The organism is Flagellimonas sp. 2504JD1-5 (assembly GCF_053618295.1).
The window spans coordinates 862553-920223 of sequence record NZ_JBSIOU010000002.1 but is presented as its reverse complement, the minus strand read 5'-3'; the positions used below and the strand labels follow the sequence as shown (position 1 = coordinate 920223).

At 39.4% G+C, this 57671-nt stretch carries 57 protein-coding genes and 1 riboswitch (1 of these 58 cut by a window edge); of the genes, 24 read left to right on the top strand and 33 right to left on the bottom strand.

Features of this window, described 5'->3' with window-relative positions:
- Positions 1-343 carry the beginning of a beta-N-acetylhexosaminidase gene (locus ACULLG_RS13655; RefSeq protein ID WP_452127353.1) on the bottom strand. 1298 nt of this gene lie to the left of the window's left edge, so the window shows 343 of its 1641 coding nt (coding positions 1-343); it begins with the start codon at positions 341-343; its stop codon lies off the left edge, out of view.
- 35 nt (positions 344-378) lie between these two features.
- Positions 379-4047: a phosphoribosylformylglycinamidine synthase gene (gene purL, locus ACULLG_RS13650; RefSeq protein WP_452127352.1), complete on the bottom strand. Its 3669-nt coding sequence runs from the start codon at positions 4045-4047 to the stop codon at positions 379-381.
- Between the two features lie 261 nt (positions 4048-4308).
- On the opposite strand from purL, the gene ACULLG_RS13645 reads away from it, so the two are divergent.
- The gene (locus ACULLG_RS13645) at positions 4309-5913 is read left to right on the top strand and encodes an amidohydrolase (RefSeq protein ID WP_452127351.1); all 1605 of its coding nucleotides are present in this window, start codon (positions 4309-4311) and stop codon (positions 5911-5913) included.
- A 5-nt stretch (positions 5914-5918) separates the two neighbouring features.
- Here ACULLG_RS13645 and ACULLG_RS13640 read toward each other — a convergent pair whose 3' ends face one another.
- On the bottom strand, positions 5919-7133 hold the full coding sequence (locus ACULLG_RS13640) for an RsmB/NOP family class I SAM-dependent RNA methyltransferase (protein WP_452127350.1): 1215 nt from the start codon (positions 7131-7133) through the stop codon (positions 5919-5921).
- A gap of 73 nt (positions 7134-7206) precedes the next feature.
- On the opposite strand from ACULLG_RS13640, the gene ACULLG_RS13635 reads away from it, so the two are divergent.
- Together ACULLG_RS13635 and ACULLG_RS13630 are read left to right on the top strand one after the other, a co-directional pair.
- The gene (locus ACULLG_RS13635; protein WP_452127349.1) at positions 7207-8235 is read left to right on the top strand and encodes a WD40/YVTN/BNR-like repeat-containing protein; all 1029 of its coding nucleotides are present in this window, start codon (positions 7207-7209) and stop codon (positions 8233-8235) included.
- A 167-nt stretch (positions 8236-8402) separates the two neighbouring features.
- Positions 8403-10133, top strand: a complete 1731-nt coding sequence (locus tag ACULLG_RS13630) for a carboxypeptidase-like regulatory domain-containing protein (RefSeq protein WP_452127348.1) — start codon at positions 8403-8405, stop codon at positions 10131-10133.
- Between the two features lie 52 nt (positions 10134-10185).
- Here ACULLG_RS13630 and ACULLG_RS13625 read toward each other — a convergent pair whose 3' ends face one another.
- From ACULLG_RS13625 to ACULLG_RS13590, 8 genes are all read right to left on the bottom strand, one after another.
- Complete coding sequence (locus tag ACULLG_RS13625) at positions 10186-10536, bottom strand: DUF6515 family protein (RefSeq protein WP_452127347.1); 351 nt, start codon at positions 10534-10536, stop codon at positions 10186-10188.
- 108 nt (positions 10537-10644) lie between these two features.
- Positions 10645-11085, bottom strand: coding sequence for a hypothetical protein (locus ACULLG_RS13620; protein WP_452127346.1), 441 nt, complete (start codon positions 11083-11085; stop codon positions 10645-10647).
- Positions 11078-11608, bottom strand: coding sequence for a hypothetical protein (locus ACULLG_RS13615; RefSeq protein WP_452127345.1), 531 nt, complete (start codon positions 11606-11608; stop codon positions 11078-11080). The genes ACULLG_RS13620 and ACULLG_RS13615 overlap by 8 nt, the downstream gene beginning before the upstream one ends.
- A 34-nt stretch (positions 11609-11642) precedes the next feature.
- The gene (locus tag ACULLG_RS13610) at positions 11643-12185 is read right to left on the bottom strand and encodes an RNA polymerase sigma factor (RefSeq protein WP_452127344.1); all 543 of its coding nucleotides are present in this window, start codon (positions 12183-12185) and stop codon (positions 11643-11645) included.
- Positions 12186-12367: 182 nt separating this feature from the next.
- Positions 12368-14197, bottom strand: coding sequence for an ABC transporter ATP-binding protein (locus tag ACULLG_RS13605; protein ID WP_452127343.1), 1830 nt, complete (start codon positions 14195-14197; stop codon positions 12368-12370).
- A gap of 4 nt (positions 14198-14201) precedes the next feature.
- Positions 14202-15908: a phospho-sugar mutase gene (locus ACULLG_RS13600; protein WP_452127342.1), complete on the bottom strand. Its 1707-nt coding sequence runs from the start codon at positions 15906-15908 to the stop codon at positions 14202-14204.
- 57 nt (positions 15909-15965) lie between these two features.
- Positions 15966-16913, bottom strand: coding sequence for a glycosyltransferase family 2 protein (locus ACULLG_RS13595; protein ID WP_452127341.1), 948 nt, complete (start codon positions 16911-16913; stop codon positions 15966-15968).
- A 42-nt stretch (positions 16914-16955) separates the two neighbouring features.
- The gene (locus ACULLG_RS13590) at positions 16956-17477 is read right to left on the bottom strand and encodes a DUF4199 domain-containing protein (protein ID WP_452127340.1); all 522 of its coding nucleotides are present in this window, start codon (positions 17475-17477) and stop codon (positions 16956-16958) included.
- 163 nt (positions 17478-17640) lie between these two features.
- On the opposite strand from ACULLG_RS13590, the gene ACULLG_RS13585 reads away from it, so the two are divergent.
- The 4 genes from ACULLG_RS13585 (at position 17641) to ACULLG_RS13570 (ending at position 21007) form a co-directional block, all read left to right on the top strand.
- On the top strand, positions 17641-17910 hold the full coding sequence (locus tag ACULLG_RS13585) for a type B 50S ribosomal protein L31 (RefSeq protein WP_452127339.1): 270 nt from the start codon (positions 17641-17643) through the stop codon (positions 17908-17910).
- A 79-nt stretch (positions 17911-17989) separates the two neighbouring features.
- Positions 17990-19165, top strand: coding sequence for a GlmU family protein (locus tag ACULLG_RS13580; RefSeq protein WP_452127338.1), 1176 nt, complete (start codon positions 17990-17992; stop codon positions 19163-19165).
- A 189-nt stretch (positions 19166-19354) separates the two neighbouring features.
- Entirely contained in the window at positions 19355-20470 is a 1116-nt protein-coding gene (locus ACULLG_RS13575; protein WP_452127337.1) for an anion permease, read from the top strand.
- Between the two features lie 66 nt (positions 20471-20536).
- Positions 20537-21007, top strand: coding sequence for a YybH family protein (locus ACULLG_RS13570; RefSeq protein ID WP_452127336.1), 471 nt, complete (start codon positions 20537-20539; stop codon positions 21005-21007).
- Positions 21008-21044: 37 nt separating this feature from the next.
- Here ACULLG_RS13570 and ACULLG_RS13565 read toward each other — a convergent pair whose 3' ends face one another.
- Positions 21045-21851, bottom strand: a complete 807-nt coding sequence (locus ACULLG_RS13565) for an alpha/beta fold hydrolase (RefSeq protein ID WP_452127335.1) — start codon at positions 21849-21851, stop codon at positions 21045-21047.
- Between the two features lie 204 nt (positions 21852-22055).
- Here ACULLG_RS13565 and mtaB point away from each other — a divergent pair, with 204 nt between their 5' ends.
- The gene (gene mtaB / locus ACULLG_RS13560) at positions 22056-23384 is read left to right on the top strand and encodes a tRNA (N(6)-L-threonylcarbamoyladenosine(37)-C(2))-methylthiotransferase MtaB (protein WP_452127334.1); all 1329 of its coding nucleotides are present in this window, start codon (positions 22056-22058) and stop codon (positions 23382-23384) included.
- 48 nt (positions 23385-23432) lie between these two features.
- Here mtaB and ACULLG_RS13555 read toward each other — a convergent pair whose 3' ends face one another.
- On the bottom strand, positions 23433-23726 hold the full coding sequence (locus tag ACULLG_RS13555) for a GNAT family N-acetyltransferase (RefSeq protein ID WP_420322920.1): 294 nt from the start codon (positions 23724-23726) through the stop codon (positions 23433-23435).
- 148 nt (positions 23727-23874) lie between these two features.
- On the opposite strand from ACULLG_RS13555, the gene ACULLG_RS13550 reads away from it, so the two are divergent.
- Both ACULLG_RS13550 and ACULLG_RS13545 read left to right on the top strand, forming a co-directional pair.
- The gene (locus ACULLG_RS13550; RefSeq protein ID WP_452127333.1) at positions 23875-24552 is read left to right on the top strand and encodes an alpha/beta hydrolase; all 678 of its coding nucleotides are present in this window, start codon (positions 23875-23877) and stop codon (positions 24550-24552) included.
- A gap of 32 nt (positions 24553-24584) precedes the next feature.
- Entirely contained in the window at positions 24585-25544 is a 960-nt protein-coding gene (locus ACULLG_RS13545; RefSeq protein WP_452127332.1) for a lytic transglycosylase domain-containing protein, read from the top strand.
- A 226-nt stretch (positions 25545-25770) separates the two neighbouring features.
- Here ACULLG_RS13545 and ACULLG_RS13540 read toward each other — a convergent pair whose 3' ends face one another.
- The 3 genes from ACULLG_RS13540 to ACULLG_RS13530 form a co-directional block, all read right to left on the bottom strand.
- A complete protein-coding gene (locus ACULLG_RS13540) occupies positions 25771-26511 on the bottom strand; it encodes a methyltransferase family protein (protein WP_452127331.1) in 741 nt (246 codons plus the stop codon).
- Between the two features lie 110 nt (positions 26512-26621).
- Positions 26622-27491 carry a helix-turn-helix domain-containing protein gene (locus ACULLG_RS13535; RefSeq protein ID WP_452127330.1) on the bottom strand — a complete coding sequence of 290 codons (870 nt, stop codon included), beginning with the start codon at positions 27489-27491 and terminating at the stop codon, positions 26622-26624.
- Positions 27492-27826: 335 nt separating this feature from the next.
- The gene (locus tag ACULLG_RS13530; RefSeq protein ID WP_452127329.1) at positions 27827-28342 is read right to left on the bottom strand and encodes a DUF2892 domain-containing protein; all 516 of its coding nucleotides are present in this window, start codon (positions 28340-28342) and stop codon (positions 27827-27829) included.
- Positions 28343-28511: 169 nt separating this feature from the next.
- Between ACULLG_RS13530 and rpmH the strand changes: the two genes are divergently transcribed.
- Both rpmH and carB read left to right on the top strand, forming a co-directional pair.
- Entirely contained in the window at positions 28512-28670 is a 159-nt protein-coding gene (rpmH, locus tag ACULLG_RS13525) for a 50S ribosomal protein L34 (protein ID WP_084598129.1), read from the top strand.
- A 103-nt stretch (positions 28671-28773) separates the two neighbouring features.
- On the top strand, positions 28774-31626 hold the full coding sequence (gene carB / locus ACULLG_RS13520; protein WP_452127328.1) for a carbamoyl-phosphate synthase large subunit: 2853 nt from the start codon (positions 28774-28776) through the stop codon (positions 31624-31626).
- 10 nt (positions 31627-31636) lie between these two features.
- On the opposite strand, the gene ACULLG_RS13515 is transcribed toward carB, so the two are convergent.
- The 11 genes from ACULLG_RS13515 to gndA form a co-directional block, all read right to left on the bottom strand.
- Positions 31637-32470: a DUF2306 domain-containing protein gene (locus ACULLG_RS13515; protein WP_452127327.1), complete on the bottom strand. Its 834-nt coding sequence runs from the start codon at positions 32468-32470 to the stop codon at positions 31637-31639.
- A gap of 43 nt (positions 32471-32513) precedes the next feature.
- Entirely contained in the window at positions 32514-33194 is a 681-nt protein-coding gene (locus tag ACULLG_RS13510) for a DUF4386 domain-containing protein (RefSeq protein WP_452127326.1), read from the bottom strand.
- Positions 33195-33211: 17 nt separating this feature from the next.
- Positions 33212-33667: a hypothetical protein gene (locus ACULLG_RS13505; protein WP_452127325.1), complete on the bottom strand. Its 456-nt coding sequence runs from the start codon at positions 33665-33667 to the stop codon at positions 33212-33214.
- Between the two features lie 73 nt (positions 33668-33740).
- Positions 33741-34298, bottom strand: a complete 558-nt coding sequence (locus ACULLG_RS13500) for a GIN domain-containing protein (protein ID WP_452127324.1) — start codon at positions 34296-34298, stop codon at positions 33741-33743.
- The gene (locus ACULLG_RS13495; protein ID WP_452127323.1) at positions 34285-34653 is read right to left on the bottom strand and encodes a GntR family transcriptional regulator; all 369 of its coding nucleotides are present in this window, start codon (positions 34651-34653) and stop codon (positions 34285-34287) included. Before ACULLG_RS13495 ends, ACULLG_RS13500 begins: the two co-directional genes overlap by 14 nt.
- A gap of 1 nt (position 34654) precedes the next feature.
- Positions 34655-35407, bottom strand: a complete 753-nt coding sequence (locus tag ACULLG_RS13490; RefSeq protein WP_452127322.1) for a hypothetical protein — start codon at positions 35405-35407, stop codon at positions 34655-34657.
- Entirely contained in the window at positions 35404-36240 is an 837-nt protein-coding gene (locus ACULLG_RS13485) for an ABC transporter ATP-binding protein (RefSeq protein WP_452127321.1), read from the bottom strand. Before ACULLG_RS13485 ends, ACULLG_RS13490 begins: the two co-directional genes overlap by 4 nt.
- A gap of 225 nt (positions 36241-36465) precedes the next feature.
- Positions 36466-36939: a YHS domain-containing (seleno)protein gene (locus tag ACULLG_RS13480; protein ID WP_452127320.1), complete on the bottom strand. Its 474-nt coding sequence runs from the start codon at positions 36937-36939 to the stop codon at positions 36466-36468.
- Positions 36940-37154: 215 nt separating this feature from the next.
- The gene (locus ACULLG_RS13475) at positions 37155-37511 is read right to left on the bottom strand and encodes a YciI family protein (RefSeq protein WP_452127319.1); all 357 of its coding nucleotides are present in this window, start codon (positions 37509-37511) and stop codon (positions 37155-37157) included.
- Between the two features lie 84 nt (positions 37512-37595).
- The gene (locus tag ACULLG_RS13470) at positions 37596-38876 is read right to left on the bottom strand and encodes an RNA polymerase sigma factor (protein WP_452127318.1); all 1281 of its coding nucleotides are present in this window, start codon (positions 38874-38876) and stop codon (positions 37596-37598) included.
- A gap of 6 nt (positions 38877-38882) precedes the next feature.
- A complete protein-coding gene (gndA, locus tag ACULLG_RS13465) occupies positions 38883-40292 on the bottom strand; it encodes an NADP-dependent phosphogluconate dehydrogenase (protein WP_452127317.1) in 1410 nt (469 codons plus the stop codon).
- Positions 40293-40477: 185 nt separating this feature from the next.
- Between gndA and zwf the strand changes: the two genes are divergently transcribed.
- Together zwf and pgl are read left to right on the top strand one after the other, a co-directional pair.
- Complete coding sequence (gene zwf / locus ACULLG_RS13460; protein ID WP_452127316.1) at positions 40478-42010, top strand: glucose-6-phosphate dehydrogenase; 1533 nt, start codon at positions 40478-40480, stop codon at positions 42008-42010.
- A 127-nt stretch (positions 42011-42137) separates the two neighbouring features.
- Entirely contained in the window at positions 42138-42851 is a 714-nt protein-coding gene (pgl, locus tag ACULLG_RS13455; protein WP_452127315.1) for a 6-phosphogluconolactonase, read from the top strand.
- Here pgl and ACULLG_RS13450 read toward each other — a convergent pair.
- The 5 genes from ACULLG_RS13450 to ACULLG_RS13430 form a co-directional block, all read right to left on the bottom strand.
- Entirely contained in the window at positions 42848-43393 is a 546-nt protein-coding gene (locus ACULLG_RS13450; RefSeq protein ID WP_452127314.1) for an acyl-CoA thioesterase, read from the bottom strand. The genes pgl and ACULLG_RS13450 overlap by 4 nt on opposite strands.
- Complete coding sequence (gene rmuC / locus ACULLG_RS13445; RefSeq protein ID WP_452127313.1) at positions 43394-44737, bottom strand: DNA recombination protein RmuC; 1344 nt, start codon at positions 44735-44737, stop codon at positions 43394-43396. It lies immediately after the preceding gene.
- Positions 44738-44855: 118 nt separating this feature from the next.
- Positions 44856-45635, bottom strand: a complete 780-nt coding sequence (locus tag ACULLG_RS13440; RefSeq protein ID WP_452127312.1) for an ABC transporter ATP-binding protein — start codon at positions 45633-45635, stop codon at positions 44856-44858.
- Positions 45635-46666, bottom strand: coding sequence for a FecCD family ABC transporter permease (locus tag ACULLG_RS13435; protein WP_452127311.1), 1032 nt, complete (start codon positions 46664-46666; stop codon positions 45635-45637). The genes ACULLG_RS13440 and ACULLG_RS13435 overlap by 1 nt, the downstream gene beginning before the upstream one ends.
- On the bottom strand, positions 46667-47824 hold the full coding sequence (locus ACULLG_RS13430) for an ABC transporter substrate-binding protein (RefSeq protein WP_452127310.1): 1158 nt from the start codon (positions 47822-47824) through the stop codon (positions 46667-46669). It abuts the gene before it with no gap.
- Positions 47825-47878: 54 nt separating this feature from the next.
- A riboswitch (cobalamin riboswitch) is annotated at positions 47879-48126 on the top strand.
- A gap of 70 nt (positions 48127-48196) precedes the next feature.
- Here ACULLG_RS13430 and ACULLG_RS13425 point away from each other — a divergent pair.
- Positions 48197-50065, top strand: a complete 1869-nt coding sequence (locus ACULLG_RS13425) for a TonB-dependent receptor plug domain-containing protein (RefSeq protein ID WP_452127309.1) — start codon at positions 48197-48199, stop codon at positions 50063-50065.
- A 17-nt stretch (positions 50066-50082) separates the two neighbouring features.
- Positions 50083-51027, top strand: coding sequence for an ABC transporter substrate-binding protein (locus ACULLG_RS13420; RefSeq protein WP_452127308.1), 945 nt, complete (start codon positions 50083-50085; stop codon positions 51025-51027).
- A gap of 58 nt (positions 51028-51085) precedes the next feature.
- Here the strand turns inward: ACULLG_RS13420 and ACULLG_RS13415 are convergent, their stop codons facing one another.
- Positions 51086-52549 (bottom strand): S41 family peptidase, encoded by a 1464-nt coding sequence (locus ACULLG_RS13415; protein WP_452127307.1) that lies wholly within the window; start codon positions 52547-52549, stop codon positions 51086-51088.
- Between the two features lie 212 nt (positions 52550-52761).
- On the opposite strand from ACULLG_RS13415, the gene ACULLG_RS13410 reads away from it, so the two are divergent.
- The 8 genes from ACULLG_RS13410 (at position 52762) to ACULLG_RS13375 (ending at position 57396) form a co-directional block, all read left to right on the top strand.
- Positions 52762-53271 carry an RNA polymerase sigma factor gene (locus ACULLG_RS13410; RefSeq protein ID WP_452127306.1) on the top strand — a complete coding sequence of 170 codons (510 nt, stop codon included), beginning with the start codon at positions 52762-52764 and terminating at the stop codon, positions 53269-53271.
- Entirely contained in the window at positions 53258-53692 is a 435-nt protein-coding gene (locus ACULLG_RS13405; protein WP_452127305.1) for a hypothetical protein, read from the top strand. Before ACULLG_RS13410 ends, ACULLG_RS13405 begins: the two co-directional genes overlap by 14 nt.
- A 10-nt stretch (positions 53693-53702) precedes the next feature.
- Entirely contained in the window at positions 53703-54242 is a 540-nt protein-coding gene (locus ACULLG_RS13400) for a DUF4252 domain-containing protein (protein ID WP_452127304.1), read from the top strand.
- Between the two features lie 77 nt (positions 54243-54319).
- Positions 54320-54859: a DUF4252 domain-containing protein gene (locus tag ACULLG_RS13395; RefSeq protein WP_452127303.1), complete on the top strand. Its 540-nt coding sequence runs from the start codon at positions 54320-54322 to the stop codon at positions 54857-54859.
- Between the two features lie 20 nt (positions 54860-54879).
- On the top strand, positions 54880-55419 hold the full coding sequence (locus ACULLG_RS13390; RefSeq protein WP_452127302.1) for a DUF4252 domain-containing protein: 540 nt from the start codon (positions 54880-54882) through the stop codon (positions 55417-55419).
- Positions 55420-55567: 148 nt separating this feature from the next.
- Positions 55568-56383, top strand: coding sequence for a mechanosensitive ion channel family protein (locus ACULLG_RS13385; RefSeq protein ID WP_452127301.1), 816 nt, complete (start codon positions 55568-55570; stop codon positions 56381-56383).
- Between the two features lie 246 nt (positions 56384-56629).
- Complete coding sequence (locus ACULLG_RS13380; protein ID WP_452127300.1) at positions 56630-57028, top strand: HEPN domain-containing protein; 399 nt, start codon at positions 56630-56632, stop codon at positions 57026-57028.
- Positions 57025-57396 carry a hypothetical protein gene (locus ACULLG_RS13375; RefSeq protein WP_452127299.1) on the top strand — a complete coding sequence of 124 codons (372 nt, stop codon included), beginning with the start codon at positions 57025-57027 and terminating at the stop codon, positions 57394-57396. The genes ACULLG_RS13380 and ACULLG_RS13375 overlap by 4 nt, the downstream gene beginning before the upstream one ends.
- Positions 57397-57671: the final 275 nt, after the last annotated feature.

Sequence of the window (57671 nt, the reverse complement as noted above, 5' to 3'; positions counted from 1 at the left end):
AAACTTCCAAATGATAGGCTTCTTCATCAAGATTTTTATCCAGAGCTAGAACAATGTCTCCATCACTTTTTTGGGCAACCTTTATGCCCAGAGCTGTTTCATGCATTAAATTCTTGGCAAGCAAATTGGAAACGGAAGCATCAATTCCATTAGAATTCGCAATGGTCATTCCTTCCTCTAAGGCAAAGGAATTTTCGGATAATATCACCTCATTAGGTTGAGGTATTAGATTGATTTCATTGGAGGTGAAACTACGATGTTTACGTACACATCCTGTATTCAAAAGGAGGAAAATCGAGCAAAGTAGAAAAACTCCCTTTGCAAATCGAGCTTTGGCGTTCATTTTATGGTTTTAAAGTTATTGGTCCCTAAAAATAGTTATTTTGTTTGCATTATCCACTTTTTGGCATTGATAAAAGCTTGTAGCCAAGGTGAAACTGTATCGTTTCTATCTTTCGGATAGTGTGCCCAGTTCCATGGGAAAGTAGAGCGTTCAATATGGGGCATGGTTACCAAATGTCGACCGGTTTTATCGCAGAGCATTGCCGTGTTATAATCGCTCCCGTTTGGGTTGGCCGGATAAGCATCATAACCGTATTTCGCTACAATGTCATATTCCCTTTCGTCATGGGGAAGGTTAAATTTACCCTCTCCGTGAGAAATCCAAACCCCCAAGGTGGTACCTGCCAATGATGAAAGCATTACCGAGTTATTCTCCTGGATTTTTACCGATGTGAAATTACTTTCGTGCTTTCCTGAGTCATTATAGGTCATTCTGCCATGGGTGTCATGCTCTGGGTTGATCAAATCCAATTCCATGAATAATTGACAACCATTACAAATTCCAACAGAAAGGGTGTCAGGGCGAGCAAAGAAATCTTTGAGTGCCTTATTGGCTTTTTCGTTATACTTGAATGCTCCGGCCCATCCTTTGGCACTACCCAAAACATCAGAGTTGGAGAATCCACCAACAGCCCCGATAAATTGAATGTCTTCCAAGGTTTCCCTTCCCGTGATCAGGTCGGTCATGTGCACATCCTTCACATCAAATCCTGCCAAGTACATGGCATTGGCCATTTCACGTTCCGAATTACTACCTTTTTCCCTCAAAATGGCAGCTTTGGGTTGATTACTTCTTGACTGCGCTCGAGATGACAGTGAGCCATCAAAATTTGAGGGGAATTTATAGTCTAAAGGTTGATTCTTGTAGTTTTCATACCTGTCCTTGGCCAAATTACTGGCCGTTTGCTTGTCATCCAATAAATAGGAAGTCTTGAACCAAGTATCTCGTAATGAAGCTACATTCAATCCTATTTCAACACCATTGTTTTTGATGTTCAAAGTCTCTTGTGAACACACAGAGCCTATTTTTTTGTAATCAATTCCAGCTTCTGTCAAAACTTTTTCCACGGTGTTATCTTTCGATTGGAAAACCAGTCCGGCATTTTCTGAGAACAATAGTTTGATGATATCTTCTTCCTCAAGATTGGATAAATCCAGATTTGCACCCAAATCTATATCGGCAAAGCACATCTCCAAAAGTGTGGTGATCAATCCGCCGGAAGCAACGTCGTGTCCGGCTACGATCATATCATTTTTGACAAGTTCCTGTAGTGTATTGAAAGTTTGCTTTACATATGCGGCATCAACAATTGTTGGCGTTTCATTTCCTACTGAATTCAACACTTGTCCAAAAGAAGAGCCTCCCAATTTAAAATTGTCCTTGGATATATTTATATAATAAATATCACCTCCATTTTTTTGAAAGACGGGTTCTACCACCTTGGTAATATCATTACAATTTGCCGCTGCAGAGATAATCACGGTTCCAGGGGAGATGACATCCCCATCTTTGTATTTCTGTTTCATAGAAAGCGAATCCTTTCCTGTAGGGACATTGATTCCCAATGCAATGGCAAAGTCGGACACTGCTTCTACGGCCTCGTACAATCGGGCATCCTCGCCTTCATTTCTACAGGGCCACATCCAATTTGCTGATAGGGAGACCGATTGTAATCCATTTTTAAGAGGTGCCCAAACAATGTTTGTCAATGCCTCGGCTATACTATTTCTGCTCCCGGCCGATGGGTCAATCAATGCGGAAACAGGAGAGTGTCCAATACTTGTTGCAATACCTTCCTTACCTTTAAAATCCAAGGCCATAACTCCACAATTGTTCAAAGGTAATTGTAAAGGACCAGCGCATTGCTGTTTGGCTACATGTCCGCCAACGCAGCGATCCACTTTATTGGTCAACCAATCTTTGCAAGCAACTGCTTCCAATTGCAACACTTGCTCCAAATAATCATGGAAATGCTCCAATGAATAGGCTGGAGCATCGTAAGTTCTTTCCAAAGCAGTATCCTCCATTATGGTTTTTGGTGAACTCCCGAACATATCAGAAAGCTCCAAATCCATAGGTTTTTCCCCAGTTTTTTCTGAAGCAAAGGTAAATTTGTGGTCACCAGTCACGGTTCCAACATCATACATGGGTGAGCGCTCTCGTGTTGCGACACGGTCGAGCAGCTCCATATCTTTTTCACCAATGACCAATCCCATGCGTTCTTGGGATTCATTACCAATAAGTTCTTTTGCCGATAGGGTGGGGTCTCCAACAGGAAGTTTGTCTGTGTTGATGACACCTCCAGTTTCCTCAACCAATTCAGATAAACAGTTGAGGTGACCACCTGCGCCATGATCATGGATAGAGACAATGGGATTATCATGGCTTTCGAGAAGGCCACGAATGGCATTGGATGCCCTTTTTTGCATTTCCGGATTGGAACGTTGCACGGCATTCAATTCAATGGCCGAACTAAATTCTCCCGTATCGGCGCTGGAAACAGCAGCACCACCCATACCAATTCGGTAATTGTCGCCACCTAAGATTACAATTTTATCCCCTTTGTTTGGAGTGTCTTTTAGGGCTTGGTCAGCTTTTCCATAGCCAATCCCGCCGGCAAGCATAATAACTTTGTCAAAACCAAGTCGTCGCGCTTCTTCCTTATGTTCAAAAGTCAGTACGGAACCTGAAATTAAGGGTTGGCCAAATTTATTCCCAAAATCGGAAGCTCCATTGGAAGCTTTTATTAAAATATCCATTGGAGTTTGGTACAGCCAATCACGTTCTTGCATCCCATTTTCCCAAGGGCGGTTTTCCTCCAAACGAGAGTAGGAGGTCATATAGACTGCTGAACCCGCTAGTGGCAACGAACCTTTTCCTCCTGCTAGCCTATCCCGAATTTCACCACCTGACCCTGTTGCGGCGCCGTTGAAAGGCTCCACTGTGGTCGGGAAATTATGGGTTTCGGCTTTTAACGAAATGACGGAATCAAAATCTTTTTCCTCATAAAAATCAGGTTTGTCGGCACTTTTAGGAGCAAATTGCACCGCTTTTGGACCTTTAATAAAGGCAACATTGTCCTTATATGCGGAAACAATATCATTTGGATTTTCCTCTGATGTTTTCTTAATCAGTTTAAAAAGAGAACTTGGTTTTTCCTCACCATCAATGACAAAAGTGCCGTTGAAAATTTTGTGACGGCAATGTTCTGAATTTACCTGACTGAAACCGAACACTTCAGAATCCGTGAGTTTTCTTCCAATTTTTTCAGAAAGATTTTCCAAATAAGCAATTTCGTCTTCACTGAGGGCTAAACCCTCCTTTTGATTGTATGCCGCAATGTCATCTATTTCCAAAATGGCTTCTGGAACAATATCGATGGTAAAAATCTCTTGGTTCAACCCCTGATATTTTTGAAAAAGCATAGGGTCATAATCAGTATTATCCTTGTTTGTGGAATGAAATTCCTCAATCCGAAGGATTCCTTCCAGGCCCATATTCTGGGTTATCTCGGTGGCGTTGGTACTCCAAGGTGTGATCATGGCAGCACGAGGCCCAATAAAAAAGGCGTCAAGAGACGCCGAGTTTATCTTAGGTTGGTTGCCGAACAACCATGTCAATTTTTTTATGTCTTTTGGTGCAATTTCTTGTGCAGTTTGGACAGCAAATACTTTTGTTGCGATGTCCCCAAAGAAATGAATCATATCAGCCTAATTGTTGAACAGATTAAGAAAATGCAAATTTACGAGTTTAGCTTGAATTATGATCTATGGAAAACGAGAGTTGTTAACGGGAAAGTGTTGATAGTTTACCAGAAGGAACACATATAAAAAACTTCGTTTGGATAGAGCGTTCATAAATTAATAACTCTTCAATTTTCCGCCGGAACCCTTTACCGGATTAGTTAAATTCAAGCTTTTATTTAGTATTTTAGAAGGATTGTTAGCTAATTCAAATCCAACCCAATGAAAAAACAAAGTCCTGTTTTAACAGGTTTACTTGTTGTATTGCTATTTTCAATAAGTATTCCGTCGGTCCATGCTCAAAAAAAGTATTCCAAATCTAAAATAGCCAAATTGAAATCTGAGGTTGCAGCCTTGATCGAAGCTGATAAAAAGCAAGCTCAGATCATGGTCGATAAAATATTCAGCTTTGCTGAATTAGGATTTCAAGAGGTAGAGAGTTCCAAATATCTTACAGGTATTCTTTCAGACAATGGATTCACCATAGAACATTCCGTTTCTGGAATACCCACAGCATGGTTTGCCACATGGGAAAACGGTGAAGGACCTGTAATTGCGATTGGCAGTGATGTAGATTGTATCCCCAAAGCATCGCAGTATCCGGGAGTTGCCTATCACAAACCCATGGTTGATGGTGCTCCTGGCCATGGTGAAGGACATAATGCAGGCATTCCGCTCAACATTTCAGCAGTACTTGCGGTAAAGAAAATTATGGAACGTGAACAAATCGGAGGTACTCTTGTAGTTTGGCCAGGGATTGCCGAAGAATTGGTAGCGGCAAAGGCTTGGTATGTTCGTGATGGTCTCTTTGATAAGATTGACATGTGCATTTTTACGCATGTGAGCAACAATTTGAGCGTAAGTTATGGTCCTTCTCGAGGCACGGGACTCATTTCCGTTGAATATTCATTTGAGGGTGAAGCAGCACATTCTGCTGGTTCCCCGTGGCGTGGACGAAGCGCATTGGATGCCGCGGAACTAATGAATATTGGCTGGAATTATAAAAGAGAACATTTGCATCCCTTGCGTCGTTCGCACTCTATTTTTACAGATGCAGGTGACCAACCCAATGTGGTACCTTCAAAAGCATCCATTTGGTTTTATTTTCGGGATATAAAATATGATGGCATCATGGAAATGTATGCTACGGCCAATGACATGGCAAAAGGAGCGGCATTGATGACAGGTACCACTATGAAATCAAAGGTTTTGGGTGCTGCCTGGCCAAGACATTTTAATAAAGTAATTGCGGAAACCATGTATGCTAATATCAAAAAGGTGGGACTGCCCAAATGGTCCGAAGCAGACCAGACCCTGGCGAAAGCGGTACAAGCTGAAGTGAACTCCAAAAAAACAGAGGGATTGGCAGTGAAGTTGGATACTATAGGACTACCTGTAGTGGAGCCCGTGAGCGGAGGGTCTGATGACATTGGGGATATTTCATGGAAAGTGCCCACAGTAACTATGCGTTTCCCTTCGAACATTCCTGGTTTGCAAGGTCATCATTGGAGCAATGCCATTACTATGGCCACGCCAATAGCTCATAAGGGAGTAGTAGCTGGGGCAAAGGTAGAGGCGATGACGCTTATGGACTTTTTACTTAAACCGGAACTACTGAAACAAGCTTGGGATTATTTCAACAACGAACAAACAAGGGAAACCAAGTTTGAACCCATGATTTCTGAAGATGATATGCCTCCAATCTATCTAAATAAAGACAAACAAGATCAGTTTAGAACAGCTCTGGAAAAATTTTATTACGATGAAACCAAATACGATTCATATTTGGAGCAGTTAGGGGTGGAGTATCCGACCCTAAGAGAATAGAAGGCTTATTTTTTCCTTTTTAAAAGGGCCATATAGAATCCGTCGTAACCTTTTTCGGAAGCATAGATATTTTGCTCTTTTACCAATTCAAAACCTTCACCAGATTCAGAATTAAGGAAAGTGACAACTTGCTCTGTATTTTCCTGTGGAAGCACGGAACAAGTAGCGTAAACCATTTCACCATCTTTTTTTACCATTTTGCTATAGTTCTGTAGAATTTCTTGTTGAACGCCCATGATTCGGTCAATAAATTGTGGTTCCAATTTCCATTTGGAGTCTGGGTTTCTTCGTATGACACCTAAACCAGAACATGGGGCATCAAGCAAAAGCTTATCTGCGCTGTTGTGCAGTTTTTTGATGACTTTGGTGGAATCAATTACCCGTGTTTCCACATTATGGACTCCGTTTCTTCGTGTTCTTTTTTTAAGCTTTTTCAACTTACTTTCATAAATATCCAAAGCAATCAGTTGCCCTTTGTTTTCCATTTGGGAAGCTAAATGGAGGGTTTTTCCTCCTGCTCCAGCACAAGCATCAATTACTCGCTGGCCCGGTTTTACATCCAGAAATGGTGCGACCAATTGGGACGATGCATCTTGAACTTCAAAAAAGCCATTTTTAAAAGCTTCCGTAACAAAAACGTTTTTGCGTTCGGTTAGTTTCAGCGCATCTGGGTGTCCATCAACAGTGGTGGTTTCAATGTCATTTACGGCAAGAGCTGCTTGCAGTTGTTCTTTTTTAATTTTAAGAGTGTTGGTTCTTAAAATCACTTCCGCCTGTTTGTTAAGGGCAGCAATTTCCTTGGTCCAGAGTTTATTGCCTAACGATTTTTCACCCAGTTCGTCCAACCAGTCGGGAATAGATTCTCTAAATTTTCTAATTTTTGAGAGTTCATCGAATTTTCCTTTGATACGGCGTTCCGGGGTGTCCTCAATTTGTTTCCAATCAGGTATTCGAATCCCGCGAAGTACACACCAAACGGCAAACAATCGGAACAAATGTGGCCTTGAATAGGGTTCGTGCACTTCCGCGATTTCAGTGTATAATCTTTTCCAACGGACAATATCGTACGTTGTTTCGGCAATAAAACCTCTGTCGCGGGCTCCCCATCGTTTGTCGTGCCGCAATACTTTTTCAATGACCTTGTCCGCATATTCCTTTTCGTTAAATATGAGATTGAGGGCATCAATGACCGCAAAAACTAGATTTCTATGTAATCGCATCTTAAAAATTAAGGATTGCAAAGGTATGGTTTCTAATAAGATTCCGTTTACATTTGGGTAAAGCTGTTTTTAAATGAAATATAGTCTGATTTTTGGGGCATTGTTGATTATCGGGTGCACAACAGAGGAAAAATCTATCCAATTTTCTGAAGTACAAATAGAAACTATTTTCCAAGACTCTGTAAGCATTCGCGCCATCGAATTTTTGGATTCCAACACACTTGCATTTGCAGGGAGTAATGGTATTTATGGCTCTGTTGATGTTCGAACAAGTAAGGTCAGAAGCAATATTCAGCAACATGACTCCGTTATTCCCGCTTTTAGAGCTGTGGCCCATACTGATTCTGATTTTTTTATGCTTTCCATTGCTAGCCCGGCACTGTTGTACAAAACTGGAGAATCTGGAAAAATGGAATTGGTTTATATTGAAGAAGGCGAAGGTGTTTTTTATGATTCCATGAAGTTCTGGAACAATTTTGAAGGCATCGCAATAGGCGATACAACGGATGACTGTCTATCCATTATAATTACTAGGGATGGTGGTAAGAGCTGGAATAAATTACCTTGTTCCCAGCTGCCAAAGTCTACCGAGGCTGAAGGAGCATTTGCAGCAAGCAACACCAATATTGATATAGTTGGAGATAAGGTTTGGTTTGGCACCACTGCGGGCAATGTGTATTCCTCTGCGGATAAAGGAATGACCTGGAAAGTAAATCAAACCCCTATTGTCAAGGATAAACCAACTGAAGGAATTTATTCCATTGATTTTTATGATGAGAATTTAGGTTTTGCCATTGGAGGTGACTATACCGACCCAAATTCCAATAAAAAAAACAAAATAATAACAACAAACTGGGGTAAAACATGGAATTTGATTGCTGATGGGCAGGAGCCCAATTATAAAAGCTGTGTGCAGTTTGTTCCGAATGCAGATGGAAAAACGCTGGTTGCTGTTGGATTTACGGGAATCTCATGTTCAAATGATCAGGGAATGAGTTGGAAGCAAATAAGCGACGAAAGCTTTTATACTCTGCGTTTTTTAAACGATTCGATTGCCTATGCAGCAGGGAAACATAGAATTTCCAAACTGGTATTCAAATAGAGCTAAAGTCCATCTTTTCATAACAATGCTTAGTTACCTAATGGAAATGGAGGACAATCATATTGATTTTTAGCTTTTTACCTCAAAAATTGATCGTCATATGTTAACTTTATATGGCTTAATTTTTGATGTTACTTTTTCGTATTAACGCAATAATTTGGTATGCCATGAAAAACTTGTTACTCTTTTTGATTCTTCCATGTCTTGTATTTTCCCAAGAAGACACTTTAAATGTTTATGGTACAATTACCGACACCGAAAGCACCGGAACACTTGCAAAAGTAAGAGTTGAGGTAAAAGGAACCTCTGAGAGTACGGAAACCGATTCCCAAGGTCGATATAACATTCAAGCTAAACCTGGTGACATACTGATGTTTAAGCGTGTGGGAATGGAGACCATTGAAATTATAGCTGAAGACGTTACATCCTTGCTTAATATTGAGATGAGACCCAAAACGGAACGTTTGGATGAAGTCGTAGTTAGGAAAAAAGGGATAAAAACCCAAAAAGAACTGGAAAGAGAGTTTGCAGCCAATAAGAGATTAATAAGAACATATTACGGTATTCTAGATGCTGATAGAGTGGGTTATACTATGCGCGTTATGGATGGGGACGATTTTACCCTAGGGTTTGTTGACGTGTTGGATGTACTCCAGGCTCGATTTCCCGGGATTTATACTTTAGGTAGCCCAGAAGCAGTAGGTTTTAGAAAGGCTTATTTAAATAGAACCCGAACTTTAAACGGAAATGTTCCGCTTATATATGAAATAGATGGTGTGGTTACCGGTGACCTTCCTTTTATCCCTGTAACGGAAATTGACCGGCTTGCGGTAATTTCTGGCACGGGGGGCACCCTTCGTTATGGAATCAGGGGCGCTGGGGGCGTGGTTGTAATCAACACAAAAAGGGGAGTAGCAATGTATGAAAAATCTGCTGCATCCAAATTAGGTATTCCCGAATTCAATAGTTCGGATTTGGTGGATTATGAGGAATCTGAAATGTTTGGAGACTTCGTCAATTCGATGTCCTTGGAAAATGCGTTAAACAAATTAGAAATTCTAAAGTCATCGCCAAGAACATCGGCTTATACCTATTTACAAGCTTATACCTATTTCCAAAGGAAATGGCCCAACCAATCGGCGAAAGAAGAGATTTTGGATTTGATTTTGGAAAAACATTCCAATGATCCTGTTGTTATGAAATCTTTGGCCTACATACTTGAAGATTTAAATGAATTTGATACCGCTTTGGAAGTTTATCAGCAGCTGTTTGAAATTAGACCGGACTATGAGCAATCGTATAGGGATGTCGCCAATGCCTACCAGCAGACGGGAGACCCTAAAACGGCGCTCCGATTTTACATGAATAAAGATGGTTTTCCAAGGTTCGATGAAAAATCCTCTCAAAATAGAGAGGGCATTGATTTTATAATGCTTACCGAATTGAACGCCCTTTTAAAAAATAACCTTACGGAATTGGGAATTGAAAACAAAAAGAATTTAGGAAAGGTGCCCAATGGTACCAGATTACTGTTTGAATGGTCCCATGGAGAGGCAGAGTTTGAGGTACAGCTCGTAAACCCCAAAAAGAGATATTTTACTTGGACCCATGAAAATATCAAGGATAAGGAAAGGATTCGCGATGAGAAGCTTCGTGGATATTCTTCAAAACAATTTTTTCTAGACAATGACCTGCAAGGAAACTGGCAAGTAAATCTCAAATACTTTGGCAATAAATCCGCTGTGCCCACATATTTAAAGGTAACATTGTGGACAAATTTTGGTACCGCTTTTGAAAATAGGATGATGAAGTTGTTCCGATTAGAAAACAAAGATGACAACTACAAATTGGCGTCTTTTGTGAATAGTCCTTTAGTGGCGGAAAATCAAGGAAAATAAAAAAAGAGCGGTAAAAACCGCTCCTTTAACTTACAACTAACCTAAAAACCGACTAAACAGTTACCACTATAAAGTGTTTTCCTCTTTTTTTGTACCAAACACCTCTGTATTTGTATAGCTTTCTTCCGTTAACAACGACTACTTTTCGTGCTCTTGGCAATTTTCTGACTTTAATTCCCGTTGGAGCGGCGCAAACCACGTATTTTTTACCTCTTGTTTTATACCAAACACCATCGGCGAAATAGAAATTGGTCTTTTTATGGACGACAACCTTTGGTTTAGTCACTTTGGTAACTACCGTGCCATGTTTTGGATATACACGAACCACAGTGCGTTGTGCAGAGGCTGCCAATATTGTTCCTAAAAATGCTATTGTGAATACTATTGTTTTCAAATTTTTCATAACGTAGATTTTTATGGTTTATACTTCTTTGACTACCGATCTGAACTAGGGTTTAATTAAAAAAGGAGCCTTTTGGCTCCTTTTTTATGTTTTTTGTCGATTTTGGAATTATTGACCCCCCCTTCGCTTTCTCATTTGTTGTAGCAAACGTCTTTTAAAATCTTCCTCAGCCTTTAATAATAATACGGTCTTTTTGGGCGAAATCACATTTCTGATTTTGGATATAAAACTTTGTTCGGCGGCATGTCTTTCTTTTTGAATGGCAAGGAACTTATCCAAAAGGGCAGAGGCCTCTCCATCGGATAGATCCTGAATCATCGATATTTGAGATCTCAGTTCCAATCGCTCTCTTCTGCGAATTGCCTCTAAGGTTTCTTCATATTCGTTATATATAGGCCAAAATACCTGTGCTTCCTTGGCCGTAAGCCCGACCCTTTCTGTAATAAAGGCCACTTTTAGGGTTTTAATTCGTTCCCTACCAGGTCCTTGGGCATAAAACCACGAGGTTCCCATGAAACAAACCAACAGTATGAGTAATTTTTTATTCATAATCATCGTAATCTAAATTTAAATCTTCGATATCCTCCACATTTTCATCTAAATATTCCAAGATATTCTCTTCTTCCAATTGGCTTTCCAAAACATCATTTACACTCAGTTCGTCTATGGCAACGACTTCAGCCAATTCGTATGAGCTAAGGTCCAAATCAGTAGCGTCAAAATAGGCATCGATTTCGGCAGAAGCTAAATCCTCAAAGGCAATTGGGGTTTCTGTTTTCCAATTTAATCCGAAAACTAATAGAAATACAGCTGCAATCGCTGCGACGCCGTAATAGATTTTTTTATAAGATTTTAGTTGGATGACCTTAGGTTCATTTTGGTCAATTTGAGCCAAGACTTTTTCAGGAAGTTGCTCAAAATACCCATCGGGCACACCAAACCCATCCGATTTTGGTATAATCGATGCTGACTGCCCACTTTCTTGCTGTTTGATTTTATCCATGAGTCGATCATGAAAACTATCAAAATAGCCCTCCGGGGTCTTAAAATTATTTTCCTTATCCTTTCCCATCTTTTTTAATTAGACCGCTAATACCATTAAAGGTTTAATCCGCCTTAAGATACGTTTCAATTTTCTTTACCGCCAAATGGTATGACGCTTTTAAAGCTCCGACGGATGTTTCCAGTACTTCAGAAATCTCCTCGTATTTCATTTCCTGATAGTATTTCATGGTAAATACCAATTTTTGTTTATCAGGAAGTGTGGCCATCGCCTTTTGCAATTTCAACTGGATTTCAGTTCCTTCAAAATATACATCCGATTGTAAATTCTCTATCATGCTCATCTTTAACTCTTCATCACTGACTCCCATTTTTTTTGATTTTTGTTTCAAAAATGTCAGCGATTCATTGGTTGCAATCCGATACATCCACGAATAGAGCTTGCTGTCCCCTTTAAAACCATCAATGTTTCGATACACCTTTATAAAGGTGTTTTGAAGTACATCATCGGCATCATCATGGTTTAAAACAATCCTTCGAATATGCCAATACAAACGTTCTTTGTAAGTATTAACTAATACCTCAAAGGCGCGTGCCTGGCTTTCTTTTTGTTTTAGCTCGTTGACTAAGGTTTCCTCAGCAATCAAATGTTTCTACATTTTGGTGCTATGACTAAGGTAGTGGAAAAAGGTTTAATTTTTTAGATGTCTGATGTCTGATGTCTGATGTCTGATTTTAAGTTTACTCTCCGCACTTCCAACTTCGTGCATCCCACTTCCAACTTCGTACTTCCAACTTGATGTTTGCGATTTGATATTTGGAGTTTTTGCTACCCCAGTGTCTGCAACTCCACCAATTTCTTGTAGCCTTTTTTGGACTTCATCAACTCATCATGTGTGCCTTGTTCCACTATTTTTCCTTTACTCATCACCACGATGGAATCTGCATTCTGTATGGTGGAAAGTCTGTGAGCGATTACAATGGAGGTGCGATTCTGCATCATTTTTTCCAGTGCATCCTGTACTAAACGCTCACTTTCGGTGTCCAAGGCAGAGGTGGCCTCGTCAAGAATCATGATTGGTGGGTTTTTAAGTACGGCCCGAGCTATGGAAAGGCGCTGTTTTTGACCTCCACTAAGCTTGTTCCCACTATCACCGATATTGGTGTCGTATCCGTTGGGAAGTTCCATAATAAAGTCGTGGGCATTTGCAATTTTAGCAGCTTCTATAATCTCCTCTTCGGTGGCATTTTCCTTTCCAAGTCCAATGTTGTTTTTTACCGTGTCATTGAACAAAATGGAATCCTGGGTGACCAATCCCATCAAACTTCGTAACGATTTTTTGGTAATGTCCTTTATATTGGTGCCATCAATTGAAATTTCACCTTCGTTGACATCGTAAAAACGCGTGACCAAATTGGCAATGGTACTTTTTCCGCTTCCAGATTGCCCAACCAAGGCTACGGTATGTCCTTTTTTGACTTCCAGATTGAAATTTTCCAACACAAAATCATCTTCATATTTGAAGGAAACGTCTTTTATCGAAATATTTGAGGTTAATTCAGTTTTGATGGTGGCATTTTCGGCATCCGAAATGGGATTTGTTGTGTCCAATACATCAAAGATGCGTTCCGCAGATGCATTTCCTTTTTTGATGTTGTAGTTAACTGTTGTAATGGCTTTAACCGGGTTGATAATAGTGTAAAAAAGTCCAATATAACCCATAAACTCCTGAGGTGAGAGGGTGCTTTTATTGCCCAAAACCAAACTTCCACCGTACCATAAAACGGTTATTACCACGGCAACGCCCAAAAACTCACTAAAAGGGGAAGCCAGACCTTTACGTTGAAGTACAGAAATCATAATTTTTTTGAATCGAGAGGTCGATTCGGTGAACTTTGCGGTTAATCTTTCCTCGGCATTGAATCCTTTAATGATTTTTAAACCGCCTAAAGTTTCTTCAATAAATGACAAAAAGACTCCTGTTTCTTTTTGCGCTTCCAGGGACTGTGATTTCAATTTTTTACCGACGATGGAAATCAAAAATCCCGCAATGGGCAGAAAAATAAAAACAAACAAAGTGAGTTGAGCGCTAATAGCCAACATGGAAATCAATACAATTACTATAGTAATTGGCTCCCTCGCTAAGGCCTCAAGCGAATTGATAATGGAGTTCTCCACTTCTTTTACATCGGAGGTCATTCGTGCCAGCAAATCCCCTTTTCGGGCTTCGGAAAAGTATCCCAAGGGTAAATCGAGGGTTTTTAGATATAGGTTGTCCTGAATATCCTTCACCATTCCTGTTCTCAAATACGCCAAAACATACATTGCGGCATAACGAAACAAATTTTTCAAGAAGAAAATTACGATACTTGCTATGCAAATAAAGACCAGTGCGGCCAAAGGCCCTTCATTATCCACTTTAACGGTGAGAAAATGATTTAAAGAATCTTCGAGATAGGCTTTAAGGTTACCCATGCCTTCATAAACGGGAGCATTTTTAACTTCTTCCTGAGTTCCGAACAGGATTCCGAGCGTAGGAATAAAGATGATAATCGATAATACGTTGAAAATCGAATAAAGAATATTGAAAAATATATTCAGAATACCATATTTGCGATAGGGCACCGCAAAATGGAGAATCTTTTTAAAGTAATTCATTAACCTACAAATTCAGTTCGGAAAGGATTCCTTTTATTTTGGAATCCAACTGCGAATTTACGGATTTAAAATCGGCTGCTTTTTCCAATTTGGCATTTGTGGTGATGTAAAATTTGACCTTGGGCTCTGTTCCGCTAGGTCTGGCAGCTATACGAGTTCCATCTTCCGTTTCATAGATCAGCACATTGGATTTTGGTAGGTCCATGACTTTTTCTTCGCCAGTTTGCACATTTTTGGCAATAGAGGTGTTGTAATCTTCAACCCAAACCACTTTGGAACCTTGCACGGATGCAACAGGGTTTTCTTTGAAATCAATCAACATTTGTTTGATTTCCTCGGCACCACTAATTCCTTTTTTGGTCAAGGACACCAAATGTTCCTTATAAAAACCGAAATCCACATAGCAATCGATCAATTCTTTATAAAAGGAACTGCCATTGGCCTTGGCGTCTGCGGCAGATTCACAAGCCAATAGGGTAGAGGTGACCGCATCCTTATCACGAACAAAATCGCCTACCATATATCCAAAACTTTCCTCTCCGCCTCCTATAAAAGTCGACTCTGGAAAATCCTTGATCATTTTTCCAATCCATTTAAACCCGGTCAATGCTGTTTTGTATTCAACACCATAGGCTTTGGCCATCTGCTCCACCATTGGAGTGGAAACTATGGTCGAAGCTATAAATTCGTTGCCTTTAAACCCTTTTTTCTTGTATTGGTCCAAAAGGAATTTTGTCATGAGCACCATGGTCTGGTTCCCATTCAACAGTTCCATTTCACCATCTAAATTTCGAACGGCGATGCCCAAGCGATCACTATCTGGGTCAGTGCCCACTACCATATCAGCTCCAATTTCCTCAGCTTTTTTAATGGCGATTTTTAAAGCCTCGGGTTCTTCTGGATTTGGAGATTCCACGGTTGGAAAGTTTCCGTCAGGCTTTGCTTGCTCTTCTATTATTGTGACGTTATTATAGCCAGCACGTTTCAATACCTCTGGAATTGCAGTAATCGATGTTCCGTGAAGCGAGGTGAAAACAATTTTAAAATCATCCTTTCCTTTGGCTCCAAAACTACCTTTGCGCACGGATTCATCAAAAAAAGCTTCGTCAACATCTTTATCAATCAGCTGTATAAGGCTCCCATTGGCTTCAAATTTAATATCCTCGAAAGAAAGTGAGTTGATTTCAGCAATGATCTCGCCGTCCTGTGGAGGTACGATTTGTCCACCATCCGTCCAATAGACCTTATATCCATTGTATTCGGGTGGATTGTGGGAAGCGGTCAACACGATTCCGGCATGACAGTTCAAATGACGTACCGAAAAAGACAATTCAGGGGTTGTTCGCAATTCTGAAAACAGAAATACTCTGATTCCGTTGGCTGAAAAAACTTCAGATACGGTTTTGGCCAAAGTATCAGAATTATGTCGGCAGTCATAAGCAATCACCACTTTAATTTCCTCGTCTGGATACGACTTTTTCAGATAATTGCTGAGTCCCTGCGTATTTTTCCCCAGCGTATATTTGTTTATTCTATTGGTTCCAACGCCCATAACGCCTCGCATTCCACCGGTACCAAATTCCAGGTCTTTGTAAAAACGTTCTTTAAGTTCTTCGGGGTCGTTATTGATTAGATGTTGTACTTCTGCTTTGGTTTTTGAATCAAAAAAATCGGTCAACCAGGTTTGTGCGTTTGAGGTAATGGAATCCATTTAATGTTTCTAATTTAATAGGAATAAAATTACAAAGAATCTGTGATCAAGATTTGCTTAAACGTTAATTTTATCTGAGATGGTATATCGGGTATCACTTTTTCTAGATCTTACAAAGATTTCTCCTAAAAACCCAGCCAAGAACAATTGCGTTCCTATCAGCATCGCGGTCAAAGCAATATAAAATTGGGGACGTTCAGTAATCAATCGACCTGTAGGGTTTAAAAAGAGCTTGTCCACTCCAAGGTAGATGGAGAAACCAAATCCCACAATAAACATGAGCACGCCCAAAGCGCCAAACAAGTGCATCGGCTGACGACCGAATTTGGAAACGAACCAAATGGTGATCAAATCCAGAAAACCATTGATGAATCGTTCCGCGCCAAATTTGGTGTTCCCATATTTTCTGGCCTGGTGTTGCACGACCTTCTCCGTAATTTTTGAAAACCCTGCGTTTTTGGCCAAGACAGGAATATAGCGATGCATATCACCAGAGACTTCTATACTTTTTACAACATCGTTTTTATATGCTTTTAAGCCGCAATTAAAATCATGCAATTTTAACCCTGATGTCCTTCGCGCTGCCCAATTGAAGAGTTTGGAAGGGATATTTTTGGTTATAATGGAATCGTAACGTTTCTTTTTCCAACCAGATACCACATGATTCCCCTCTTCTGTCACCAATTTATATAACTCAGGGATTTCCTCTGGATTGTCCTGTAAATCGGCGTCCATGGTGATAACCACCTCACCTTTGGCAGCCTTGAAACCGGCATGTAAAGCTTGGGATTTTCCGAAATTCTTCAAAAACCGGATACCCTTTACATTGTTGCTAGCAGTCGAGAGCTCTTCAATGGTCTGCCAGGAGCCATCAACACTTCCATCATCGATAAAAATAATTTCATATAAAAAATGATTGGACTGCATCACTTGTGCAATCCAATCATGAAGTTCTTTGAGCGATTCTTCTTCGTTAAGTAAAGGAATTACAATGGAAATCTGCATTGTTCAATTCTGGAATTCCTTTCAAAAGTAGTATTTTTTGGTTTAGTAAGCTGCTTTGTCCTTCTTTAAGATAAGACCAGATATTAGACCGATTACCAATCCAAGGAGACAGCTGATAATTAGCCCGATAGGATAGCGTAACCAGCCCATTTTTTTCTGCATTTCCACAGCTTGATCCCATTGCTCTTCTGTCATGTTCGGATTTTTTTCAAATGCTTGGGGTCTTGCTATTTCCATGGCTTTATCCATAAAATCGGGTTCAATAAAATTGATGAGAAGGTATTGATAAAGTAGGGAGATAATTGCCGAAACAACCGCTATACCAACGGCTACTTTTAATGCTTCCCCCAATTTAAGATAACCACCGTTCGCTTTTTTAAAAGCGTTGATCCCAAGGAATATTACCACAACAGAAATAAGAATGGATACAATAATTATTGGTGTACTCATTTCATAATGCAGACCCTGGGTGTAAAGCATTACGCTAAATGCAACTGAAACAAGACCTAGCAAGAGTCCGTAGTTCAAGGAAAATTTCCCGGTTTTTGGCTGATTTTCTTCCATTTTGTTTAAATTTTTAGTGTTGATTGTGGCTTGTTAGTGAAGCTCTTGGCCGATTTGTTACATATAAAGATAGATTTTTTCTTTTTTCATGATTTTAAGTTGGCAATATCCAATAAATCATTAAATTTGCACCTCGAAATTCTGAGATCAAGTATTTAAGACGATGAGAAAAGGTATACACCCAGAAAATTATAGATTGGTAGCTTTTAAAGACATGTCCAATGACGATGTTTTTATCACAAAGTCTACTGCCGAAGCGAAAGAGACCATTACTGTTGATGGTGTTGAATATCCTTTGGTAAAGTTGGAGATTTCAAGAACTTCGCATCCTTACTATACTGGTAAGACCAAATTGGTGGATACTGCTGGTAGGATCGACAAGTTCAAGAACAAATACAAAAAGTTCAGTAAAGAAGAAAAGAAAGCGGAATAAACTGTTTTCACAACAATATACAACGCCTCTGGTTATTAATCAGGGGCGTTTTTTATTTTTGCACCATTAAACCAAGACCATGAACTATATCCTTTCTGACGGACCGCAAAGAAAAGCGTTACTTCCTTTTACATTCACCAGGCCAGTTGCGGAGATTAGAATTGGAATTTTGACCATAAAGGAAAAATGGGAAAAATACCTTCAAACAAATGCAAGTTTTAGAACAGAAGATTACCTTTCAGAAAAATATTCTTTGGTAAAAGCAGATGACAACGTGGTGATTGTGTCTTCTTTTCTCCCCAACAAATCATTAGTGCAACAAATACTTTCTTTAAAGGAAGAACAGGCCATCTATTATCAAGATAGGCTTGTGGCCTATAGAACCAAAAACCCAGAAGCGGAATTTAATACATCAGACTTTTCAAGAATTGAGTTTGAGGATGATATCCTAACGGTGGATTATACCTGGGATATCTTTTCCAAAAACGGGGAAGCGTTACAAGCCGATTTCGATTTTATTACCAATGGAAGAAAAAGCGCCCCAATTTCTGCGACCAATAAGGTGGTTCGTCCTGAAAATATTTTCTTGGAGGAAGGTGCCTCCGTTGAATATTCCATATTGAATGCCACAAACGGACCAATTTATATTGGAAAAGATGCTGAAATTTGGGAAGGAGGTCTTATTCGAGGGGCGTTGGCACTCTGTGAGAAGGCCGTTGTAAAAATGGGCGCTAAAATTTATGGACCTACCACCGTGGGGCCTTATGGCAAGGTATGTGGTGAAATCAATAACTCCGTAATTTTTGGGTATTCCAGTAAGGGACATGAAGGTTATTTGGGCAATTCCGTCTTGGGGGAATGGTGCAATATTGGTGCGGATTCCAACAATTCCAATTTAAAGAATAACTATGCCAAGGTGCGCCTCTGGAATTACGATACGGAAAAATTTGACCATACGGGATTGCAGTTTTGTGGACTTATGATGGGTGATCATAGTAAAACTGCCATCAACACCATGTTCAATACTGGGACAGTGATCGGGGTGAACAGTAACATATATGTTCCGGGCTTTCCAAGAAATTTTATTCCCAGTTTTAGCTGGGGAGGAGCTTCTGGATTTCGCACATATCACACTCAAAAGGCATTTGAGACGGCCAAAGTAATGATGGCCCGTAGAGGCAAGGAATTTGATGAAACCGAAGCGAAGATTCTACAGCATGTTTTTGATGAGACCGAAAAATGGCGGAACTTTTAAAGCTATCCATCCAAAACATTTTTTTCATCGTTTAGCAAGCTGACTTTCAAAAATTTAAACATGGAAAATAAAGGGTGCTTGTGATTTTTTGGTAAGTTACTTTTGAATTATCGACCAAAGAAAATAGTTCCGTCCAAAAGAACCTTCGGTTACCGAGATGGTTAAGATAGGGGCTTCAAAACTTTTCGTATGATTCTGATAGTTCTTTTTATTGTTGCCTCTTTTTTGGCCTACAGCAATGGAGCCAATGATAATTTTAAAGGGGTGGCCACCTTGTTCGGAAGTGGCACCACCAACTACAAAGGCGCTATTACCTGGGCCACAGTCACCACATTTTTAGGTTCTGTTGCTGCCATTTACTTGGCAGATACCTTGGTCAAGAATTTTTCGGGAAAGGGTCTGGTACCCAATGAATTGATACAGGACCCCAATTTTGCTGTGGCCATTGCTTTGGGAGCGGGGATTACGGTTTTCTTGGCAACACGGATTGGGATGCCCATTTCAACTACCCATTCCTTGGTTGGCGCTTTGTTTGGAAGTGGGGTCGTTGCTGTGGGAAGCGCTTTTAATTTCGAAAAATTGGGAAATACATTCCTAATGCCTTTGATTGTAAGTCCCTTGATGGCAGCAGTTGTAAGTTTGGGGGTCTATATTCTATTTAGAAGGTTACGGATTGCCTTTGGCGTATCCAAAAAGACCTACGTTTATGTAAGCGAAGAAACAAAATTGACGCCTCAATTACAGAAAAAAGACGATTCAGTTGCCGTTGGCCTAGTAGGTCAAAAAACAACGAAGCTATCCATTGGCGAACGCAGTGAAGAAAGATATCAAGGCCATTTTTTAGGCATCAAAGCCCAAAAATTATTGGATTATGCCCATTACCTAAGTGCTGGGGTTGTAAGTTTTGCAAGAGGACTGAACGATACCCCAAAAATTGTTGGATTATTATTAGTAATCAACTCGCTTAGTATTGAATGGGGAATGATTGCTGTGGCCATGGCCATGGCCATTGGTGGCGTAATAAATGCTAAAAAAGTAGGACACACAGTAGCAAAAAAAATCACGCCTATGAATCATGGACAAGGTTTTACGGCAAATCTTATTACCGGACTTTTAGTGACCACTGCCAGTATACACGGAATGCCGGTATCCACGACCCATGTTTCTGTAGGTTCAATCTTTGGAATTGGAACAGTAACCAAAAAGGCTGATGTAAAAACAGTAAGGAATATTCTTTTGTCTTGGTTACTTACCTTGCCGGTGGCAGCGCTGTTCAGTGCATTGATATATTCGTTATTGAGATAGAAGTTGTCTTGGATAGAAGTGTTTTTAAACCTAACTTCTGGCCAAACAGAAAATCCAGGTTTTATAATGAGACACTTCATAGCACTTTTGTTACTTTATTTTGGTTTTGTGGGTTGTGCGCCCGATAAAAAGAAAACAGAAGAGACACCGCTGACCATTGAGCAAGAAAAGCTCATCATAAAAACCACTTTGGTTTATATGTGGGATGCCATTGAGCAAGGAGATGTTGAGCGCTACGCGGGTTATGTGCATCCAGACTTTACGCAATTTGGGGAGACAGACCCCGTACTTAGGGTTGGAAAGAAAGCGGAGGTCAAAGGAGTGTCTGATTGGATTGAAAATTCCACAGGAATCCATACCGAAATGGATGAACCCTTAATAACGGTAAAGGGTAATGTTGCCTGGATAACCTATTATTGGCGGGACGAAGGTGTCACCAATGGTGTGCCATTTAAGTCAAGAGGTAAATCCACTCGAATTTTTGTGAAAGAAGGGGGTAAGTGGTTGTGCATTCATGGGCATTATACATTGCTTTAGTTTGATGGCTCCCCGAAGGCAAGCTTTTGTGATTTTATTAATTACCAGCCTTTTCGTTTTTGGTAAGGAATGTTTTGGCCTTTAGAACAAACGCTTCTTTATTTTCATTTTGATGTGCACCATGAGAAACATTGGGTAGAATCCAAATATCGGATTTGGGAAGGTGTTTTTTTACTCTTGCAACCTCGTCAAAATCCATTCCTTCATCATCATCGCCCATCATCACCAATACTTCAGGGCTGATTTTTTGAAGTTCTTCATTGCTAAGATATACCGTATAATTTTTGAACTGGTCCATCAACGCTTTGATATGATTATCAGTTTCATGCGAGGCCTTTAACCACGGAAAATTATCCTTGTTTTCATAGGTATATCCTTTTTGATATTGTGGAAAATCATTGATATCCCAGGTTCCCACTGCGCCAATGGTTATCATCGATTCAATGAGATTAGGATTTAACAATGCAAGCTGATAAAGAACATCTCCACCAAAGCTAAACCCAACGGTTTTAATTCTATCAAGGTTTAAATACTGAATTAAGGCATGGAGATCTTCTGCAACGCCCTTTATGGACAAGTCTTCTCTGAAAGCTTCTGACTTCCCATGACCAGTTAAATCAATTAAATAGACTTCATAGTCTTTGTCAAAATCTGATACATAGGATTTCCACGATTTCGAGGACAGGCTGTATCCATGAAGAAACAATAAAGGATCTCCTTTTCCATATCGCTCATAGTAGATTTTTTTTCCGTTGACTAAAACAGATTCTGATTTTTTTGGGGTTTGAGAGGAAATAATGGTTGCTTTTAGAATAAGTATAAGGATAAAAATGTTTTTTTTCATCAATATTGATTAGTTGATGGTAAGCCTATGTTTAAAATGAACTCTGTCAGCATTGTAACCAAAAATAATTGGGACAAGTTCTACATCAGGCTAATTTAGTAATTTGTGCACAGAAAAGTATTTGAAACCCTTCGCCCTTCAACCCACTATACTAACTTCCAACAAATCATTATCTTTGCAGCCCCAAAAAAGGGAGATAGGTCGATGAACAAAAAAGTCGCTTTTTATACATTGGGCTGCAAGCTCAACTTTTCCGAAACCTCTACTATTGCAAGAAGTTTTGAAAAAGAGGATTTTGAGCGTGTTGACTTTTCTGAAAAGGCAGATGTTTACGTAATCAATACCTGCTCCGTAACAGAAAATGCAGATAAGCGCTTTAAGACCATTGTAAAACAAGCACAAAAAAGCAATTCCGAAGCATTTGTGGCCGCTGTGGGCTGTTATGCCCAACTAAAACCTGAGGAATTGGCAGCCGTTGATGGTGTGGATTTGGTGCTGGGGGCAACAGAGAAGTTCAAAATCACCGACTACCTAAACGATTTGACTAAAAATGATAGGGGGGAAGTGCATTCGTGTGAAATTGAAGATGCTGATTTTTACGTGGGAAGTTATGCTATCGGAGACCGTACCCGCGCCTTTTTGAAGGTCCAGGATGGATGTGATTACAAATGTACCTATTGCACAATTCCACTTGCTCGAGGCATCTCACGAAGTGATACCTTGGAGAATGTATTGCACAATGCAGCAGAAATAGCCTCAAAGGACATTAAAGAAATTGTATTGACCGGTGTCAATATTGGGGATTACGGTAAAGGAGAGTTTGGCAATAAAAAACACGAACATACTTTTTTTGAATTGGTAAAAGCCTTGGATAAGGTAGAGGGCATCCATAGACTTCGTATTTCTTCGATTGAACCGAACCTGCTGAAAAACGAGACCATAGATTTTGTAGCTAAAAGCAATTCTTTTGTGCCCCACTTTCATATTCCATTACAAAGTGGAAGCGACGAGATTTTAAAGAAGATGCGCCGCAGATACCTGTCCAATCTATATGTCGATAGAGTAAAGCGAATCAAAGAAGTGATGCCCCACGCCTGTATTGGAGTGGATGTTATCGTTGGTTTTCCAAGAGAGACCGACGAGCACTTTTTGGAAACCTATCATTTCCTTAACGAACTGGATATATCCTACTTGCATGTATTTACCTATTCAGAAAGAGACAACACTTTGGCGGCATCCATGGAAAATCCAGTGCCAAAAAATGTTCGAAGTAAGCGAAGTAAAATGCTAAGGGGATTGTCGGTCAAAAAAAGAAGGGCATTTTACGAGAGTCAATTGGGAAGTACAAGAACTGTTTTATTTGAAGGAGAGAATAAATCTGGATACATACACGGATTTACCGAAAACTACGTAAAAGTAAAAGCACCCTGGAACCCTGAATTGGTAAATACGCTCCATCAAGTCAAATTAACTGAAATCGACGAAGATGGCTTGGTGCGTTTTGAATTTGTGCCAGAAAAAGCATTTGCATAAAAAAACCTCTCGAAGAGAGGTTTTTGAAACTTACACCTTAAATATAAATTAGATGCGGATCCCAACAGGAAGCATCTCTTTGTACTGTCTGTTTTTTCTTAGAAAACCTGCAATGTGGGGACTGGTAGGTACAACTCGGAGGTTTTTGTCTTGAATGTCGTGCAAAACGGCTTTGATAAAAGTTTCTTTAAAGCCCTCTTCGGTAATTTCTTCGGGGATAACCAATTTGGTCAAAAATACTTTTCGCTCCTGTGAAGAGTATTCAATCTTGGCTAAATGCCCATTGACCTTAGTTTCATATTGACGTAAGAAACTATTGTCATTGATTTTCATTTCTGTCATATAGTTTTGTTTTTATTTGACATGGTGTAACTACCAAAGTGGTAATTTTGGATTTCCTTCCTTATACATTCTGGGGCTTGACAAAAAAGGGACACAAAATTACTTAAAAAATTGCTAATTTCCTAGCCAAATCGATATTAGGTCAGAAATGCCGGACAATAAAACCCATATTTACTTAATGCCAGGAATGGCTGCCAATTCGTCTATTTTTGATGGGATTAAATTATCCCCGGACCGTTTCGAAATTCATAGACTTGAATGGTTCGTCCCCGACAAGGGTATGTCCCTATCCGCCTACGCAAAAAAAATGTGTTCAAGGATTGACCACGAAAACCCTGTTCTTCTCGGGGTGTCCTTTGGTGGAATGTTGGTTCAGGAGATGGCCAAACATATGAGAACTTCTAAGGTAATCATTGTTTCCAGTGTAAAACACGGTTCTGAGCTGCCCAAGCGCATGCTTTTTGCAAAATATACCAAGGCACATAAGCTATTGCCAACTGGCCTGGTGAACAATGTAGAACTTTTGGCCAAATATGCTTTTGGGGAAACAGTAACCAAAAGATTGGAGCTCTATGAAAAATACCTTTCTGTAAGGGATAAATATTATATTGATTGGTCTTTGGACAAAATTGTAAACTGGAAACAAACCAATCCTCAAGAAAACCTGATTCACATCCATGGAGAAAAAGATGCAGTATTTCCTATAATGAACATAAAAGACTGTATATCAGTCAAAAATGGCACACATACAATGATTATTCACCGTGCAAAATGGTTCAATGAACGTTTACCTGCAATTATTTTAGGTGAAGACAGTTGTATATAGTATATTTTTACGTGAGAAAAAGAAGAATAGACATGAAACATATAAAAAACATTTTGGCGGGAATAGGATTGATAGCGGTTATGGGAAGCTTGATTTTTGCGGTTCAATCCGATGCAGTTGAGCAATCGGAAAAACCGATGGCGGATGAAAAGGACAAGAATGTTTCCAACGGCTATCAAATCAGTGCAATAGAAATTCCGCAAGACTTGAATTTTGCGGGTGAATCCGTTCCATTTAATGACCCCGAAATCATGGAACGTGTAGATCGCGAATTCTTGGTAAACACCTATTGGCAATCCAATGCGCTGTTGTTGATGAAACGGGCCAACAAATATTTTCCCATTATCGAGCCTATTTTGGCCAAAAATGGAGTCCCAGATGATTTTAAATATTTGGCTGTTGCTGAAAGTGGATTACAGAATGTGGTTTCACCGGCCGGTGCCAGAGGGTTTTGGCAGATCATGAAAACAACCGGAAAAGAATATGGGCTGGAAATAAATTCAAATGTAGATGAGCGTTACCATGTGGAGAAAGCAACACAGGTGGCCTGTGATTACCTAAAAAAGTGGAAAGACCGATTTGGAAGCTGGACAATGACAGCTGCTGCTTACAATGCCGGACCTGCTGGCATTAGAAAATACATGAACATTCAAAAGGCCGATGATTATTATGATCTATTGCTGGGTGAAGAAACTGGACGGTATGTATTTCGGATTATGGCAATAAAAGAGATTGTCTCCAATCCCGATAAATACGGTTTTAATGTTGAAAAAGACGATTTCTACAATGCAGTGCCTACTTTCTCCGTTGAAGTGGATTCCGCCGTCACCAGTTGGGCAGACTTTGCCAAACTCTACGAAATCAACTATAAGATTCTAAAAAGACACAACCCTTGGTTGCGCGAACCGCATTTGAACAATAGTTCACGAAAAAAATATGTGGTGGAGATTCCGAATAAGGGGTATTATCGGATGACGGGCGCTGGACAATAGATTTTCTAATTCCACTTATTGGTTAGGTTATGGCAACTCGGGCAGGAAAGGAAACTTTTCGTTTTCTTCTGGTCTGCGAGCCGGAGCTTTTTGTTTTGTAATTATTTTTATTTTTTATTACCAAATCCAAAAGATTTGGCGGACTTCGCAAGCACGACCAAGCTCTTAAATATAAGGTTTGATGCCCTATTTACTATAGGAGGCATTGTTGACAATAGTTTTTTAATCAATCAGCTTTTCTTTTTGTAAAAGGTATCATCATAGGTGTTTCCTTCATATATGCTGAATATTTAGATTTAAAATTTTCCTTTAAATCTTTTTCTTCATACAGAGCTCCAATAAAGAAATACACAGTCAAAAGAACAGCGAATACTAAATGTGTTGCTGACATCACTGGTGTAAACCATAGTCCCATAATTCCACCTAAGTACAACGGATGCCTTGTATATTTATAAAATGAAACCACTTTAAATTCTAATTCAGTATATGGTTTATTTAATAGCTCCAAATAGGTTTGCCGTAGACCAAATAAATCAAAATGATTGATTAGAAAAGTACTTACAAATAAAATTACCCAACCTAAAAAAAATAAAACGTACATGGTATAAAATAGAATACTTCCTTCTTCAATAGTCCATATGTTACCACCAATGGGTTCCCAGTTCCATATAAGAACAAAGAGTAAAATACCAGCTTGCAGCACGTAGGTACTTCTTTCTATGGGTCTAGGTATTACTTTAGTAATCCAATTTTTAAATGATTTTCTGGCCATTACACTGTGAGGTACGGCAAAGAGCAAAACAAGTGCAATATTTTTTAAAAGCGCATAATAAAATGGTACTTCAGGGTTTCTATCGATTGATATTTCTGGAATTAGATGACTTATCGATAAAATCCAAAACAGTAAAGAAGTAAAACCTATGAGGTAACAAAAGATAGAGTAAATGAACATTAATAGCGTTTTCATAATATTTAGTTGAATTAATAATGACACAAAATTCAATTAAATATGTGGCTATCAGTATGCCGAAACGTTCTAAAAATGTTCTCTAAAGCTCAAAAGTATAATATGAATTACTATGGACTGACGTTTAGTTTCCTAAACTGATTTGGAGGTAATTGGTATTTTTTTTTAAAAGCTTTAATAAAATGGGAGGTATTCTTAAATCCACTATCATGGCAAACTTCATTTATATTCATTTGAGTGCTGGTTAGTAACATCTTGCCGTAAGAAAGTCGTCTATTAATGAGCCATTTTGATGGTGTAGTTCCAAAGCACTTTTTGAAATCTCTCTTGAAACTTGAAAGACTTCGACCCGATAGTTTAGCAAAAGCATCAATGGGAAGATCATATTGAAAGTTACTATTCATGACTTGTTCAATATTAGCTTTGCTTTGATTTGAGATCTCAAACAATAAATTTTTGAATGTGCTATTGTTTTTATTTAGGGTGATATTGTAAATCAACTCTTTGAATTTAAGCTCCACAAGTTCAGGCGGAATAGATTCATTCGTTGTCAAATATTGTAAAATACTCTGCATTAAAATCTGGAACGAATCGTTAGTCTTAATTTTAAATATGCCATCTTTTGTCGCTTCATCTTCAGAAGCTCTAGATTGTATATGATTCTGCAAGGTGAAGTTTCTGATGAACTCATCATTCATAAAAAAGAGCATTACGCAATATTCGTCTTCAAGATATTGCTTTGTAGAATACACCCCTTTTTTAACAAATAGTGTATCTCCTGCAGTAAGACAATAGGTTTGTTTAGGGGTTATCCAATCTTTACGTCCGCTAATAACATAGGTGATCAAGTGAGATTTTGTCCACAGTTGAAATTCTTCAACGTTGAGCGGGCATTTATATTCTACCAAAAGAAAGTCATTTCCAATATGTTTATTGAATTTGGGATGTTTTTTGAAAAAATCATATACATCTACAGTCATGTGCTTTCGAAAATATTCTAGCTTAATTTATGTGTATCAATTATGGAATTCATTAGTATACTTTTTCTGTTTCAATTTTATTTATAAGAATGGTAGACTGTCCTTAAATTGAAATTATTGCCAACTAAAAGGATATGAACCCGTTTTTAATGATTTATATCCGGCTATACTGAAACAAGTTCAGAACAGATAAGTGAAGTTCGGGAAAATCCATGTAAGATTCAAGCGTAAATTGATGCATCCACCCTCTTAATTGAAGGAACATGCCCAAGATAATGGGACTAAACCCCAAATGCCAACAACAGCTTCTTGGTATTCTGAATTTGGGTTTACAACTAGATTTTCTTCATCTGTTGCTGCATCATCTTGATTTGCTCGGTAAGCATGTTGTTTTTGTCCAACTTTTTGGCTTCCTGCAATAGGGTAGTGGCTTCGCGCTTTCTTCTTTTTTGCATTGCGATGCCTGCAAGGCTTAATTTGGCCATGGCCACATCGTAATCCATGGTCAAACCAAGTTTAAGGGCTTTCTTGAAGTATTTTTCCGCCTGCGTTAAGTTTTTTTGCGAATAGATGATTCCATGAAGGTAGTTGTAATACCCTTGTTGTTTCTTGATCAATGCAGCTTCTGGATTCTTAATCCTGCCTAACCACTTTTGGGTACCTTCCATATCCTGCTTTCGCATTCGCAAGAAGGCCAATAGGATCAATTCATTTCGGAAATACAGGAAAATAAACACCAATGATAAAAAAATCAGGGCTATTCCATTACCAATATATCCTTCTACAAACTGATACCCTGAGTAACCAACGATAAGGGCAGCAATGACTAATTTTATATTTTTATGGAACATATTTTATTGAGATTTTGAGTCAGTTTTAAGAAGAGGCAAAAGTACTAAAAACAATTTTAAATATTTTCTTTTTGCATTTGCCAAAGTAAAAACTCTTCGTATATTTGCGCCCAGAATTTTTCGGGTAGATTTATCTATCATCAACAAAATCCATTAAAAGAGTTCCGAAATGAAAAGAACGTATCAGCCATCCAAGAGGAAGAGAAGAAACAAGCATGGTTTTAGAGAGCGCATGGCGACTGCCAATGGTAGAAAAGTTCTTGCCAGAAGAAGGGCCAAGGGAAGAAAAAAATTATCTGTTTCATCAGAACCGCGTCATAAGAAATAATGACTGTAAATAACTTTTTAATAAAGGTGCTACTTTTTCAAGTCTAGCACCTTTTTTTTGACCTAATTTTGAAAAATTTGTAAACGAGTAACCCTATTATAGAATGCCAAAAAGAAAAGATCTTAAATCGATTTTGATTATTGGTTCTGGCCCCATCATCATTGGTCAGGCATGTGAGTTTGATTATTCTGGTTCCCAAGCGCTTCGCTCCCTGCGCGAAGATGGTATAGAAACCATATTGATAAACAGTAACCCGGCAACGATCATGACCGACCCTAAAATGGCGGATCATGTGTACTTAAAACCGCTGACCACTAAATCAATCATTGAGATTTTAAAAAATCACCCCAATATTGATGCTGTTTTACCTACAATGGGAGGACAGACCGCTTTGAATTTATGTATCGAAGCAGATGAAAAAGGTATTTGGGAAGATTTCGGTGTTGAAATCATAGGTGTGGACATCGATGCCATTAACATTACCGAAGATAGGGAGAAGTTTAGAGAACTGATGTTGAAGATTGGTGTGGGTATGCCGCCACAAGCTTCGGCGACCTCTTTCCTAAAAGGAAAGGAAATCGCCCAGGAGTTTGGTTTTCCATTGGTGATTCGGGCATCTTTTACCTTAGGCGGGGCAGGAGCATCCATAGTGTATGACCCGGATGATTTTGATGATCAGTTGAGTCATGGATTGGAAGTTTCTCCGATACATGAGGTGATGATAGACAAAGCTTTGATGGGGTGGAAGGAATACGAATTGGAGCTGCTTCGTGATAAAAATGACAATGTCGTCATCATCTGTACCATCGAAAATATGGACCCTATGGGAATCCATACCGGTGATTCCATCACTGTGGCTCCGGCTATGACGCTTTCAGACCGCACATTCCAACGCATGCGGGATATGGCTATACATATGATGCGCAGTATCGGGGATTTTGCTGGCGGATGTAACGTACAGTTTGCCGTTAGCCCGGATGAAGAAGAAGATATTATTGCTATTGAAATAAATCCGAGGGTTTCAAGATCATCTGCATTGGCATCCAAAGCAACTGGATATCCAATTGCCAAAATTGCTGCCAAATTGGCCATTGGTTATACCTTGGATGAATTGGATAATCAAATCACCAAATCCACTTCAGCCTTGTTTGAACCAACGTTGGATTATGTGATTGTGAAAATCCCACGGTGGAACTTTGATAAGTTCGAAGGTTCTGATAGAACATTGGGGCTTCAAATGAAATCGGTTGGTGAGGTCATGGGAATTGGGCGTTCTTTTCAAGAGGCCCTGCACAAGGCAACACAATCCCTGGAAATCAAAAGAAATGGCTTGGGAGCTGATGGAAAAGGATATAAAGATTACGATACCATAGTCCAAAAACTAAAAGTTCCTAGCTGGGACCGGGTGTTTGTACTATATGATGCCATTCAGTTGGGAATTCCATTATCTACCATTCACGATATCACTAAAATTGATATGTGGTTCTTAAAGCAATACGAAGAACTGCACCATTTAGAACAGGAAATTTCAAAATATACGGTTGAAAACCTATCAAAGGCACTCCTACTGGAAGCGAAACAAAAAGGATTTGCTGATAGGCAGATTGCGCATATGTTGGACTGTTATGAAAGTGAAGTGCATACCAAGCGTACCGAACTAGGAATCAATAGAGTCTACAAGCTGGTAGATACCTGTGCAGCGGAATTTAAGGCGATGACCCCTTATTACTATTCTACCTTCGAAGAAGAAATTGAAACCGCAGACGGAAAGCGTTTTGTGGCCAATGATAGCGAAGTCACAGATAAAAGAAAGATTGTGGTATTGGGCTCAGGTCCGAACCGAATAGGACAGGGTATAGAGTTTGATTATTGCTGCGTTCATGGTGTTTTGGCAGCCGCAGAGTGCGATTATGAGACTATCATGATCAATTGTAACCCAGAAACCGTATCCACCGATTTTGACACTGCGGACAAACTATATTTCGAACCGGTCTTTTGGGAGCATATTTATGACATTATCCGTCATGAAAAGCCTGAAGGGGTCATTGTGCAGTTAGGTGGGCAGACGGCTTTGAAGCTTGCTGAAAAATTGGACAAATATGGTATCAATATTATAGGAACAAGTTTTGAATCTCTCGATTTAGCGGAAGATAGAGGAAGTTTTTCCAGACTTTTAAAGGAAAACAATATTCCATATCCAAGATTCGGTGTTGCTGAGACTGCAGACGAAGCTTTGGCACTTTCTGACGAGCTTAACTTTCCACTATTGGTGAGACCATCCTATGTATTGGGAGGTCAGGGAATGAAAATTGTAATCAATAAAGAGGAATTGGAAGCCCATGTGGTTGATTTGCTGCGAAGCATTCCGAACAATAAGTTGCTGTTAGATCACTATTTGGATGGTGCCATCGAAGCTGAGGCTGATGCCATTTGCGACGGTGAAGATGTGTATATTATTGGAATTATGGAGCACATTGAACCCTGTGGGATTCATTCAGGAGATTCCAATGCAACTTTACCTCCTTTCAATTTGGGTGAATTTGTAATGCAGCAAATCAAAGATCACACTCGAAAAATTGCCTTGGCTTTGAATACCGTTGGCTTGATCAACATACAGTTTGCCATTAAAGATGATACGGTTTACATTATTGAAGCCAATCCAAGAGCATCTAGAACAGTTCCATTCATAGCCAAAGCATATGGAGAACCTTATGTGAACTACGCGACCAAAGTGATGTTGGGTGAAAAGAAAGTCAAGGATTTTGATTTTAAACCGCATTTAGATGGGTATGCCATAAAACAACCCGTTTTCTCATTCAATAAGTTTCCAAACGTCAACAAAAACCTTGGCCCGGAAATGAAAAGTACGGGAGAAAGCATATTGTTCATCGACAGTCTAAAAGATGATGAATTCTATAACTTGTACTCCCGTAGAAAAATGTATTTGAGCAAATAAAGGTTTGGGCTCAACTTATCCTTGGTAGCCACATACCCATGGTGGCGGCAAAAGTTCCTAATGCGGTGATAACTGTAAAAAGCAATAAAGTCATGGCAGTAAGTACTTTTGGCGCCACTTGTTTTTTGCGTTGGGCCATAAAATAGAGTTCAACAATTGCGAGCGGAATCAAGTATTGGCCAAATCCCAAAAAGACCAGGAAAGGACCTCGGAAAGTTTCAGGATCAAAACCTACTGGACCTTTATTGATAAACAACCAAAACATAAGACCCACCCTAAAAAACCAAACGCCGCCCATAACCAGAAATAACCGAAGTGCCCATTTTCTGTGGACGTCAAACTTTCTTTTCACTGCATTTTTTAAAGCCAAATACGCAAAAAGCAAAATTAATACCCCATTTAAGCTGACACTGATATCACCGATTAATCCAGAAATGGTTCCTTTGGAGATGACCATATAAATTCCGCTTAGGCTAATTAATACTGCAGCGCTGAGGTAAAACCTTCCATTCCATCTATGAAATTTTGGTGCAACTTTTCGTAACTGGGGAATGAACTGGATTGGCCCTCCGACCATTACGATTACGGCAAATAGCAGATGGATGGCGACAGCGAGGTTCCCCATGGTTTCTCCTTCTACATAACCATGTGGCAGTACACGATTCCATCGCATAAAATCACCGTCCATAGCTGCTCCACCATAAAATGCAGCGACATAAAATGCAAAAATCCATTGGCCCAATACCGCAATAATAAACCAAAATTGCACTGAAAAATTCAAAATAGAGGTCGGCCAACGTTTCTTTGAAGGCGCAACTGTTGCGATGTTTGAGTTAGAAATCATGACTATTTGTTTTTAAATGATGATTGATGATGATTTGTAAGGTTTATTTGGTAAGATTATGGCTTGGGGAGAATCCTTTGGCAATGAGCCAGCCCATTAAAACGATCATGTGAAGCCCATTTTGACTAAAAAAATGAAAGCTGACATTTAAATCAAAGATGTTTAACCAACAGGCCACAAAAACTATAGATATGGCGACCATGCCCCAAATTGATAGGAACCTTGGAACCAGTTTGGTTCTAAATAGAAAGTAATAAAACATAAAAGCGGCCGAAGCATAAAACATTATGGCGAAAAAATGCGCCCAAAAGTAATCTTCAATCTTCAACAATCCAGCAGTGGCGAAATATGTTGTATCCGTGACACCTGCTGTCACAAACTCCTGACTTAGCGATAGTAGGGACAAATGGCTTATGTTGCTATGGATGATTATTGCAAAATAGACCATCCAGATTCCAAAAAAAGCCATAGCCAATCTATGATTGAATTTTTTTATCAATGGAAAAAGTAGGGTTGCAGCGACAACCCACAATGAGCTGGCAAACACATCCAAGAGAACTGAAACTCGCATTTCCATTGCATTTTCGAAAATCTGATTTAAAAAGTTTGGTGAATTGACCATCGAAGTTGACAGTCCTCTAAACATGACTGACGGGATTCCCGAAAGCATGATCAAAAGCAATAAAAAGCCAATGATTCTTCCGGTTTTTTGATTTGTTTCCATGATTGTTCGTTTTTTGATTAATTATTGGATCTAAGGGCATTGCTGCCAAAAAAGGTTCTGATGTAGTTATTGAAAACATACCCCCATGGTATTACAACAATGTCAATGATAACCGCGGTAATGCATATCCAATAAAAGGATTCTGCATTAGGAGTGATGTTGCCGGCTGCTTTCATTGGTGGATACACTATTAATGCCCATGTGGCCTTATAGGCCAATTGGAGAAAAATTAAAGGCAACATCTTTATGGGGTATCGGATGCCCAATCCCATTAAAGTGGCATATGTAGCCCAAAAACTGAAGGTCACTCCAGTAATATAATCTATTGGTTCATCTGGAAACAAAAGGTATTCCCAGGCTTCATAAGCCAGCCCAATAAATGTCAACAGGTAAAGAGCGCGCATCAGTAATAACCTGAATTTTGGAGGTCGTTTTACTTTGTCGTCGGCATAGGAGATGCTGTTTGATTTCATGATTGTTCGTTTTTTGATTGATTGATTGATTGTTAATGATTGATGAATAAACTGCCCAATACTCGTTTTCTGATTATTGTTCTTTATTTGAGTTAAGATCAATTTTTTTGATTTCTCCTTGTAGATTGACTTTACCTTCGGTGTTATTGATATACGTTACAAAGTCGTAGGATAAATTCAGGTTTCCTGAACTCTTATCCTTAAATATGAGGTTTAGATGTTCCCCGGAGATTTGTCCATTTGTTTCAAAATGGGAATCGTCGTTTAACTCCAATATCTTTAACGTTGGATGGTTTATTTGAATAGTAATGCTGTCTTTTTTTCTTAATTTTTTAAATGATTCAATGATCAATTTTTTGTCGACCACCGCAGTACTTATGGAATCAATAATGTAATTGGGGGCCTCCACAACCACTTGGGTGTCTTCACTTTGACTAAAGGTAACCTTGATTCTGTTTTTGATTGCAATACCTTCGAAGTGAGGGACGGCCCGTGATTCGGTTAAGGCCTCAACTGGTACTTCATTGGCCTTTTCCTTTTTCACATTACTATGCACGGACAATTGAAAGACCAGCGAAAAAAAGAGGGCTGCACCCAATGCCCCTAACAAGATTAGATTACTTTTTTTCATTTTTATGTTGGTTGTATTCGTTCTTTAATTCATCGAAGGAAATATCTAAAAGGTTTAATTTTTTAAACACATCTGGAAGCATCTGTTCCATAAATTCCTTACGTTTTATATCTCTTACCTTGGTATAACCATCGCTTGCCACAAAGTATCCAATACCTCTTTTATTATAGATCACTCCAAGGTCCTGCAAATGATTAAAGGCCCGTATGGCTGTATTTGGGTTTACCTCTACCATCATGGCAACTTCTCTTACAGATGGAATGCGTTCTTCCTCTGTCCAACGTTTGGTGAGGATGTTTTCATAGAAAAAGTCCACAATTTGTAAATAAATAGGTTTGCTGTTATCAAAGTCCATCCTACACCTCCTTTTCCGTCATTTTAAAATAGGCCACCGCAAGCATCAACGGACCTAGGATCAAACCATAAAACCATCTTCCTACTATTGAAAAATCGGCTGCTGTTCTGTCAAAGGCAGTAGAAGTCAATGAATCACCAGAAAATGCCCCATAGTTATGATTGAAAATTCCAAAAAGCAAAAAATTGAAAAGCACAAATCCCAGCACCAAAACTCCTAAGGTCAGTAACGTTTTTCCAATCCTGTTTTTTGAAAACGAAATGGCCCCCACTAGGAAAACAGGTTGAACCAAAAAGTATACCCGTATGACATCCCAATAATGTTCTGAAAAAAGCGATATCAAATTGAAGTTTGCATCAAGAAATACTGTGCCAAATATGATGGCAAAGGTTCCACTAATTACTGCCAATACCGAGAAAACCAGGGTATAGATTACCGTAGATGTTAACCATTTAGCGGCCAATCTTTCCGAAATTGAAACGGGAAGCGATAAGTAAAGTTGATTTGCCTTTGAGTTATTGAATTCCTTAAATATGGAAAAAGTGAATAAAATGCCCAGAGGAACGTAAATCAGCCCAAATATTCCGAAAAATTCTTCCAATGCGAGCTCTTTGTCCCGTATCATGTTGAAAATACAGAACAGAAAAAGCAACACGATACCCACAAGCAGGCCTGTTACAAATGTTCCTTTGAGTACGGCAACATCACGACGAATAAATTGCCCTATTCTTGATAAGCTAAATTCATTCGTCATGACTTTTGGTTTAAGATTGCGTTAATTTTATCTGGTTCGGTCAAAACTCCGTTGAACATCAATTCCAGGTCGACTTCAGTTTCATTTTTGTCCAATCGAGGTAAAATAGCTTTTCCTCCGAAAGTGGATTCCGAATAAATAACATTGGAAAGTTCATTAGTGGATGGTTTTCCAAACCACAGACCATCAGCCACTTTGTCCAAGGGTTGATTAAAAGCCACATTTCCATTGTCCAGAATCATGACGTGGTTAATAAGGCTATGCAAATCACGCACTTGATGGGTTGAAATAACAATGCACTTATTTTCGTCGACCACTGAGGCCATGACCTTTCTAAACTGACTTTTGGATGGAATGTCCAAGCCATTGGTTGGCTCGTCCATCAATAGCAATTTGGTGTTTGCGGCAATTCCAAAGGCTATGAGCACTTTTTTCTTTTGTCCGAAGGACAATCTTGAAATAACGTCGGTAGGGGAGAGCTGAAACTCCGCTATAAGTTCATAAAACTGTGCGGTGGAAAAATTAGGATAAAAACTGGATTGGACTTTTTCAAATGTCCGAATGGGTATTCCTGGTAATTCAAAATCCTCAGGTACCAAAAAAATATGTTGCAGTGACTGTACATTTCTTTTCCCGGTTTCATAACCATTCATTATGCAGCTTCCGGCTTTAGGAAAGAGCAATCCGGTCATTATTTTCAGCAAGGTGCTTTTACCTTCTCCATTTTTACCAAAAAGACCATAGATGTTTCCAGCTGCCAAATCCATATCGATGGATTTCAGCACGAATCTACTTTTGGGATAATTAAAGTTCAAATGTTTAATGGTCAACATTTATAGTGTATTAGATGACTAGAACACTGCAAATGTAAATAAAATTCCCAAACCACCAAATTTTTGTCTATAAGTTTGAAATTAAAGCGTTAGTTGCGAGTAAATTGGGGTACAGTAGCTCCAACGAGAATAGGGTTTTGACATGAAATGGCAATGCCAAAAAAAAAGCGATCTAATTTATTATTCAGACCGCTTTAGCATTAAATTGAGTGTTCTACCTTGGTATTATTCCCAGTTAGCTTTGCCTTTTTTTAAATTTTCTTGCAAATCAGATTTCCACTCCTGTTTTACCTCTTCACTATCAAAAAGATAGAGTTTTCCATCGATGATATCAAAGGCATTTGGACTGCTGTTTGCGGTAAATCCCTTGCTGACAGCGAAGGCGCAATAACCACCATACTCCGGAGTGTATTTGTCTGGACTTTCCATAAATAGCTTCTGGTTTTCTTCTGAAGCAAAAAGCCAGGTTGCATTTTTCCAGTGATATGAGTATTCTTCATTTCCCTCCATTGCTTTGTCAGATACAATGTAAGCTACCGGGTCGTATCCATTGATTGCGGTATCTGAAAATAGGGGTTGATTCACCTCTTTATGCCCCCATGAAAGTGGGGAGATTCTTTTTATCTTGGCAAAGGTGAATATCAAACCGAGAAGTACAGCAAGAGTGATTCCTATTATTTTTATTGTTTTTCTTTTCATCGTAATTAGCTTTTATTCCATGTGGCGTCAGCCTTTTGTTCACTATTTGGGAATAGTTTAAACAAAAATTTGGCCACTGGGTTCAAAAAAGTATAAGTTTTCCCGTTTTTTGTCAGGGTATGTTTTCCATTGGTTTGAGGCGCTTCTTTACCTAAACTCAAAGCAAAGGCACATTTACCGTTATATTCAAAATTAGTATTGTCCATAGTTTTTTTTTAATTGATTCCTTCCATTTGTTTTATAGGGCGCACCTCAATACTGCCTTCAGCATCGTCAAACATTGGGTTGGCCTTGGCAATGGTAATCGCCTCTTCCAGGTTTTCCGCTATAATATGAAAGTAACCCACGATAACTTCTTTGGATTCATTGAACGGGCCATCCTTAAAAACACCTTTGTTTCCATGAATAATGGCTCCATTCATCTCTAAGGGCTGAGCGCCTTTTAATTTTGAAGATTCCATTAACCCACCAATGTATTTTCCAATTTTCTGCACATGGGCCTGTTGTTGTTCGGGGGAAAGACTTTCTAGGTGATCTCCTTTGGTTTTAATGAAAATCATAAATTCTTGCATAATCAATGTTTTATGTATTAAAATCGTTTTATACCCCATAGTCAATTAAAGGGAACAAAAAAGGACATGGAAAGCTGAAAAATATCAAATATTTTTGGAGTATTCTTTTATCTTGTTGTAAATAAGGGATTTACGATGTTCTCCAATGGGAAGTTTCAATCCCTCTTTTAAGAATTCAATGGCTTTTTGAGGTTGATTGTCCAAGTGATACAGTTCCGCGCTCGAAGTGTAATAGGGTAAATATGTAGTTAGAGAAGGATGGCCTTTTATAGTGTGCAGTTGTTGCAATGCGGTTTTGGGACCCAAAATTTTAGAAAGTACAATTACCCTGTTCAGCTGAATAATTGGGGAATCATCAATTTCAATTAGAATGTCATATAAGGAAAGAATTCCCTCCCAGTCAGTAGTTTGATATGTGGGCGCGGTGCAATGCTGTGCAGAAATTGTAGCCAACAGATGATAGATGGAAACTTCTTTTTGTTCCGTAGTAAAAGCTAGATGGGTCAATCCCTTTTTGATCATTTCTTGATTCCATTTGTTACGATCTTGATATTCGAGGCTGATAGTATTGTTTAATTCATCCAATCTTGAACTGAATCTAGCAGTATTAAACAGCATCAAAGCTAGTAAAGCGTGAGCGTTAGATGAGTTTACGGACGGATTTTGAACGATAATCTCGGTAAGACGTATGGCTTCTTCACAAAGCTCATAACGAATCGGGTAGTCTTCGGAAGTGGAATTATATCCTTCGTTGAATAAAAGGTAAATGGTCTCAAGAACACTAGACAATCTTGGTTCTAATTGACTTCCTATGGGTACCTCAAAAGGTATGTTGGCTTCCTTAATGGTTTTACGTGCTCGGACCAAGCGTTTATTAATATTACTTTCCGTGGTCAAGAATGCTTTGGCAATTTCGGGGATATTGAAACCGCATAAAGTCTTTAAGGTTAGCGCGACTTGTGAATCCGATGAGAGCACTGGATGACAGCAGGTAAAAATCATGCGCAATTGGTCATCTGCGATTTCTTTATCCGTAAAAATGTGTTTTAGAGCAGGTTCCCGAGTCCATTCCGATTGCAGGTGGTGCGCCACCTCAGAAACGTATGCCCGTTTGTATTTTTCCTTGTTGAGAATGTTGACGGCCTTGTATTTGGCTACTTTGTAAATCCAACCCACAGGATTGTCCGGAATTCCCTTGTTTTTCCATTTGTTGAGGGCTTCAACCATGGCTTCCTGTACCACATCTTCAGCCAAATCGATATTTGAGGTGCCGAACGTTTTGGTCAATACGGCAATCAGTTTTCCATGCTCATGTCGAAACAGATGGTCAATTTGATTTGCTATGTTGGATTGACCTTGAGTCATTTCATTTTAATCCTCCCACTCCGTATGAAAAATACCTTCGCGATCCAATCGCTCGTAAGTATGTGAACCAAAATAATCCCTTTGGGCCTGTATCAGGTTTAAGGGTAATCGACTACTGGTGTATGCATCAAAATAGGTAAGCGCATTGGAGAGTCCGGGTAGGGGAATACCGTTGGTTGCGCCGTAGGCTACCAATTCTCTTGCTGAGTCTACAGTTTCTTTTACTTTTTCCACAAAAGAAGGGGAGAGCAGCAAATTTTGTAATGAACTGTCCGCATTAAAAGCTTCGGTGATATCCGCTAACAATGCAGCGCGAATAATACAGCCTGCTCGCCAGATTTTGGCTATTTCTCCCAATTCCAGCTCATATCCATATTCTTTGGAAGCATCGGCTAGCTGATGCATCCCCTGTGCATAGGTAATGATGAACGAAAAATAAAGCGCCTGTTCCGCTTTGCTTACCAACGAATCTTTTACAACGGATTCAGGTTTTGGTCGGTCGTATAGCTCATCCGCTTGCACGCGTTCGTCCTTTAAGGCAGAAATTTCTCGCATACTAACCGCAATATCAATAGTCGGTACTGGAATCCCTAAATCCATGGCATTTTGAGAGGTCCATTTTCCGGTTCCTTTTTGTTTTGCCTTGTCCAAAATTTTATCCACGAGATGTCCATCATCCAAATCGTCTTTTTGGGCAAGGATATCGGAAGTGATTTCTACTAAAAAGGATTGTAAACGACCAGAATTCCATTCGCCATACGTTTCATGAAGCTCTTCGTTGGTCAATCCCCCCGCTTTTTTCAAAAGATCATAGATTTCGGATGTCAATTGCATCAATCCATATTCAATGCCGTTGTGAACCATTTTCACGTAGTTTCCGGCCGATTTTGGACCTAAATATGCCACGCAAGGCTCACCCTTGTATTTAGCAGCAACCGCTTCGAAAATGGGTTTTACATGTTGATAGGCTTCTCTGGAGCCTCCTGGCATAATACTCGGTCCTTTACGAGCTCCTTTGGCACCTCCCGATACTCCAGCTCCGAAGAAATTGATTCCTTTATCCTTTAAATAGGCTTCGCGTCGGTCTGTATCCGTAAAAAATGAATTTCCGCCATCAATGATGATGTCCCCCTCATCCAAATGGGGGAGCAGGCCTTCAATCACGGCATCAACGATTTTTCCGGCAGGAACCAGCAACATGATTTTACGCGGAGTGCTCAAAGCATTCACAAAAGTGGTCGCATCTGTGGAAGCATTCACCCGATTGGCATCACCACCTTCTTCGATAAGTGCGTTCACTTTTTCTGTATCTAAATCATTACCAAAGGCCGTGAAGCCATTATCAGCAACGTTCAAAATGAAATTACGCCCCATTACACCAAGTCCCACTAGACCAAAATCATAAGTGTTTGCCATATTCTTTATTTTTAATGCCTTAGGTTAAGGCAGCTTCAAGTAAGCCAATTAGTTGAATTCCGAACCTAAAATAGCGTTATATTCGTTATGCTCAAAAATAAAAGGAGGTCTCAAAAGTTTTTTCGCAAAAACACAGCTAGGCCCTCATTTTTTTGACATATCCAAACCGACATGTAGAATACTTTATGAGAAAGACCGACAACCAAATGCTCATTATTTTTGGAGCTTCTGGCGATTTGACTGCGAGAAAATTAATTCCTGGATTATTTAACTTATACGTTGCCCAGCAATTACCCAAAAATTTTGTGGTGTTGGGCGCAAGCCGTAGTGATATGACAGATGAGGAGTTTCGAGACAAAGTGGTCCATGATAGTCCTTATTTAAAGGAAAAGCTAGAGGATTTAAAGGAGAACTACATTAAAGGTTTTACAGATAGAATTTTTTATGAAGACCTGGGAAGCGACTATACTGCAGAGTATTCAGGTTTAGCGAAGCGAATTGAAGCTTTGAATACACAAAATGAAACCGAGAACAATTATATGTTCTACTTTTCCACCCCTCCTAGTCTATATGAGCCTATTGCTAAAAACTTGGCCGATGTTGGGTTAAACAGTCAAGAAAAAGGATGGAAAAGGTTGATTGTGGAAAAACCTTTCGGCTACAGTTTAGACAGTGCAAAAGCTTTAAACAATGGACTTCAACAGTATTTTAAAGAACCACAGATATATCGAATAGATCATTATTTGGGGAAGGAAACGGTTCAGAATTTGTTGGTGACCCGTTTTTCCAATAGCATTTTTGAACCGCTTTGGAACCGAAATTATATCCATCATGTTGAAATTACCAATGCGGAAAGTGTTGGTGTAGAAAAAAGAGGGGGGTATTATGATAAATCGGGCGCTTTACGTGATATGTTCCAAAACCATTTGATGCAAATCGTCTCATTGGTTGTTATGGAGCCACCTATAGGTGACCAACCGGAAGAAATTCGAAATGAAAAAGTAAAGGCGCTAAAATCGTTGCGCATAATGCGAGATGATAAAACACTATTTGACAACACCATTCGTGCCCAATATGTAGCTTCCGAAATCAATGGAGAAAAAGTAAAGGGATATCGCGAAGAAGATGGAGTTGACCCCAATTCGACTACGGAGACCTATGCCGCAGTCAAGTTTTTTGTGGACAATTGGCGTTGGCACGGGGTTCCGTTTTATGTTAGAACGGCTAAGCGTATGCCGACTAAGGTCACTGAGGTCATCATTCACTTTAAAACCCCGCACCACCAGATTTTTAAGGATTCTGGGGTAAATAGCAAGGATAACAAGTTGATTATCCGTATTCAACCGGATGAAGGGGTACTGATTAAATTCGGAGTAAAAGTTCCTGGACAGGGATTTAAGGTAGAGCGGGCTAATTTGGACTTTTACTATTCCAGTTTGGCGCAAACCTACGTAATGGAAGCCTACGAAAGATTGTTGCTCGATGCCATGCAAGGCGATGCCACATTGTATGCAAGAGCTGATGAGGTTGAAGCGGCATGGGAGTTTGTAGATCCTATTTTGGACTATTGGAAAAGTGGAAAAGATGTGCGCATGTACGGTTATGCAGCTGGAGTTTGGGGACCAGAAAATTCGGATGAACTCATAGATGATTTAGGATATTGGAGAAATCCAGGAGAAAATTTAGCTGATGACCCTGGGTATTGTGTGATATGTTAAGTTTGGTTAATGGTTAATGGTTAATGGTTAATGGTTAATGTATGTCAGTTCGAGCTGTCATCCTGAGCTTGTCGAAGGAGCAGTCGAGAACTATTGGCGAGAATTGTTTTAGGATTTGAAATAGATTATGGAATTAAAAATATATAAGGATAAACAAGAAGTTGCTGAGCAATTTTCAATCTATTTTGCCGAATTGGTTAAAGACAAGTCCGAGTTTCATGTGGCTTTGTCCGGTGGAAGTACGCCCAAAATTGTTTTTGACATGCTTGCTTCAGATTTTGAAGATAAAATTGATTGGAGTAAGATTCATTTTTATTGGGGAGATGAACGTTGTGTACCTCCAACGGATGACCAGAGCAATTACAAAATGACCGTTGACCATCTGTTTTCCAAAATAACCGTTCCCGAAGGGAATATCCATCGTGTTTTGGGTGAAGCTGAACCTGATAGAGAGGCGATGCGCTATGCAAATCTTCTGGAAATCAATTTGGATAGGGTTGATGGTATACCTCAATTCGATTTGGTGATTTTAGGAATGGGCGATGATGGACACACTGCATCCATTTTTCCACATGAGATTGAACTATGGAATGCAAATGATCATTGTGTCGTGGCAACCCATCCAGATTCGGGTCAAAAAAGGGTTTCCATAAATGGAAAGGTTATTAATACCTCCAAAGAAGTCGCTTTTTTGGTTACCGGCAGCAGCAAATCGGAAAAAGTAAAAGCCATTTTGGAAAAAACTGAAGGTTTTGAAGCCTATCCGGCATCCTTGGTCAATCCAAGTTCCGGAAAATTACTTTGGTTTATGGATGAAGCTGCTGCTGCATCGCTTGATTAATCCAATTCGACCCTTGCATTTTCACCCTCAAAAGCATTCAAGTAATCGTCCACTTTGAATTTTGAGGGAACAAATTTAGTGTCTCTGGAACTTGCAGAGGCTTTACGTTCTACACTTCGAGCAAAACGACGAACAGCTTGTTTGTCATTCAAAATTAAACCTGGTATGGCAAGGTTTTTTCCATTTTCGCCCTTGGCGACCATGGTGAAGTATGAAGAATTACAATGTTTTCGCTCCCCAGTGGTCACATTTTGAGATTCAACCCGAACACCCACCACCATTGATGTTCGCCCTGTATAGTTGATTGATGCTTTTAATGTCACAAGTTCACCTACTTCAATGGGATGTAAAAAATCAACACGATTCACCGATGCAGTCACACAATAAGCTTGCGAATGTTTGGAGGCACAGGCAAATGCAATCTGATCCATCAGACTCAAAATATGTCCCCCATGTACCTTACCTCCAAAATTGGAATGGGAGGGAAGCATGAGTTCGGTTATGGAAACACGCGATTCTCGTGAGGTTTTGAACTTTTTCATTTAGAGCTCCAATTTAGGTTCTTCAAAATCATCTTCTTGTGCTCTTTTTAAGATGGGTTCGGGAATGGATTTTTTTGCTTTAGCCCCCATTTTCTTAAGCTTTTCGATACTGGTAACTATATTACCGCGACCTTCCACCAATTTGTTCATGGCGCCACGGTATTCGGTTTTTGCTTCATCCATTCTCTTGCCCACTTTGGTCAAATCAGTCACAAATCCTTCGAATTTGTCGTATAAAGCTCCAGCTTGCCGTGCAATTTCAATGGCATTTTTCTGCTGCTTTTCATTGCTCCACATCGTGTCAATGGTTCGAAGTGTGGCCAAGAGGGTAGAGGGAGTAACAATTACAATATTCTGCTCAAAGGCTTTATTGTAAAGTGAATTGTCATTATTTATGGCGACGGCGAATGCAGGTTCAATCGGAACAAATAACAATACGAAATCAGGACTTTCCATTTCGTAGAGGTCCTCATACTTCTTGGCGGAAAGTTGTTCCACATGTTTTTTTAGGGAGTTGATATGGTCCTTTAGATGCTTCTCTCTTAACTCTTCATCTGCATTGGTATATCGCTCGTAGTCAGTAAGAGAAACTTTTGAATCCACTACCATTTTTTTTCCATCTGGAAGGTGAATGATCACATCAGGCATTACCCGAGATCCATCTTCTAATGTAAAACTTTGTTGAACACTGTATTCACGATCTTTTTCCAATCCAGATTTTTCAAGGACACGTTCCAAGACCAATTCGCCCCAATTTCCTTGCATTTTGCTATCCCCTTTCAATGCTTTGGTGAGGTTTTCCGCTTCTTGTGTGATTTTTAAATTCTGGTTTTGAAGATTGAGCAATTGTTCTTTTAATGCGGAATGGATGCTGATGTTTTCTTTTTGCGTAGCCTCAACCTTTTTCTCGAACAGTTGAATTTTTTCTTGTAGTGGGGTTAAGATTTGCTTGATATTCTTCTGATTCTGCTCGGTAAATTTGGTGCTCTTTTCATCCAGAATTTTGTTGGCCAGATTTTCAAATTCCTTAGTAAATTTTTCCTGAAGTTTTTCTACCTCCTCCTTTTGTTCAGTGTTGATGCGTTGCAGATTTTCCAAATCGGCCTGATAGCGAACTATTTGATTGCTCTGTTGCTCCTTTTCGGTCTGCAATTGTTTTTTCTCTTCATCTTGGGAGAGCAGTTTATCATTTAGAGATTTGACGGAAGTGTTGAATTGTTGTTCCCTTTCTTGCCACACACTTTCGTTGGATTTGGTCTTTAGCTTTTGGATATACATTCCCAAAAACAAGCCGATTGCCAAAGTAATAATCCCAATAAGCACAATTGTTAACTCGCTGCTCATAAAATTCAAATCTATGGGTAAAGATAACGGTTATTCCAAATAATTTATCATTCCGGACTTGATTCGGAATCGATAAAAAATCATGAGATTCCCGCCTTCGCGGGAATGACAAACCTAGTTATTTATTCACTTTAAAAGAACCTGTAGTGGAATCAAATTGAACCATTCTAGACGGAAACAACTTCTCAAAACACTTTTGTTCAATAAGTTCATTAGGTGTGCCAAAGGGGTTTTCCTGACCATCGAGTATTAAAATCTTATCAGCGAGCTGAATGGCCAAATCAATCTCATGTGTGGTGAAGATGATGGTTTTTTGTTTGGAATGTGCCAATTGTTGCATCAGTTTCAAAATTTGAACCTTATGATAGAGGTCTAAATGGGTTGTAGGTTCGTCCAAAAGAATTAAAGGGGTGTCCTGGGCCATGGCACGCGCAATCAATACCCGCTGCAATTGTCCATCACTCAGCTCATGACATTTATTATAACGTAAATCGGTCAATATAAAAGATGATAGACTTTCCTCAACCTGCCGCTTGTCCTCAGTAGTCAAAGTTCCAATCCAATTGGTATAGGGTTGTCTACCTAGGGCAATCAGTTCCTGAACGGTCAAATTTTTAGAAGCTGGTTGCTCAGTAAGCACAAAACTCAGTGTTTTGGCCAATTCGAAAGAAGAATGCAACTCCAATGCTTTGCCATTAAGTTCAATTTCACCTGATAATTTGGGTTGTAATTTTCCAAGGGTACGAAGTAGGGTGGATTTCCCGACACCATTTACACCAACAATGGCACAAAGCTGTCCAGGTTCCATTGTGAAACCGATATGGTCCGCAACAGATTTGTTTTTATAACCTACACTTAGGTTTTTAACGGTGATGCTATGTTTCTGCAGATTTGACATTAAAACAGCATTTTACGTTTTCTTACCAATAACCAAATGACAACCGGCGCTCCGACCAGTGAAGTTATGGCATTTATAGGCAGTACATTGGCGGAATTGGGCAATTGGGCAATGGTATCACATAACAACATTAAAATGGCACCGTAAAGAAATACTGCGGGAATCAGGACTCGATGTTCCATGGTATCAAAAATCTGTCTGGTAAGGTGTGGTACCGCTAACCCAATAAAAGCAATCGGGCCTGCAAATGCTGTTATTCCACCAGCAAGTATTCCTGTGGCAATGATGATAATCAACCTTGATTTTTTTAAAGAAACTCCTAAGCTTTGGGCATAGTTTTCACCCAACAAAAAGGCATTCAGTTTTTTTATGGATAAGACACTCAACAATAACCCAAGAAATACAATAGTGCACAATAGCATTACTTGTTGACCTGACAGATTGCCCACACTTCCGAATGACCAGAAAATATAACGTTGTAAATCTTCAGCACTTGAAAAGTAGGCTAGAACACTTACCAAAGCTGCAGTGATGCTACCAAACATTAAGCCTATAATGAGCAACGCCATGGTATCTTTCACTCTGTTCGCAACCAACATAACCACTAACAATACCAAAAAACTTCCCAAACTAGCTGCAATGGCCATTGAAATATCATTGATAAAAGTAAAAGAAGCGATTCCCGAAATGAGTGAGGCGCCCATTAGCACTAAAGCGGCACCTAAACTGGCTCCCGAACTGATTCCCAACACAAATGGTCCAGCCAAAGGATTTCGAAATAAGGTTTGCATCAACAAACCACTTATGGAAAGTCCGCCTCCCACTAAAACTGCGGTAAAAGCTTTTGGAATTCGATAATTCCAAATAATGTAGTTCCAAGACTCAATTTCTACTGTGGATCCTGTCAAAACGGATAGCATGGCATCAAAAGGAATCTGAACGGATCCAGAACTAATATTCAGCAACCATGCAAAGCATAATGCCAATGCAATCAGCACAAAGGAAATGCGATATGATTTTATCGAGTGCATTTAGTGCAGTGGCATAAAAAAATGAGGTTTATAATCTGGCAACAAATCGGGATGTAAAATGGAGATTAAATCTTTTAAAACAAGGTCAGGGCGTTGGGGTGCCAATTCATAAAACAATAGCCCGCCCGTAGCTCCTTTTTCGACGGCATTTGAGAATACCTTTTTATTTTTAAAAGCTTCAAATTGTACGTAATGGGCATTGGCCTGTTGCAATTCCCCATAACCCGAATGTAATGAGGGATTGAACCAAAAATCGGCCTGTTGGCCTTTTTCCAGTACGGCTTCCAAACTCAATCCTATACTTCCTTTATTGTCTGTATTCGCCCATAAATAATCTGCATTAGCGTCTTTTAGAAATTGAGCCATCCAGCTGTTTCCACCCGCTACGTACCACACATCTTTATACAATCCACCTGTTAGTACCGTAGGTTTTTGGATTACTTTTTCGGTCAAAAGTTTGGCTTCTTTATATGAGGTTTCGATATTCTTGAAAATACTGTCGGCCTCCACTTCTTTATGAAAGAAAGGGGCAAATAACTTAATCCATTCTGCCTTTCCCAATGGTGTTTGCTCTGTCCAATCTCCGTTATAAACAATGGGAATTCCTGAACGTTTTAAGGTTTCATAAGCTTTGTTGGTGTCATTGATGCCAAAACCCATGATGACTTCTGGATTCAACGCTAAAACTACTTCGGTATTGATGCTTTCATTAGTTCCCAACTCCTTTATTTGGCCATCTGCAATGCGTTTTCGAGTAGCTGGTGAAGAAATCAAATCGGTATTGGGAAAACCGGAAACAATATCCAAAACTCCTAAAGATTCCAGAGCAGGAATATGCGTGGTGGAAGTGATTACCATGTTTTCTACCGGAGTTGCTACAATGGCATCGTAGGCATCGCCTGGCAGGGTGATAGAAGCCATTTTAGTTCTTGGGACCAAAGCATAGGTAAAACTTGACTCGGCCCCAGGCCATGGAGACGAAACATTGATAACAGTAATGTCCCCAGTCTGCTCAATGGTAAATCCAGTTGCATGGCTCAGATGGGAAGAGGTTTCAACTTGTTCAATGGGAAGTTGTTTCTTTTTTTCTTCGCATGAGGAGAGTAACGCTATGAACAAAGTTGCAAAAGACAGCTTTGAAAGGATATTTTTTGGCATGCCTCAAATGTAAGATTATTTAACTTTTGCGAAAAAAGATTAAACAGAATGATTACTTTCGTGCCGAATTTTGGTTTATGCGAGGGTTTTTCGCATGATTAAAAGGGAATCCGGTGGAAATCCGGAACTGTTCCCGCAACTGTAAGTTTATGCCAAACATTTCACTGAGCGAAGTCGAAGTGTTGATTTGGCACCTCATTATGAGGGTGTTGTTTACTGCATTGCCACTGTCCTTAAAAAAGGATGGGAAGGCCAAACAACATTGAACAAGTCAGGAGACCTGCCAAATTCAAACAAGCATTGTTAAACTTTCGGGACAAAGGTTTACGTATGGGACAGCATACTATTCTCCCGTTTATTCACTTAAACGAAATGAAAAAAAATTATCTATTGTTATGTGCCGCTCTTACGGCGGGTCAGGGTCTTTCTGCGCAAGAATTGCAGCAAGATTCTGTTGAGGTACAGCAACTACAGGAAGTGGTTGTGAGTGATTCCCGGTTTCAGTTGAAACGAGAAAATTCAGGTAAAACGGTCATTAAAATTTCTGCTGAAGAGCTGGAAAGGAACCAGGGAAAGACCATCCCTGAAATCATCAATACGAAAAGTGGTATCGAAATTACGGGTAGCCGAGGACGTGATGGCTCAGTATTTGGTGTTTTTGCCCGAGGGGGTAGAGGTCGTCAAGCCTTGGTCATTATAGATGGAGTTCGAGTTTCTGACCCATCTTCTTTTTCACAGGAATACGATTTGAGGTTGTTATCAACCGCCGATATTGAGTCCATCGAAATCATAAAAGGAGCAGCCAGTACCCTTTACGGAACCAATGCGGCAACGGCTGTAATCAACATTACCACAAAGAAGAGCTCTAGAGAAAAAATTGCTGCGAATATGCAATCTACAATTGGGACCAATCAAACTGCGGATGACCAAAATTACAATTTGGCGAGTTTTGGTAATGCGGTTTCGGTAAATGGTACGTTAAACAAATTCTCTTATAACGCAGGGTTTTCCAATAGATATTCGAGTGGACTTTCTGCTGCAGTGACCCCAGAAAACGAAGAGGATACATTTTCACATTTTAGTACCAATCTTAAATTGGGCTATCAATTTTCGGACAATTTTGAAGTATCCATTTTTGGGAATCAAACCAAATATGACACGGAGTTCGATGCTTCGTTAGCTGAAGCTCCCAATCGCGCTAAGGTAAGGCAAGACAGAATTGGCATTTCATCATCATTTAAATATAACAAGGGCTCTATTCACATCAACTCGGCCTATACCGATTACGAAACAGACTCGCAGAGCACTTTTGGAGAGAGTATTTCGGATGGAAAGAACCTGGTTCTTGATTTTTATAATAAATATGTGTTTGACGATAAGTGGCACACCATTTTAGGGGTAAATTATATTAAGGATGAGGCTGTTTTTAGCAGCGAAGCCGATTTTACGATTCTAGATCCTTATGCCAATGTTGTTTACGTTTCCGATTTTGGCTTCAATTTAAATACGGGGATAAGATTTAATACCCATTCAGAATATGGAAATCATTTCGTGTACAATGTAAATCCATCTTATGCTTTTACCACGGACAATGGGTATGTTAAGCTGTTGGGATCATATGCCACATCCTATATCACACCTAATTTGATTCAATTGTTCGGTGATTTTGGAGCCAATCCTGATTTGGAACCAGAAGAAAACAGAACCATCGAGGGTGGTGTGGAATATTTTGTGAATGATAAGCTTAGAGTTAGCACCCTTTATTTTGACCGAAATGAAAAGAACACCATCGGTTTTGATCAAAATTTCACGAGTATCAATGTTGCGAATGAGATTGATGCGAATGGGGTAGAGGTAGAAGCTTCATGGAAGCCAACAAGTGATTTTAGTCTGGATGCCAATTATACATTTACAGAACGAAAAGGCGATAATGCGATTCGAATCCCAAAACACAAGGTGAACTTAGCTTTGAACTACCAAGTTTGTGAAACTACTGGTATTTCACTTAGCTATGCGTATACAGGAGATAGATTTGATACCGATTTCAGTAGTTTCCCATTTACAGATTTGCCACTCGAGCCTTTCTCATTGGTCAATTTGTACGTGGAACATGAATTGATGCCAAACAAGCTCAAGGTGTTCTTAAACGGGAATAACTTATTGAACGAAGAATATGTTGAAGTAATTGGCTTCACCACCCGCGGAAGAAATATCAGCGCAGGATTCAATTTGACCTTATAATTCAATAACTTGATGCCATGCTAAAGGTTTGTTCGTTCTTACCGGCTGTGACCCAAATGCTCTACGATATGGGGTTGGAAGAGCATTTGCATGGCATCACTTTTGAATGCCCCGAACAGGCATTGAAAGAAAAAAAACCAGTGGTCCGATGCGTTCTGGAAGGTAAAAACCTGTCCAGTATTGAGATAGATGTCCTTTTTTCGGCAAGTAAGCACCAAGGAAAAGACCTCTACTATGTAGATGAACCACTTTTGGAAGAAATAGCACCCGATATCATCTTTACCCAGGATATGTGCGATATCTGCCAAATTGATACCGAATGTACCGCTGCGGCCGTTGCCAATTTGGAAAAGCAACCTGAATTAATTTCCATTAGCCCGGAATCCCTGGAAGACGTTTTTCAATCTGCGGTGACCATTGCCAAAGCATTGGAAAAAGAAGAGGTTGCCTATGATTATTTAAAAAAACTGCACCAACGAATTGATGTCGTTGTGGACAAATTAAGAGCTGCCAAAGCATTGCCCAAGCGTATCATGTTGATGGAGTGGCTAGACCCTATTTTCAATTGTGGACATTGGATTCCCCATCAGATTGCCTACGCAGGGGGAGTGGATATGCTTTCCAATCCCTCAGGGGATAGTATTGTGACCCAATGGGAAAAGATTGTGAAATACAATCCGGAAGTTTTGGTCATAGCTCCATGCGGGTTTACTGTGGACCGAACATTGGAAGAACTACATATTCTAACCGAAAAGGAAGGCTGGAAAGATTTAAAGGCGGTCCAGGACAATGCTATTTTTATTGCTGATTTTGACATGTTTACCCAATCTTCGGCCAATACCTTGGTCAATGGTATTGAATTGCTTGCAGGTCTTTTCCATCCAGATGTTATAAAAGTTCCTGAAGGCTTGTCCAAAAAATATCGACAGGTCAATACAGCTAAGGTTAATGTGATTCAATAACCATAATAAAAAAAGAAAGCGGCCTCTTTTGGCCGCTTTTTATATATAATTCGTGTTGTTATTTGTTCAAAATCAATTTTTTGTCCAAGTACATATTATCTTTAAGAGATGTTTGAATTCTAGAGCTTGTAAACATTTTGGCAGGCATTGAGACCGAGAAACTTCGTTTTGTGGTAACTCCCGTGATTTCTTGAATGGCTCTGGCCAATAAAGGCTCATTCACATCACCAAGAACCCCTAAATTTTCCAAGTCTTCTTCCAAAACAATATCAGGAGCTAAACCGGCAGTATAGTCAAAAAAGCCATCAGCATTTTCATTTCTCCCCACCAAGGGCTGTATCCCCCAAATATTATTGGGGTTGATTTGATCCTCGCGATCACTATCATATATAAAAGCATTGTCTGGATCATCTACCAATGTGATGGAAAACTCATTTTTTCCTCGAGTGGTTTCCCCAATATGGACAACTTCCATATGAGGAGTGAGACCGTTCATGACCAGTTCACTTGCCGAAGCGGAACCATTTGTGGCCAAAATATAAACCTTGCTTAGATTCAGGGAGTTGATTGCACTTGTGCCTGTAGTACTTGCAAAATAGTCCTCTAGTTGCTCGGTACTCAATTGGGACTGAATTTTGCTGTTCCATCTTTGGCGAATGTATAGTTTCTCCGTGTCGGTGCCATGGACCATACTTGCCAAAAGTCTTGAGGTATTTACCGACCCTCCGGGATTGTACCGCATATCAAGCACCAATTCGGTTGCTCCATCAGCTACAAATTGACCAAACGCAGCATTAAGCTGTTCGTTAAAATTCCTTAGGAAGCGGTTGTACATCAGGTAGGCAATCTTGGTTCCGTTGACATCCAATGTCTCTGCCACCAGAATGGGGTCCTCAACCTGATTTTCAATCTTGGTCAGACTAACCTCGGTACTGTTGTCGGTTATTGTACCTCCACCAATGTCGGCCATTCCCAGGGTATACGTATCGTTACTTCCGAACAATAGGTTACGGTAATTATCTATGGTGAGTTGTTGACCATCTACACGAGTAAAAATGTCTCCTCGCTCAATATCTTTTGCAGAAGCATCAGAATTAGGAACAATATATTGTACATATCCGAATAAATCGTTGCTTCCGGAAAATTGAACAAGGCCGAATTCAAGTCCGTTACTTTTTGAAACACCAGAGAGATTGCTGACCAGCTCCTTGTAATCCTCGTTCAAAAAACTGAAACGATCTTCGTTGAACAAAAGCACATCAAAGAAGAAATCCGAAGGGTTTTCTGTCTGGGCCAAAAATTCTGTGTATTCAGCATCATTGGCGAATCGGTCGTCTGCCAAATCGGGAACATTTGCTTGCCAAAAGTACCAGAGGTTCATTGCACCCCACATAAAGTTTTGCGCTTGTACCTCTTCAAGGGTTGTGGTTGGCGGATCTGGATTAGGATTTTCTATACCATCATCATCGCTGGAGCATGCAATGAACAATAGCATACCAAGGGGGAAAAGTAATTTCTTCATAGCTAAATTTTAATAAGAACCATCAATTATCATTCCATAGAAATTGGAAAACATAGTATTTATGTGGTATAATTTTCTAAATTCTTACAAATTGGAGTCACAAAATAGATACATATCAGGAGAATACAAACTTTTTGTAACAAAATTCGATATGTGTCGTCGTGATAATATAAGCGGAAAAAATAGAAGCTTATAACAACTAAGACAACCAAATGAAACAGGCCGAATTTTTAAATGTGGTAATGCCTTTTAAGGATAAACTATACCGACTTGCAAAGCGGTTGTTGGTCTCCAGGGAGGAAGCGGAAGATGCCACGCAAGAAATTTTGCTGAAACTGTGGTCGAAGAACGAGAGCATGGCCGAATATAAAAATGTGGAGGCTTTTGCGATGACGATGACCAAGAATTTCTGTTTGGACCGATTAAAATCCAAGCAGGCAGGTAACCTAAAATTGGTGCATAGTAATTATCAGGATGAAAACACATCGTTACAGGGTCAGATTGAAGCTGAAGATAGTGTTCAATGGATGGAGCGTATCATGGAAGAGTTACCTGAACAGCAAAAAATGGTTTTACAGTTAAGAGATGTAGAACAATATGAGTTCGAAGAAATATGCGAGCTTCTGGACATGAAACCAACGGCGGTTAGAGTAGCGCTGTCAAGAGCAAGAAAAACAGTACGACAAGAATTAGTAAAAAAACATAGCTATGGAATTGGATAACATAGAAAAATTATTGGAAAAGTATTTCGAAGCGACCACCACGGTAGCCGAAGAAAAAACATTGCAAGCTTATTTTTCCCAAGAAAGTGTACCAACACATCTGAAGCAATATAAGCCCATGTTCAACTACTTTTCCAACGCCAAGGAAGAACGGTATACCAAGCAGGTTCCATTAAAACCTAGAAAAAACTATTACAAATGGGCTTCCGTTGCAGCCGTAGCAGTTTTATCCTTTGGCATTTATTTTGGTAATGAATACCAGAATAAGCGTGAATTAGAGCGCGAAAAGGCAGCGTTTGCCTATCAGGAAACAAAAAAGGCTTTTGAGCTCTTAGCGGAGAATTTTGGGAAAGGCACAGAAAAAGTGGCCTATTTACAAGAGTTTGAAGTCGCAAAACAGAAAATTTATAACAATAATTAAATCGTAAAAAATGAAAAGGAATATTTTAATCATTTTAATAGCCATACTACCACTTTCTGGTTTTTCGCAATCGCTATTCGATAAATTCGAGGATTTGGATGACGTAACCTCAGTGGTGGTGAACAAAAGCATGTTCAACCTGTTGGCTAAGATAGATGTAGAGGTGGACGACCAAGAAGCACAGGACTTTATGGATATTGCCAGCAGTCTTAAAAGCTTGAAGGTATTCACCACCGACAACAAGGAAATTGGCGATGACATGAAATCGTCAGTGAACAGATACCTGAAATCTTCTACCATGGAAGAGTTGATGCGCGTAAAGGACAAAGACGCCAATGTAAAGTTTTACATTAAGCAAGGTAAGGATGATGATCATGTGAGCGAATTGTTGATGTTCGTTACAGGATTGAAAGAAGTGGAAGCTGATGGCAGAAAGTTCGAAACGGTATTACTTTCTCTTACAGGGGACATTGATTTAAACAAGATCAATTCGTTGACCAATAAGATGAACTTGCCGCAAGAATTAAATAAGGCTGGTAAAAAACAATAAAAACATAGTTGTCAGTTGGCGGAATTCAGATTTTCTGTCAACTGATAACTACATCAAATCAATCAAAAAACATCAAAATGAAAAAAGTAATCATAATTATATTGATGGCAGTGCTACCCTATATGGGAGTTTCACAATCAATATTTGATAAGTTCGAAGATTCGGACAGAATAGGAACTGTAACCATTAGTAATGGAATGTTGAAAATGGTTTCCAAAATGATGGAGCACGATAAAGATGAGGAGACCAAAGAATTTGTGGAGTTAGCAAGAAGCATAAAGAACATCAAAATTTTTATGTCAGAAGATGAAGGAGCTTCGGCCGATATGACTGCAACGATGAAGCAATATGTAAGGTCAACAAGATTGGAAGAATTGATGAAGGTGAAAGATGGTGACACCAACGTTGGTTTTTATATAAAACAAGGAAAAAATGAAGACAGGGTTGAGGAATTGCTCATGTTTGTAACGGGAATCGATGACAAACATGGTGGTGGCCATCACAATTTTGAAACTGTACTGTTGACTATGACCGGGGACATTGACCTTGCCAAAGTGGGCTCATTGACTAGAAAAATGAAGCTTCACAAAGGCTTGGAGAAATTGGATAAAGAATAATAGCAATCAAAAAAATGCAGATGAAAAATATAGTTAAAAGTTTGATGATTACAGGGGCTGTACTTTTGGCTTCCTGTTCATCACAGCAAAGTCTACAGGAGTATTATGTGGACAACTCGGAGAACCCTAATTTTATTGTGGTCGATGTTCCTGCGAGTATCTTAAAAATGGACGCGGTGGACCTTACCGATACGCAAAAGCAAGCAATAGAATCGCTAAGAAAGTTCAACCTTTTGGCCTTCAAAAAGAATGCTGACAATGCAGCCGAGTACAAAGCGGAGAAAGCCAAAGTAAAGGAAATCCTTAAAGACGATGAATTTGTGGAGCTCATGAAGATAAATTCCTCTTACGGAAAAGGCGTCATCAAATATTTGGGTGATGAAGATGCCATTGATGAGGTCATCATTTATGGAGACAGCAAGGACAAAGGCTTCGCCTTAGTACGCGTTTTGGGAAAGGACATGAATCCAGCGCATATTGTGCAACTCATGCAAGCCATTCAAAAATCGGATTACAAGGGCGAAGGACTTGGTGAAATAGGAGAATTTTTGAAGGGATAACCAACATTAAAATCAAAAAACGGAATCTGGGTAACTTTTAGTTACCCTTTTTTTGCTCAAAATGCACCCTTCAGAGGTTTTATGTGACCTTCTTTTTATCTTAGTGTCTCATTCACAGTAAGAACACTAATAAAACAAGCATACAACTATGGAGAGAGCACAAGAATGGATGAATTACGGATTAGATCTTGCCAAAGAATTTGGTCCAAAACTACTCACGGCAATACTCATTTACATTGTTGGTTCATGGGTGATAAAGAAAATCGCAAAGGCCACAAGAAATGTAATGTCAAAGAGCAAGTATGACGAATCACTACAAAGGTTTTTGCTCAACTTGATTACCTGGTCCCTGAAAGTATTCCTGATCATTATTGTAATATCAAGACTTGGGGTGGATGTCACTACTTTTGCTGCTGTAATCGCCGCTGCTGGTTTAGCTATCGGTTTGGCCTTACAAGGTTCGCTTTCTAATTTTGCAGGCGGAGTTTTATTAATGATTTTTAAGCCATACCGCATAGGTGATTTAATTGAGGCACAGGGTGTTTTAGGTGTGGTAAAGGAAATTGAGATTTTCACTACCAAACTGACCACACCTGAGAATAAATTGGCGATTGTGCCCAACGGTGCCATGGCCAACGGGAACATAGTTAACTATTCCGCTGAGGGTAAGATTCGTGTGGATACCGTAATCGGAGTCGGTTATGGTGAAGACATAAAAAAGACCAAAGAAGTCTTAATGAATGTGTTGACCTCAAATTCGCAAGTATTGCAAGACCCAGCACCTTCGGTAAATGTGATGGAATTGGCGGATAGCTCGGTAAACTTTGCGGTACGCCCGTTCTGCAAGCCTGAAGACTACTGGGATGTGTATTTTGCCACTTATGAAAACTGCAAATTGGCCTTGGATAACGCCGGAATAGAAATTCCATACCCACATCAAGTGGAAATCCATAAAGAAGGGTAAAGAATACACGCATTGTCACATCGAGCGCGGTCGGCATGAAAATATGTTTGGCTGCGCTTTATTGTATTACGTATTTGCCATCTTCCTTAATCCATCCCTGGCTTCCATCAATTTGACTTAGATTTTTTGCGAAAATTTCCCGAACTTCACTTATCGGATGCTAAAGAATCATTAAAACGATTTTTAGCTTAGACGTTGGGCATAATATTCGTCAACAATAGATTATGAGTAATAGTTAATATTAAAATGATAACAAAAATTCAACTTCGCCGGAGAGCTAGGGCAAAATTAAAAGATGCTGAAGTTCTTTTAGCAAATCGTCGCTATGATGGAGCCGTTTATCTTGGAGGCTATGTCATGGAGTTGATTTTAAAAGCAAGAACTTGTAGGGCATTAAAGTGGGATGAATTTCCTGAAACTAGTGGAGAGTTTCAAAATTACAGAAGTTTCAGAACACATAACTTAGATGTTCTATTATCACTTTCTGGCTTAGAGTCCACGATTAAGTTAAATCACTTTTTGGACTGGAATAATGTCAATCAATGGAATCCTGAAATGAGATACGGCGTGATTGGAAATACAACAGCTACGCAAGCAAGAGAAATGATTAATTCTGTTAAAAATTTAATGGCAATAATAAAATGAAAGGTTTTATAGATAAAATATTAACGATTGAAAAGAAGCTTTCCGAGGAAATTGGGCCGTTCAATTTGTTTGCTTTGTTCGAACGCGAAGACCTTATGGGTAAATACGATATAGTCATTAGTCTTGATTTAAAGGATTATAAAAGGAATGAAATATTTGGTAAAATTCATTCTGAGTTGAAAAAAACTTTGTCAAATGTGGAATTACTGACGTTTTCAAGATTTTTATATTTGGAACCTGAGCACCCTTTTGTATTAAATATAAATATGGCGATAAAAGCAGAACATAGCTCTGCGGAAATTAAAAATAGTGTATTTAATAATGTTAAAATCTATCATGCGTTCATACTGTCTTCAATAAAAAAATAAATACTATGCCCAACAATGGCTATAATCCATTGTTACCTCTTTTAATCAAAAAACATTACTTTTAAATGCATGATTCCTCAAGCGGACAATTCCTGCGGAACCGTCCACAACGGAATCATAGCCGAACCGATAAGTGTAACCCTAAAAATGCACGACCATTTTAGCCTAGGTTTTTAAACCAAATCTTCCGAACTTCACTTATTGCAACTTCTTATTATCCTATAAATAGGATTTAGTTCTATGCCACCCAAACCAATGCGCAAAAGTGCTTTAAT

Excerpts from the sequence above, each read along its gene's own strand:
- ACULLG_RS13635 (WP_452127349.1), top strand. The coding sequence starts at position 7,207 with ATGAAATATAGTCTGATTTTTGGGGCATTGTTGATTATCGGGTGCACA.
- ACULLG_RS13475 (WP_452127319.1), bottom strand. The coding sequence starts at position 37,511 with ATGCAAGAATTTATGATTTTCATTAAAACCAAAGGAGATCACCTAGAA.
- mtaB (WP_452127334.1), top strand. The coding sequence starts at position 22,056 with ATGAACAAAAAAGTCGCTTTTTATACATTGGGCTGCAAGCTCAACTTT.
- ACULLG_RS13615 (WP_452127345.1), bottom strand. The coding sequence starts at position 11,608 with ATGGGAAAGGATAAGGAAAATAATTTTAAGACCCCGGAGGGCTATTTT.
- ACULLG_RS13590 (WP_452127340.1), bottom strand. The coding sequence starts at position 17,477 with ATGGAAGAAAATCAGCCAAAAACCGGGAAATTTTCCTTGAACTACGGA.
- ACULLG_RS13580 (WP_452127338.1), top strand. The coding sequence starts at position 17,990 with ATGAACTATATCCTTTCTGACGGACCGCAAAGAAAAGCGTTACTTCCT.
- ACULLG_RS13495 (WP_452127323.1), bottom strand. The coding sequence starts at position 34,653 with ATGGACTTTGATAACAGCAAACCTATTTATTTACAAATTGTGGACTTT.
- pgl (WP_452127315.1), top strand. The coding sequence starts at position 42,138 with ATGGAATTAAAAATATATAAGGATAAACAAGAAGTTGCTGAGCAATTT.
- ACULLG_RS13405 (WP_452127305.1), top strand. The coding sequence starts at position 53,258 with ATGGAATTGGATAACATAGAAAAATTATTGGAAAAGTATTTCGAAGCG.
- ACULLG_RS13565 (WP_452127335.1), bottom strand. The coding sequence starts at position 21,851 with ATGAAAAAAAACATTTTTATCCTTATACTTATTCTAAAAGCAACCATT.
- ACULLG_RS13510 (WP_452127326.1), bottom strand. The coding sequence starts at position 33,194 with ATGGAAACAAATCAAAAAACCGGAAGAATCATTGGCTTTTTATTGCTT.
- ACULLG_RS13480 (WP_452127320.1), bottom strand. The coding sequence starts at position 36,939 with ATGAAAAGAAAAACAATAAAAATAATAGGAATCACTCTTGCTGTACTT.
- gndA (WP_452127317.1), bottom strand. The coding sequence starts at position 40,292 with ATGGCAAACACTTATGATTTTGGTCTAGTGGGACTTGGTGTAATGGGG.
- ACULLG_RS13530 (WP_452127329.1), bottom strand. The coding sequence starts at position 28,342 with ATGTTCCATAAAAATATAAAATTAGTCATTGCTGCCCTTATCGTTGGT.
- ACULLG_RS13575 (WP_452127337.1), top strand. The coding sequence starts at position 19,355 with ATGATTCTGATAGTTCTTTTTATTGTTGCCTCTTTTTTGGCCTACAGC.
- ACULLG_RS13435 (WP_452127311.1), bottom strand. The coding sequence starts at position 46,666 with ATGCACTCGATAAAATCATATCGCATTTCCTTTGTGCTGATTGCATTG.
- purL (WP_452127352.1), bottom strand. The coding sequence starts at position 4,047 with ATGATTCATTTCTTTGGGGACATCGCAACAAAAGTATTTGCTGTCCAA.
- ACULLG_RS13540 (WP_452127331.1), bottom strand. The coding sequence starts at position 26,511 with ATGAAAACGCTATTAATGTTCATTTACTCTATCTTTTGTTACCTCATA.
- ACULLG_RS13410 (WP_452127306.1), top strand. The coding sequence starts at position 52,762 with ATGAAACAGGCCGAATTTTTAAATGTGGTAATGCCTTTTAAGGATAAA.
- ACULLG_RS13395 (WP_452127303.1), top strand. The coding sequence starts at position 54,320 with ATGAAAAAAGTAATCATAATTATATTGATGGCAGTGCTACCCTATATG.
- ACULLG_RS13450 (WP_452127314.1), bottom strand. The coding sequence starts at position 43,393 with ATGAAAAAGTTCAAAACCTCACGAGAATCGCGTGTTTCCATAACCGAA.
- ACULLG_RS13500 (WP_452127324.1), bottom strand. The coding sequence starts at position 34,298 with ATGAAAAAAAGTAATCTAATCTTGTTAGGGGCATTGGGTGCAGCCCTC.
- ACULLG_RS13420 (WP_452127308.1), top strand. The coding sequence starts at position 50,083 with ATGCTAAAGGTTTGTTCGTTCTTACCGGCTGTGACCCAAATGCTCTAC.
- rpmH (WP_084598129.1), top strand. The coding sequence starts at position 28,512 with ATGAAAAGAACGTATCAGCCATCCAAGAGGAAGAGAAGAAACAAGCAT.
- ACULLG_RS13600 (WP_452127342.1), bottom strand. The coding sequence starts at position 15,908 with ATGGATTCCATTACCTCAAACGCACAAACCTGGTTGACCGATTTTTTT.
- ACULLG_RS13535 (WP_452127330.1), bottom strand. The coding sequence starts at position 27,491 with ATGACTGTAGATGTATATGATTTTTTCAAAAAACATCCCAAATTCAAT.
- ACULLG_RS13440 (WP_452127312.1), bottom strand. The coding sequence starts at position 45,635 with ATGTCAAATCTGCAGAAACATAGCATCACCGTTAAAAACCTAAGTGTA.
- ACULLG_RS13595 (WP_452127341.1), bottom strand. The coding sequence starts at position 16,913 with ATGCAGATTTCCATTGTAATTCCTTTACTTAACGAAGAAGAATCGCTC.
- ACULLG_RS13585 (WP_452127339.1), top strand. The coding sequence starts at position 17,641 with ATGAGAAAAGGTATACACCCAGAAAATTATAGATTGGTAGCTTTTAAA.
- ACULLG_RS13640 (WP_452127350.1), bottom strand. The coding sequence starts at position 7,133 with ATGCGATTACATAGAAATCTAGTTTTTGCGGTCATTGATGCCCTCAAT.
- ACULLG_RS13385 (WP_452127301.1), top strand. The coding sequence starts at position 55,568 with ATGGAGAGAGCACAAGAATGGATGAATTACGGATTAGATCTTGCCAAA.
- ACULLG_RS13550 (WP_452127333.1), top strand. The coding sequence starts at position 23,875 with ATGCCGGACAATAAAACCCATATTTACTTAATGCCAGGAATGGCTGCC.
- ACULLG_RS13425 (WP_452127309.1), top strand. The coding sequence starts at position 48,197 with ATGAAAAAAAATTATCTATTGTTATGTGCCGCTCTTACGGCGGGTCAG.
- rmuC (WP_452127313.1), bottom strand. The coding sequence starts at position 44,737 with ATGAGCAGCGAGTTAACAATTGTGCTTATTGGGATTATTACTTTGGCA.
- ACULLG_RS13490 (WP_452127322.1), bottom strand. The coding sequence starts at position 35,407 with ATGACGAATGAATTTAGCTTATCAAGAATAGGGCAATTTATTCGTCGT.
- ACULLG_RS13515 (WP_452127327.1), bottom strand. The coding sequence starts at position 32,470 with ATGATTTCTAACTCAAACATCGCAACAGTTGCGCCTTCAAAGAAACGT.
- ACULLG_RS13380 (WP_452127300.1), top strand. The coding sequence starts at position 56,630 with ATGATAACAAAAATTCAACTTCGCCGGAGAGCTAGGGCAAAATTAAAA.
- zwf (WP_452127316.1), top strand. The coding sequence starts at position 40,478 with ATGAGAAAGACCGACAACCAAATGCTCATTATTTTTGGAGCTTCTGGC.
- ACULLG_RS13605 (WP_452127343.1), bottom strand. The coding sequence starts at position 14,197 with ATGAATTACTTTAAAAAGATTCTCCATTTTGCGGTGCCCTATCGCAAA.
- ACULLG_RS13470 (WP_452127318.1), bottom strand. The coding sequence starts at position 38,876 with ATGACTCAAGGTCAATCCAACATAGCAAATCAAATTGACCATCTGTTT.
- ACULLG_RS13625 (WP_452127347.1), bottom strand. The coding sequence starts at position 10,536 with ATGAAAAATTTGAAAACAATAGTATTCACAATAGCATTTTTAGGAACA.
- ACULLG_RS13570 (WP_452127336.1), top strand. The coding sequence starts at position 20,537 with ATGAGACACTTCATAGCACTTTTGTTACTTTATTTTGGTTTTGTGGGT.
- ACULLG_RS13620 (WP_452127346.1), bottom strand. The coding sequence starts at position 11,085 with ATGAATAAAAAATTACTCATACTGTTGGTTTGTTTCATGGGAACCTCG.
- ACULLG_RS13555 (WP_420322920.1), bottom strand. The coding sequence starts at position 23,726 with ATGACAGAAATGAAAATCAATGACAATAGTTTCTTACGTCAATATGAA.
- ACULLG_RS13375 (WP_452127299.1), top strand. The coding sequence starts at position 57,025 with ATGAAAGGTTTTATAGATAAAATATTAACGATTGAAAAGAAGCTTTCC.
- ACULLG_RS13430 (WP_452127310.1), bottom strand. The coding sequence starts at position 47,824 with ATGCCAAAAAATATCCTTTCAAAGCTGTCTTTTGCAACTTTGTTCATA.
- ACULLG_RS13390 (WP_452127302.1), top strand. The coding sequence starts at position 54,880 with ATGAAAAATATAGTTAAAAGTTTGATGATTACAGGGGCTGTACTTTTG.
- ACULLG_RS13400 (WP_452127304.1), top strand. The coding sequence starts at position 53,703 with ATGAAAAGGAATATTTTAATCATTTTAATAGCCATACTACCACTTTCT.
- ACULLG_RS13645 (WP_452127351.1), top strand. The coding sequence starts at position 4,309 with ATGAAAAAACAAAGTCCTGTTTTAACAGGTTTACTTGTTGTATTGCTA.
- ACULLG_RS13505 (WP_452127325.1), bottom strand. The coding sequence starts at position 33,667 with ATGAAATCAAACAGCATCTCCTATGCCGACGACAAAGTAAAACGACCT.
- carB (WP_452127328.1), top strand. The coding sequence starts at position 28,774 with ATGCCAAAAAGAAAAGATCTTAAATCGATTTTGATTATTGGTTCTGGC.
- ACULLG_RS13415 (WP_452127307.1), bottom strand. The coding sequence starts at position 52,549 with ATGAAGAAATTACTTTTCCCCCTTGGTATGCTATTGTTCATTGCATGC.
- ACULLG_RS13485 (WP_452127321.1), bottom strand. The coding sequence starts at position 36,240 with ATGTTGACCATTAAACATTTGAACTTTAATTATCCCAAAAGTAGATTC.
- ACULLG_RS13545 (WP_452127332.1), top strand. The coding sequence starts at position 24,585 with ATGAAACATATAAAAAACATTTTGGCGGGAATAGGATTGATAGCGGTT.
- ACULLG_RS13630 (WP_452127348.1), top strand. The coding sequence starts at position 8,403 with ATGAAAAACTTGTTACTCTTTTTGATTCTTCCATGTCTTGTATTTTCC.